The following is a 56,610-nucleotide window of genomic DNA, read 5'->3' on the forward strand; positions in this document are numbered from 1 at the left end:
AAACCCGTCTACGATGAGCCCACCGAATCTTCCCTAGGCCACTCCGTCAACCATCAGCTGGGACGAAAACGTCAAGCCTCAGGTGGGACTCGACAGCGAAGCCAGAGTTTGGGGTTGGTGGATCTGTCGCAGGCCGCATCTACTGTGAGCCCGTGAAGCGCCAGCAACGTACCGAAACCTCCGGCCCCCTTTCTGGCCACGTGCGAAAGGGACGCCGGTACCTCTCGCCCCTCGCCGCGACCGGCGTCCTGCACATCGGCGATTGGGTGCGAGACGACCTGCCGGATTTACTGTGGCCAGTCCTTGCACTAGCGGAACTTGGATCTACCGGCGCGATCAGGTTCGTTCGGTGGCAAGGGGCGGTCCAGCGTGACTTGGCAGGCCGGGCGGAGCCCAAGGTGCTGGCTGACGGACTCGACGGCAGGCTCACAAGCCTCGACAGGCTCATCGAGCAGGTTCCGGACGCCCGTAGCGTCGTCAGAGACCGCGCAGTAGAGCACGGCCTTCTGCCTCAGTCCGTCGCGGCGGCGCTCGCTTCTTACCCCGAGCGCCCAGCAGGCTGGCTGGTGGACCTCGACATTGCGCCACCCGGTCAGTCGGAAGTCGACTTGCTGACACGAGCAGTCCTGGAGGCGCTTCGCGATGGTCATCGAGAGGCAATCATCAAGTGTCTCTCGATATGGAGCGCCGTCCAGGCTGGGACCTTTCGGAGCGGCTCGGCCACGATCGAATTACTCAAGCCCTACCCCAACGATTCCGCCACTCGCTCACAGGCTGATTCTGCGATTCGAGCGATGTGGGGTGCGATGAAGGGCCTTTGTCTGACGGAGGATGCGACGCGATTTGATGCGACAACTCGATGGGCAAAGGTGTTTTGGGGGTTCAATTCAATGACGACACGCTGCATCCGAAGCCGAGACGAGAGTGACCAGTCCGGCACGCAAGAGGGTGGCCGTAATGCCGCCCCCGGAGCCACGCCGGAGGACGCGGCACATCTGCGGCAACTCGCGATGGACCTGCTTTCGAGCTACGTCGAGGCCCTTGAGACGTCCCCTGCCCGCCTCTACGACCAGGAGCGACAGGAGGTCCACTCCGGGTTGGTCTCCCGGGCAGGACGAGAGGTCATCACAGCGCTGGGCGTGCCCGACCTTTGGTGCATGGAACATGGGGCGCATGTGGGCCGGGTCCTTGTCGAGGTGCGGATCTACTTGCAGTGGATGGCGCTTCAAGATCCCTCAATCTACCGTGCATATCAGGAGTACGGCTCCGGCAAGGCGAAGTTGTACAGGCGTATCGCTGACGAGTTCCCCCAGTACTTGTTGCGCCGACCGGATGTCAAGGAGGCCATCGAAGAGTTCGACCGCCTAAGCCATAACGATGGCGTGCTTGATCATCGAATCGTAGACACCAGCGACTCGTTCGCGGGCGGAAAGTCATTACGAGCCATGGCTGAGGAAAGCGGCCTTCGTGACCTTTACCGCCATGCCTACTACATGTTTAGCGGCGTCCAGCATTCTGAGTGGTGGTCGGTAGAGACGCATTGCATGGAACGATGCCTGAACATTCTTCATCGAGGGCATCTTATTCCCAGCCTGTCCCTTTCGGCGGGAGGCAATGTAGACCTCGCCGGGTCGTGGGTCGATTCGCTTCACGCGCTGATCCGCGTAAGCCTGGACATACTCGGGACTGAGAAGGAGGCCGTGACGGCCGCCTTCTCGTGGCTTGCGTCGGAGGAAGGCTCGGATGACGCCTCGGCGCTCGCTGATGGTGTCGAATCGACGGAGCCGGCCTAAGCCGCCTAGACTCGCTGGCGTATGCATGACTGCATGGCCTGGAGGTGGGCATGGGCACCGCGGCCTATCGGGAGCGAGTGGCTGCCGAGCTGAAGCGCATCCGAGAGGGCCTGAGCATCTCCGGTGAAGAGGTGGCGGCGGCCCTCGGGTGGTCGCAGCCCAAGGTGTCTCGGATCGAGAACGCGCGGATCGCGGTAAGCACGCGAGACCTTGCGACGTTGCTTCACTACTACGGGGTGCCAGAGGAAGTCCGGGCCGAGCTGCTTGCGATGACCGCCGACGACGAGGGCGTTGGGGGTGCCTGGCTCGTGCGGGCCGGTGGCGTGACTCGCCGTCAAGGTGAGGTTGCGGCGATTGAGACGCGCGTGCGGTCCATTCAGCAGTACTACCCGTTGATGGTGCCCGGTCAGTTGCAGTCGCCGGAGTACGCGTTGGCCTACGTCCGCAGCGGTTGCTGGCCTAACCCGGAGGCGGTCGTTGCCCGCCGGATGAGTCGGCAGGCACTACTCCGTTCGGATGACGCCCCGGCCTACTCCGCACTTCTGGACGCTCGCGCCTTCTTCGCCTGGCCCGGAAGTCGTGACGTGATGCTGTCGCAGCTGGCGTACCTGCGTACGCGCGCCGAGCTGCCCAACGTGACAATGCGGATCATTCCGCTGGGGGTGGATCGGACGGCCTCGGCGGTGGTGCCGTTCACGCTGTACGACTTCCGCGCCGAGTCCAGTCCCCGGGTTGTCTTCGTGGAGTCACAGACGGCCGATCTCTACCTCTCGGCACCTGCCGACGTGGAGACGTACTCGGGCGTCTTCGATGCGCTCGCCGCCGATGCCCTCTCACCGGACGACTCAATAGAGCACCTTGCGTTACTGGCTCGTCACATTGAGGATCTAGAGGATCCTCGATCGACTGACGGGAGGCCGTGATGAGTGCTGACTTCAGCAAGGCCAAGTGGCGTAAGAGTTCCAGCAGCGACAGTGGCGGGTGCGTTGAGGTCGCGTACGCCGAGGGTGTGATCGGTGTCCGGGACACGAAGCAGGCGGGCACGGGTCCGATGCTGACCTTTACCGAGCGGGAGTGGTCGGCGTTCCTGGACGGTGCCGCCCTTGGTGAGTTCACGCTCGATGAACTGAAGCGCTGAGAGTTGATCGTATGTCTGCGGTGACCGAGCGCCCGGCCGAGGCGTCACCGAAGCGAGGCTTAGGCCTGCTGCTTGCCTCTACCGGCGTCTCGGTCACCGGGGACGGCATGCTCTTGGCCGCTGCTCCCCTGATGGCGGCGGCGTTGTCTCGTGATCCGCTGGCGGTCGCCTCGGTGTCGGCGGCCGGCTACGCCGCCTGGCTACTCGTCGGCCTGCCTGCCGGGGCGCTGGTCGATCGATGGAACAGGCGAACCGTCATGGTCGCCTCCGACATCGGCCGAGCGGCAGTGCTACTCGCCTTCGTCCTCCTGATCGTGAGCAACAACGCCACCATCGCCGGCCTCGCCGTGGCGGTCTTCCTCGTTGGAGTCGGCTCCTGCTTCTTCGATCCGGCGGCCCAAGCCGCAATTCCGATGATCGTCGGTCGCGACAAAGAACGACTCTCGCAGGCCAACGGCCGGCTATGGGCGATTGACACCTTCGGGCGTTCGCTCGCTGGCCCACCCGCCGGAGCAGCGGCGTTCGCAGCCGCCCGAGCTCTACCCTTCGGCCTCGACGCTGGCTCGTTCCTGCTGTCGGCGGCCCTCGTCAGCCGGCTACCCGCGCCCCCGGCGAAGCCTGCCATCCAGCACGCACCAATGCTTCGCTCCATCAAAGCGGGCATGGCTCACTTGATACGGCACCCTGAGCTGCGCACAGTGACGCTGGGGATGGCGTCCTACAACCTCGGCTACAACGTCGCCTTCGCGACGCTGGTCCTCTACGCCCAGGACGTGCTCAACCTCGGCACGCTCGGATTCGGCTTGCTGATCGCGACCGGCGCCCTCGGTGGCATCGCTGGCGGATGGCTCGCTCCTAGCATTTCCGCCGTTCTCTCGGCACGTTCCGCCTACGCGGTTACCCTCGGCGTGCAAGCCGCCGCTTGGCTCAGCGTAGTGCTGGCCGGCAACGCGTGGGTCGCTGGTGTCGCGCTGCTGTTTGTTGGCATCGCCTCAACCACAGGCAGCGTCGTCGGCGGCTCAACTCGCCAGCTGCACACCGCGGACGAGATGCTCGGCCGCGTCGTGTCCTCCACCCGCCTCTTCGGCATTGGCTCCGCGGCTCTCGGGTCCGTCCTCGGCGGCGTCGTTGCCGATGCCGGCGGCCTCGGCGCTCCCTTCATCGCCGCAGCAGGCTTGCTCGCTCTCGCCTGCGTGTCCTTCGCAGCGGTGCGCCCTACTTCCTGAGCACTCCCTGTCGCATCGACAGAAACGCTTGCACTCAGTTATGCATGCGTGCATACTGTCCTCAATGGTCTTATGCAGATGTGCATAAGACATGCAGGCGGCAGGTCGCCGCCGCGAGGCCAGAGGAGGCAGGGGCATGGCTGTCCCGAACTCGATCAAGGTTCCGGTTCCGTTCGATTACGTGTTTCCGCAGGGTGCGCTGTGTCTGGGTGTGGAGCCGGTGACGGACTTCGACAAGCGCGGTCAGGGTGATGACCAGGCGCGTGACAAGGACACGGGCGAGCGGCTGTGGGTGGTCAAGGTGCTGGACCTGGACCCGGAGGCCGGGAAGTTCGGCGGGTCGAAGGAGGTCAAGGTGAAGATCGCCGCGCCGGTGCAGCCGGTGCCGCCGGCGTCGAAGATCCCGGGCTATCCGCCGGCGGTGATGTTCACCGACGTGACCCTGACGCCGTACGTCGACAGCCAGCGGTGCAAGGGGTCGGGGAAGTGCCGGGCGCGTCAGGCGTGGTCGATCCGCGCCGGGGCCATGACCGAGCCCGCTGCCGTGAAGCAGGCGGCCTGACCAGATCAGGACGCGCGGGGCGGGCCTCTTCCGCCAAGACGATTCCCGCCCCGCGCTTCACCCGCAACCTCTTGGAAGGAGTTGGGCTGATGCCCACGCTAGCTGACGCTGCCCGCATCGCCGGGAACCCGCGCCCCGGCCCCCGTCGCACGACTCACCGGCGCACCGTGATGCGCCTCGCCGGTCCCGGTATCCGAGCCGCCCGCGAGGTCTACACCACCGTGCCCGCCGACGCCGTCCGGGTGGCCGTGCTGGTGGAGATCTCAGCCGCCGCTGCTGCGCTGGCGCGGACGGTGGTGAAGCTGCGCCACCTCGACCCGGACCTGATCGCCCCGCACGTCTCCGACCGGGTCGACCTGCGCGCGGTCCTCGGTCGTGGCCGCTGGCTGCCGACCATGACCCGGCACGTTCCCGCCCCGCTATCCGGCCCGGTGGACCTGGCGGCTCTTGCCCCGTCGCGGCCGGCGGTCCGCCGTCGCCTTGTGCGCCGGTCCACCTCGCCCGGTCAGGCGTCCCTGTTCGCCGCTGCTGCGACGGTCGGGGAGGGCTGAGCCGATGCCGCTGGTCAACGTGATCCGGGGTGACCGCATCGACTCCGCCCCGATCAACGTCCGCACCCCCTTCATCCGCATCCCGCTATGGCTCGCGCTGACCTGGTGGACCGTCAAGGCTCTCGCCCGCTTCACCGTCGTCCTGGTTCGCTTCTGGTACGTGACCGCCCCCGCCGTGTTCTTCGCCTGGCTCTACCTGCGCTGGGGCTGGGCCGGTCCGGTCGGTGTCGTGGTCCTGGTCGCCGCCGTCGCCGCCGGCTGGGCATTCGGTCACCGGCCGTCGTTCCTGCGGTTCGGGTGGTGGCCGGTGCTGTCCCGGTTCCGCAGGTGGTTGTACCGGCGCAAGTGGCACGCCGCGATGGTCACTGCGAAGCTGGCCGTCTCCTTCGACTCCCACACGGTCTTGCCCGTGCTGCGGCGGGTCCGCTGCACGTCGGGCGTGGACGTGGTGACGGTGCGGATGGTCACCGGTCAGATCCCCGACGACTTCGCCCGCGTCGCCGAACGCCTCGCCCACACCTTCGGCGTCCGCCAGGTCAAGGCCACCCCCGGCCCTCGGCCCGATGTGGTGCTGCTGCACCTGTTCCGCGGTGACCCCCTCGCCAAGACGGTCCGCCCCCTGCCGGTGCCGGCGGTGCCGGAGTTCGCCGCCTTGCCGGTCGGCCGGCGTGAGGACGGCGACGGCTACGACCTGCGCCTGTTCGGCACTCAGGTCCTCGTGGTGGGTGCCACGGGTTCGGGGAAGGGCTCCGTCATCTGGTCCGTGGTCCGCTCCCTCGCCAACGGCGTCACCTCCGGCCTCGTGCAGCTCTGGGGCCTCGACCCGAAGGGCGGCATGGAACTGGGGATGGGTGCGCCGATGTTCGCCCGCTTCGCCCGCAAGGACTACCCGGCGATGGTCGAGCTGATCGAGGAAGCCGCCACCGTCGCCAAGGACCGCGCCGGGAAGCTCTACGGCCGCACCCGCCAACACACGCCGACGCCGGATGAGCCGCTGATCGTCGTGGTGATTGATGAGCTGGCGAACCTGACCGCATATCTGACCGACCGGCAGTTGAAGGACCGCGTCAAGGCCGCCCTGTCCATCCTCCTGTCCCAGGGCCGCGCGGTCGGCGTGCACGTCCTGGCCGCGATCCAGGACCCCCGCAAGGAGGTGCTGCCGTTCCGGGACCTGTTCCCCACCCGCATCGGGCTCCGGCTGGCCGAGGCCGCGCAGGTCGATCTGGTGCTGGGTGAGGGGATGCGGGACCGGGGCGCACTGTGCGACCGCATCCCGCAGAGCCTGCCGGGGGTGGGGTTCGTGGTCATCGACGGTGATCCGACCCCGATGCGGGTCCGGTTCTCCTACCTGAGCGATGACGAGATCCGCGACATGGCCCACACCTACGGCCGGCTCCGGGTCATCGACGGCGAAGTCCTCGGAGGTGCCGCATGAAACCCCACCCCACCCACACCCGCACCGACCGCGCTGAGGGCCTGGTCCTCGTCGTCATCCTCCTGCTCGTCGCCGGCTTCGCCGGGGCCGCCTCCTTCACCCACGTCAAAGACTGGACCCTCGACAACAGCCCGCCCGGCACGGGCGAGTGGTTCGGCTGGGCCAACGCCGTCATCTCCGAACTCGTCCCCGTCGCCGCCCTCCTGACCATCCGCCGCCGACGCCGCACCGGTCAGCCGGTCGGCTACCCGATGTTCCTGCTCGTCGCCGCCGTCCTGCTCTCACTCGCCGCTCAGTTGGCGGTCGCCAAGCCCGGCCTGACTGGCTGGCTCCTGTCCGCCGTCCCCGCTTTGGCGTTCATGGGCCTGTCCAAGCTCGTCCTCACCACCGCCCCCACCCAGACCCCGGCCAACCCCGCGCCCGTCCGCTCGGCCCCGAAACCCACCGCCCAGGCACGCCCCGTCGAACCGCCCGCCCCGCCCGTCCAGCCGGCCCCCGCCCCCGTCGCCACACCGGCCATGCCTGAGCCCATCGCCCTGGTCCACGCCGAGCCGACCCGCCCGGCCCCCGCCGAGCCTGCCCGTCCGGGCCCTGTTGCCCCGGTGCCCCCGGCCGCCTTCACCCGCCGCAACGGCGTCCCACTGATTGGAGAGGTGACCCGATGAAAGAGCACTTCTTCTCGACCCTGTTCCTCGTCGCCGGCCTCACCGTCTTCTGCTGGGACCAGTACCGGCTCTCCGCCGCCCGCTACGAACTGGCCGCCCTGCAACGCTCCACCCTCCGGGACCCGCTCACCGGCCTCGCCAACCGCGCCGGGCTGGCCGACGCTTGGACCCAGCTCGCCGGGCTGTGGCCGTGGGTCGTGGTGGTCGACCTGGACGGCTTCAAGCCGGTCAACGACGCCCACGGCCACGCCGCTGGAGACCTCGTACTGACCGCCGTCGCGGAACGCCTGCGCCGCGTCCATGGTGTGGCCGCTCGGCTCGGCGGGGACGAGTTCGCCGCGCTCCTGCTCGATCCGAATCCGGCCGCGGCTTCCCGCCAGCTCGCCGCCGCTATCGCCGCCCCCGTCCGGCTGCCCTCCGGTGTGGTCGTGTCGGTGACCGCCAGCATCGGCCTCGCCCCCGCCAGCCCGGCCGGCCTCGCCGCCGCCCTGGCCGATGCCGACGCGGCCATGTACCGGGCCAAGACCACCCGCGCCGGAGTCGTCGCCTTCGACCCGCTCCGGGATGACCACGCCACCGTCGACCCCCGCCCCACCCTCCGGGTCCGCGACCTTACCGCGACTGCGGGGGTGAGTCGATGACGACTACCCCGATGCTGCCCGGCCTTGCCCCCTCCCCCGTGGTGGAGCCGAGGCCGGGCTCCCGGGCCGCCCGGATGCTCATGCCCCGCTCCGTCGACGTCGTCGCCGACCTCGCCGCCGACTACGGCGTCTGCACCCGCCCCGTCTCCCTACGCCGCACCGACCTCGACAGCGGCCAGACAGAAGTCATCGACATGCCCTGCGGGGCCACCCAAGAGGCGAAGTGCCCGGCCTGCGCCAAGCGGGCACGGAAGCTGCGGCAGCAGCAGATCCGCGAAGGATGGCACCGCGACGACGAACCCGACCCCGGCCCCCAACCCGCCACCGACGCCCAACGCGGCCTGATCGTCGCCCGGGCTCACCTAGAATTCGCTCGCGACGAAGCGGCCCGGGTGTCGCAGTGGGATCAGGTCGCGGACCTGGACGACGCCATCGCCGAGCTGGAAGGCCAGATCACCAGCGAAGGACTCCGAGGCCGACCCGCGCCCCCGCATGGCAGCGACGACCAGGAGGACGGCGACGGCAAGCGCCGGGTCCGCTCCACCAAGCGGCGGCAGGACGCTGCCGACCTGCCCCGGCTCCCCGTCGACAACCGCACCATCGGGCGGACCTTCGAGGGTCACGCCGGGATGGTGTTCCGGCCGTCGATGTTCCTCACCCTCACCCTCGGCTCCTACGGCCGCGTCCACTCCGACGGCACCCCGGTCGACCCGGACGCCTACGACTACCGGCGGGCCGCATGGGACGCCGTGCACTTCCCCCGCCTCCTCGACAGGTTCTGGCAGAACCTCCGCCGGGCGGTCGGCTGGAACGTCCAATACGCCGGGGCGGTCGAGCCGCAGCGCCGCCTTGCGCCGCACGCGCACTTCGCCATGCGCGGCACCATCCCCCGGGCACTGGTCCGCCAGGTGGCCGCCGGGACCTATCACCAGGTGTGGTGGCCACCCGCTACCGAGCTGGTCTACGAACCGGGAAGGGCGCCGCAATGGGACCCGGCCGCCGGCGGCTACACCGACCCGGACTCGGGTGAGCTGCTGCCGTCCTGGGATGACGCCCTGGACCTGCTCGAAGCCGATTCCGACGCCGAACCCGTGCACGTGGTCCGCTTCGGCGCACAGGTCGACGCCAAGGGCGTGCTCGCCGGCACCAAAGACGCTGACCGGTGCGTCGGCTACATCACCAAGTACCTGACCAAGCAGGCCGCCGACTGCCACGACGTCACCACCGGCCGGCAGCGGGCACACCTCGAACGGCTCTGGCAGGAACTGCGGCACACGCCGTGCTCCGAGCGGTGCGCCAACTGGCTGCTCTACGGCGTCCAACCCAAGAAGGCCCGGCCCGGGTTGAAGCCGGGCAACTGCAAGAACAAGGTCCACAAGCGGGAAACCCTCGGCATCGGCGGCCGCCGCGTGCTCATCTCCCGGCAGTGGTCCGGCAAAACCCTGGCCGACCACCGCGCTGACCGCCGGGAATGGGTGAAAGCGCTGCTCGGGGTCACCACCGACGCCGCCACCGCCCCCACCGGCTCCGACACCGTCCGACACGCCTGGGAACTCGCCCGGCCCACCGACCCCGACCTGCCACCCCTCGGCCACCGCGTCCTCCGCGCCATCTCCGAACGCATCCAATGGCGCGCCCAACTCGACGCCGCGAAACGGGCCGCCGCCGACCCGCCCAATGTTTCGGCAACCGCATCCACGAACCCGACCGGGAAGGAGGCCACCGAGTGGAGAAGCTGCTGACGGTCAAGGAAGCCGCGGCTCGCCTGGGCACCACCGAGCGATTCCCCCGCCGGCTGATCGCTGAGCGGCGCATCCGGTACGTCAAGCTCGGCGGCCACCACGTCCGCATCCCCGAAGTTGCCCTCACGGAGTTCATCGCTGCCGGCACGGTGGAGCCGGTCACGGTTGCCTGGTCGGACGGAAGGGCGGTGGCCTGATGGGCAAGCGTCGTCAGTTTGGGTACGTCCGCAAGCTCCCCTCGGGTCGCTTCCATGCCTCGTTCGTGCCGCCCAATGGTGGCGCTCGGCAGAACGCGCCGCAGACCTTCAAGACAAAGACTGACGCCAACCGCTGGTTGACGCTGGTAGAAGCAGACATCTCGCGCGGCACCTGGTTGGACGACCGGGCGGCTTCGGAAACGTTCGGCAACTACGCGCGGGCCATCCTGCGGGACAGCCCGAAGATCGGCATTCGGTGGCGGGAGACGTGCGAACGGAACCTACGGCTGCACTTGGTGCCGCTGGTCGACGTGCCGCTTCGTGACCTAACGGCGAGCCGGGTCCGGGAGTGGCACGCTGCTGCCCTACGCGGCAACGGTGGCCGCACCTCCATCTCCCAGTCGTACCGGTTCCTGCGCATGGTCATGAACACCGCCGTACGGGAGGGCATCATCGCCCGTAACCCGTGCCAAATCCCAGGTGCTGGCACGGTCCGTGTCGCTGAACGGCCAGTCGCCACGCCCGCTCAGGTCGTCGCCCTGGTCGACGCCATCAACCCCCGCTACCGCACCGCTGTTCTCATCGCTGCCTGGTGTGGCCTGCGCCGTGGGGAGATCGCGGGGTTGCGCGTCTCGGACGTCGACCTGTTCGAGCACACCATCACGGTTCGCAAGGCACGGGTCGAGCCGCTGCATGACCGGGGGAAGTCCTTCGACAAGGACCCCAAGTCTGAGGCGGGCAAACGGACCATCGCCATCCCGCCACACGTAGTGCCTGTGATCCGTCTGCACCTCGATGAGTACGCGGGCAAAGACCGGCTGTTCGTGAGCCGCGACGGCTCGCCCCTACGGGGGGACACCTTGTATCAGGCGTTCGTTCGGGCGCGGAAGCAAGTCGGCCTCGATGACCTGACCTTCCACGACCTGCGGCACACCGGGCAGACCCTCGCCGCGCAGACCGGCGCGACCCTGGCCGACCTGATGAAGCGGCTGGGTCACTCGTCCATGGCTGCCGCTCGCCGGTACCTGCACGCCGTCGACGGGCGTGACCGGGAGATCGCCAAGGCGCTGTCGGAACTGGCTGCGCACGGTGATGTCGCACGGCTGCCCCGGCACATCACGATGCGGAGCTAGTCGCATGACGATCGCACGGCGGCCCTCTGCGGCGCTCTGACCTGCGGAAATGTGCGTGCCTGAAAATCGGAAGGTCGGCGGTTCGACCCCGCCCCTGGCCACATAGCCTTTCGCCGGGCTACAAAGATCCCCACCAGCGGAAACGCGGGTGGGGATCTTGCTGTAATGCCCTCGGCTGCGCTCGTCCCCGTTGGCCCTGCTTGACCGCTCTTGGCCGGTGATCGCCGCCGCATGTTGCACGTTCGCTGCACGCCTTGATCTAGAGCAGAGCAGTCAGGTCAACCCTGACGAGTACCACCCACGAACGTTCACCAGATCGGTAGTGGCACCGGCACCTCACCTCACCCTGCAAGCGGCCGTTTCGCCAGAGGACCAGGTCGTGGATCTCACCCACTCTGAACGATCCGAGGTCGACCGACTGCCCGGACTTCGTCATCACCTGGGCGGAGCTAATGGCGGTGACGGGCGATGACTCTTGGAACATCCGGGGAGGGTCCAGCTCGACCGTCACATGGTCAAGATCGGTTGGGCCTTCGTTCAGGATGCGGAGGTGCTGGCTGCCACCCATCGCGTTGGCTCACCGCCGGGTTGATCAGGTGCGCCACCATGGCGTCATGACGCTCGGCAAATGGCTGTCGCTGATCGGCGGCATCCTCGAACTGGTCGCTATCGGCATCGCCACCGTTTCTGCCGTCGTCGCCTACCGGCAGGCGGCAGCACGCGTCGCCATCATCCGGGAGTCCAGCAACCTACACAGAGACGACCGAGAGGCTGCGGCCGAGTACCGCCGACAACGAGGCGTTGAACCGGACATGACTTGGGGTGATGTCATGTTTGTCCGGACGTTGATCACCTACGCCATCAGCCGCGAGTCGGCTCGGAGCGCTCTGGCTACTGTCGTCTTCTTGGGCCTGGGCGTCGTCTTGAGCACTGCCGGCAACCTGGTCGCGTAGCGCGCATGCCGGCCCGATAGCTCACTCGCTGGCGGCCATCTTTTCTGCCGCCGATCCACACTCTGGGGAGCGGGCCAGGGTCAGGGTGACAAGGTGCAATACGGATGAAGGTGACAGCGGCTTCAAAGCTAGCGTGGTATTCGCGTGGCCGAATGAGGCTTCGGTACGCGTCAGAAAGGACCCGAAGTCTGAGGCGGGTAAACGGACCATCGCCGTCCCACCACACGTCGTACTGGTGATCCGTCTACACCTGGATGAGTACGCGGGCAAAGACCGACTGTTCGTCAGCCGCGACGGATCGCCCCTGCGGGGGGCACCTTGTATCAGGCGTTTCCTCCGTGCACGGGCGGAAGGTGGGCCTGGATGACCTCAGCTTTCATGACTTGCGGCACACGGGGCAGACCCTCGCCGCGCGGCGCAGACCGGCGCCACACCGGCCGACTTAATGAAGCGGCTGGGACGGGTCTCTGTGCTTGCATGCTTGGCTTGGTTCGAGGACAGTGCTAGTCAGGGACGTGCTCGGGAACTGGCGCGCCCTACGACACCGGGGGCGTAGGCGGATGTGCGTGGTGGATGCTGCGGCCAAGGAGGCGGCTGTTGTCCGGTTCCTTGAAGAGAATGCGCACGTAGGTCGGCCCGACAACGAGCATCCCGCACTGCGGGGCTGCACCGAAATCGCGTGGTCTGAGATCCCTGGCTGTCCCGCCGATGTCCCGCTTCTGTTCAATGGACTGCTGGATGAGGTTGCCGCCCCCGAGGCGGCACGTGTGCTCACCAACGTCCTGATGGGCGGCATCTTCCACCTGAGCGCGGCAATGCCGGCGGCGTTGCCGTTCCTGCTTCGCCTGGCAGCCGACCCGGAAATCTCGGTGCGTTCCAGCCTGCTCGACCTCGTGGTCATCACCGCGGAGTTGTCGCAGCCGGTCGACGCGGAGAACGAACGCGCGGTGTTGCTGCTCGGCAACGACAGCGATCATCCGGAACGCGAGCTGTGCCGGGAAGTGTTCTCCGCACACGCGCCGCTGGTACGCACGCTGCTCCACGACGACACGGTGGATGCCGCCGACAAAGCATTGCTTGAGCAGGTTGTGGGACCGCGCTCGGAGGCGTAAGGCCGGGGGGAATCGCGGAATGCCGCTGCCCGATGCCCTGGCGACCCTCGCGGCCTACAACCTGGTCATGGTTGGCTGTCGCCTGCTTGGCGACCGGATGGCCGACCATATGGAGGGAGCTGGCTTGCCGCCCAGGCCGCCTCCCTCTGGCTCAACCTGCTGGCCGGTGCCGGCGCCCTGCTGCTGCTCAACTGCCTCGCCCATTTCGAGGTGTGGAAGCTGATCTGACTCGATCGGCAACGATGGGCGGCATGGCGCGTCCGAGGAAACTGAAGACGCGCAACGACCTACCCGAGGAGGCAAGGTGACTCAGCGCTCGCAGCACCAGCGGGGCCGGTGCCCCGTCTGTAAACGCCTCGTTGCCCTCACCGCTGACGGAAGGGCCGCGCGGCACAACGGCACCATTCGCGCGTACGCCCCGCCCGAGGAGTGCCCCGGAGGTGGACAGCGGGCGGAAGCCACGGTGTCCTGAGCGACAGCGACTTGTTGAGGGCTACTCGCGCGACACAACGAACCAACGCAGCGCGGCCAGAGCAACCAGCAGTACCGCGACCCCCAGCATGCCGGCGATCAGGTTGGGCATGGGGATGAGCGATGTGGCTGCCACGATCAGCCCACTCGCGGCGACCAGCAGGACGCCGACGCCACCCCGGACCCTCCGCGACAGCTCGCTCTCCGTCGGGTGTGCGGGCCGAGCCCAGGTGACGGGGAACCGTCGCGACACGGCGAGACGGACGCCGAATACGAACAGGAGGACGAAGAAGATCACGAGCCCCAGGCGGAAGGCGACCAGCAGCTCGTTCGCGTCACTCATGCGGCCATCATCTGCGGGGTGTCAAGGCCGCAGAGCCAGCGACAGACCTGTCAGGACGGCACCTGGGCAAGCCTGAGCACATGTTCGAGGCCGCGTTTCTGAGCGGGCGAGTCCACCATTGGCAGGATCAGCGCCGGTATGCCGGCGGAAACCGATCCGCCGTCGCCGGCGGGATGATCGCCGACCATCAGGGTCCGGCCCGGTACGGCCTGGAGGACTTCGAGGGCGGCGACCCAGATCCGAGGGTCCGGTTTGACGAAGCCGACCTCGTAGGACAGTACGAACGCATCGACGTAGCCGTCGAGTCCGTGCCGCGCAAAGCAGGTGCGGATGTCCCAGCCGACGTTGCTGACGACGCCGATGCGAACACCGCTGTCACGCAATGCGGACAGGGTGGCGACGGTGTCGGCGTACGGCACGATCGCTTCGGCGTGGGTTTCGTGCAGGACCGATGCCAGCGCCTGGTCCACCCCGGGAATCTGTTCCAGCACGGCGAGGATCGCCCGGTCCCAGGCTCGCGGATCCAGATCTCGGGCGAGGTGGGCCGGGTCCGTGGCCGTCTTCCGCAACAGTTCCGCGAAGTCGCCAGTAATACGGTGCGCCTCGCCGGCAGCCAATGCCCGGTCGATCGATGCCGCCGCGTTGCCCACCCAGCGTTCCGAGTCCCTGGCGAACAGGGTCCAGGCGAAGTCGAACAGCACTGTCGTCACGGGCTTTCCGGTCACCGCGTCACCCTAGATCAACACGACGAGTTCTGTGTTTGCGTCGAGCGGCTCAGGAAGGCGGACACCGCGGGCGGCTGGACAGCGGTCACGATCACGGGAACGGCGCTCTGCTGCTTCGCGCTCACCGTGTGGACGCTGGGACGTCGTGGTCCACTCGTGATCCGCTCCGCCGGCGGTGCCGTAACGGACCGCAGAGCAGAGGCAGCGCCGCGACGGCGCATCGGCCGATCGGTTGTCCGAAGGAGACGAACGGCTATTTCCATGTGCGATGAGCCCGCCCGGGCACCTAGGAAGGACGCATGGCCAACGAAGTGACCGTTCCCCTGCTGCCGTGCGCGTCCATCGACGACATCGCCGCCTTCTATGAGGTTCTCGGCTTCCGCGCGACCTACCAGCAGCGCAAGCCCAACCCGTACGTGGCGTTGCAGCGCGAGGACCTGCATCTGCACTTCTTCGAGATGCCCGGGTTCGACCCCAACCGGTCCTACGGCTCCTGCCTCGTGCTCACCGCCGACCTTGAGGGACTGCACCGGGCGTTCGCCGCCGGCATGCGCGCCGCGTACGGCAAGGTGCTCGTCACCGGAACTCCCCGAATGACCCGGCCCAGGGCACGGAAGAATCAGGACGGGCTGAGCGGGTTCAGCGTCATCGACCCGGGCGGCAACTGGATCCGCGTCGTCCGGAAGGCCACTACTGATCCGCTGCCCGCGACCACGCCGGCGGGGCGGCTGGCCAAGGCGCTGGCGAACGCTGTGGTGCAGGCCGACTCCCGGGGTGACGTCCGGCAGGCCGTCCGGATCCTCGACAGCGCACTGGCCCGCCCGCAACCCGACGACGACCCGGTCACGCAGGTGGAGGTCCTCGTCTACCGCGCGGAACTGGCCTTGGTGCTGGACGACCCGGAGACCGCCGCCGACCTGCTGGACCGCGTCAAGCGCGTCGTGCTGAGCGAGGAGGAAACCGAACGGGCGGCGCCCGCGTACGAGAACGCCGCCGACCTGGCGGCGGCACTACGCTGAGCCGGCGTACGGCCTTGGCCGACCGTGCAGGAACTCCTTGCCAGCGACCGCGTGCGGTAGCGGATCTAGTCGGTCTGGTCGCGGGGGATGGACACGAAGCCGTCGTTCCACTGGTCCTGGTCGACGGTGTGGCCGCTGACCAGGAAGCAGTCCGGCTCGTCGCGGAAGCCCGGCAGGTTCCTGGCGCGTTGGATCCGGTCCTCCGCCCGGGCCGCGGACGAGTAGACCCCGAGGAGCTTGAGGTCGTCACCGTCCTCCTCGTCCCAGACCAGCTCGCCGGCCTCGTCCCGGTGCGTTGTCGCCCGCCCGTCGAACCACCGGGCGTGACGGACATGCCAGAGCAGGAAGACCTCCATGCGGCCGGACGCTACCCGCCCGCCATCGACGGAGGTGACGGGCGATCGCCGACGAGCCGGCCGGGGCACCTAGGCGCCCCAGGCACCGACCCCACCTGCGCCGCTGCCCGCGCTGCCGTCGGTCGGGTTGCGGTGATCGTCCAGTCGCCGGCGCGCTTCGGTTGACGCCTGGAGGTCACGGACCCGGCCGTCGTCGAGTACCGCCCGCCGCCGGGAACGACGCCACAGCGCGACCGCCGCGACAACCGCCAACACGATGATCAGAACGATGAGCCAACGCATTGTCGACCTCCGTCTGTCGGGTGACCCCGGACCCCATTGACAAGCGGTGCGCGTGTCACTGCGTTCAGTATGCGCAGCCCTGGTCAAACCGTCAGCCCGGCGACCCGGCCGCCGGGCGACGACAGGCGGCGTACGGCACCGGAACAGGCCCGGTCAGTCCAGCACCTGCACGGCGTCGCCGACGCGGACCGTGCGACCGGCACCGGTCGGCTCGGCCAGGACCGTCAGCTGGAGACCGAAGAGCAGCTTCTGGCCGATGTTCCGCCGGGCGGCGAGCATCCGCAGCGGCTCCCGTCCGTGCTCCCCGGTCTCCTGGTCGATGGTGGCGACCAGGCAGCGACCGCACTCGCCGACACCGTGGAACACGGCGCCGCCGATCCTGATCCGCCGGTCGACCCACGTCGCCTCGGCCCACGGCGCGGCGCCGCTGACCACCAGGTTGGGGCGGAACCGGGCCATCGGCAGTGGCCCTTCGGGGCTGCCCGATTCCCGCAGCCAGCCGTTGAACACGTCCAGCGACGCGGCGTTGGCCAGCAGCAGCGGGGTGCCGTCGGCGAAGCTCACCTCGGCACCGGTGCCCGCCGGAACCGGCCACGGCACGCGGTTACGGCTGGGCTCACCGAGCCAGACCAGCCGGGCCGGGCGTCCCAGCAACCGGTGCAGCCAGCCGTCGGCTTCGGGGCCGGCGGCGCGTACCGGTGCGGGCGGCCGGCTCCGGAACACCCGGACCCGGACCTCGTCGCCGTTGACCGGTTCGGCCAGGTCGAGCGGGGTCATCCCGGGCGCGTCCAGGGTCAGCCCGCCCGGCCGGGGCACCGCCCGCAGCGTCACCAGCTCCCGGTGCTGGCGCTGGGTGAGGCCGATCCCGGTCTCGTCCACGATCAGCCACCGTCGGTCGCCGTCCAGGCCCCACGGCTCGACCCGCGCCGTGTCGCGGTCCGTCCGACGGCACCCCTTGACCGGGTACGTGTGAATCGAGGCGACTCGCATCCGGTCAGGATGGCACCGCTCGGGACGCCGGCACCACCGGCCGTTCGGCAGGCCCGGGTGACCGGCACGTCCGGCACCGCAATCCACCTGCAACAAGGCCCGGATAGCCTGCACGTCGTCGGCCGCGACCTGGCGGCCGGCACCGGCACCCGGGAGGCGGATCGGCGCTTGCGTCACCCCATCGCTGACCAGGCCGTCGCGGCCGGACGGCAGACCGTCGACGTGCGACAACTCGCCGCCCTGCTGCGCGAGCACCGGACGGCGGCGCGGCTCAGCCAGGAGACGCTCGCCGAAGCGGCCGGAGTCGCGGTGCGGACCGTACGCAATCTGGAGGGCGCGCGGATCGCCCGGCCGCGCCGCCGGACCGTGGAGGAACTGGCCAACGCCCTCGGCCTGACCGGTCAGCCGCGCGCCCGGCTGCTCCAGACGGTGCACGCGATCGGGCTGGCGCCGGCCTGGCAGCAGAGCAGCCTCCCGCCGGTGGTGCCCGACTTCGTGGGTCGGCAGGCCGAACTGGATCAACTGATCGCGCAGGCACGGCACCTCGCCGGCCAGCCGGGCAACGCCACCGTGGTGATCAGCGGCCCGCCGGGGGTCGGCAAGACCACGCTGGTGGTACGCGCGGCGCACCTCCTCGCGGCGGAGCTGCCGGGCGTCGCGTGCCACGTCGACCTGCACGGCCTGGACCTGACGCCGCTCTCCGCCGACCAGGCCATGGAACAGCTGCTCACCAGCCTCAGCGAGGGGCGCAGCGGTCCCTTGCCGACGAGCCCCGGCGAACGGATCGCCCGCTACCGGATGCTGACCGCCGCCCGGCGCGGGCTGCTGGTCCTCGACAACGCGGCCACCGAGGACCAGGTGCGGCCGTTGCTTCCGACCGGTCCCGGCTGGCTCACCCTGGTGTCCAGCCGGTTCGCCCTCGGCGGGCTGGACAGCACCTGCCGGCTGCGGCTGGCCGACCTCGACGAGGCGACCGCGAGGAGGCTGATCGAGGAGATCATCGGCGCCGATCGGGTGGCGGCCGAGCCGGAAGCCACCATCGAACTGGTTCGGCTCTGCGCCGGACTGCCCCTCGCCCTGCGGGTGGCCGGTAACCGGCTCGCCTCCCGACCGTCCTGGACCGTCGGTTGGCTGGCCGAACGGCTCCGCGACGAGACGCGCCGCCTCGACCAGCTGCATCCCGGCGAGACCCGGGTCCGGGCCGGGTTCAGCCTGTCGTACGACCAGCTGCCGGAGATTGCGCGACGGACGCTGCGCCGGCTCGCGCTGCTGCCCTGGCCGGACTACTCCGCCGCGGCGGTGGCCCGGTTGCTGGCGGTCGACGTCGGCGAGGCGGAGGCGGCGCTCGAGACGCTCGCGGACGCCAGTCTCCTGTCGCCGGCGGCGGCACCCGGCCGTTACCTGCTGCACGACCTGCTTCGCGTCTTCGCCGCCGAACGCCTCGCGGCCGAGGAGCCGCCGGTGGACCGCGACGAGGCCACCGCCCGGGTACGGGCCTGGCTGCTCGCGATGGTCGAGGGCGCCGGCCCGTGGCTTGACCCCGACCCGAGGCGGGAGCCGGCCGCCGGCGCCGGGTTCGGCAGCGGCCAGGCCGCCATGTCGTGGCTCACCGCGGAGCGGCACGGCTGGTGGTGGGCCGTTCGGCAGGCGGCGGCGGCCGGGCGGCACCGGGACGTGATCTCGGCCGCCGAGGCGCTCCACTGGTACTCGGACCGCTACCACCACGTCATCGACTGGTCGGCGTTGTTCGGCCTCGCCGTGTCGGCGGCGCAGGCCAGCGGTGACCCGGTCGCGGAGGCCGCGCAGCGCAACGCCCTCGGCTGGACCCAGGCGCTGGTGCTCGGCCGGCCGGCGGAGGCGGTCCGGCAGCACCGGGAGGCCTTCCGGCTGGCCACCGAGGCCGGCGACCGGCGCAACCTCGGTTGGGCGTGCTTCTATCTGACCGGCGAACGCCATCGGGACGGCGACCTGGCGGGCGCCGTCGAGACCTGCGCCCGGGCGCTGCGGGAGCTGACCGGGGCGGGGGACCTGACCGGGCGGGTCATCGCGTCGTACACGCTGGCCGACCTCCGGCGGCAGCGCGGTGAGGCGACCGCCGCGATCACCCACCTGCGGTACGCCCTGGACGACTGGCAGGCCGCCCTGGCGGATCAGCCGGCCGACCGTCAGCTCGCCAGTCGCCCCCTGCAGGGCTGGATCCACCATCGGCTCGGGCGGGCCCACGCCGACCTCGGGCAGTGGCCCGCGGCGATCGCCGCGATGGAGGCGGCCGTCGCCGACTTCGCGGCCGGCGGTGACCCGTTCGGTTCCGGTGAAGCCGCGCTCGGCCTCGGCGAGGTGCTGCTGCGGGCCGGCGACCCCCGGGGGAAGCGGGTCCTGCTGGACGCGGTACGGCGGTTCGAGGCCGACGGCGACCAGGGACGGGCGACCCGAGCCCGGCAGTTGCTCCACCTCGGCCCCGGCCCTGGCACTGGCCCTGGCTCCGGCCCCGGCCCCGGCCCCGGCCCTGGTACTGGCCCTGGCTCCGGCCCCGGTACGGCAAATTGCCGGTGATCTTGCCTGGTCGACCAGGGGGGCCGAACCTAGCGTTTCGGTGAACGTCATCCAGGTTGCCGACGACTGATCGCAGCCCGCCGATGGTGGACCGGACCGGTCGGGTGGCGTCGGCATCTCCTCCGGATCGAGGAGTGCCCCGTGGCCTGGGAGCGCTCCCGGGCAGGAGTGGAAGGAGTCTCGTGACTACGAGCACGAGGAGAACCCGGCGCCGGAGGAGACTGGCGATACCCCTGCTGGTACTCACCCTGGCCGGCGCCGGCACGGTCGCCACCGCGGGCACGGCGTCGGCGGCGTCGACGGGTGCGGGCCGGGTGGCGGACAGCGGTCTCGACTTCGGACCGGCCAGGAACCACGATCGGCGGGACCTGACCGGCGGCGGGGGCCGGACCGGGAAGTCCGACCCGCAGCGCAAGACACCCTCCGGTCCGGCCCGGTACGTCGTCGAACTGGCCGACGAGCCGGTCGCCACGTACACCGGTCAGATCCCGGGGCTGGCCCGGACCCGGCCGGCGGACGGCGGACGGCTGGCGCCGCACTCGGCGGCGGCGAAGGCGTACCGGCAGCACCTGGGGGCCCGGCGCAGCGCGGTGGCCGAGGCCGCCGACGTCAAGGTCGACCAGGTTTACACCACCGCCTTCGACGGGTTCTCGGCAACGCTGACGCCCGCTCAGGTCGACGCGTTGAAGCGGGACAAGCGGGTCCGTTCGGTCGTCGAGTCCCGGGCGTACAGCATCAACCAGGCCGCGCCGGGCACGGCCGACCCGACGCCCACCGCGCCGACCACCACCGCCCCGACCAGCGGCGCGCCGACCGCTGAGGGGGCCACCGGCGCGCCGGTGACCGGAGCGGCTGCCGGCGCCGGGACGGCCCCCACGCAGCAGCCGGCCGGGGCGAAGCCGGGCAAGGACACCGGCGCCGGGATCGTGATCGGCGTCCTGGACAGCGGCATCTGGCCGGACAGCCCGTCGTTCGCCAAGACCATGCCGGCCCCGCCGGGTTGGCACGGCACCTGCCAGACCGGCGTCATGTTCGTCGCCGAACACTGCAACGGCAAGATCGTCGGTGCCCGGTACTTCGCCGACACGTACCTCGCGGCCACCGGCGGACTGCCGGACGGCGAGGTGCTCTCCGCCCGCGACATGGTCGGGCACGGTACGCACACCGCGTCGACCGCAGCCGGACTGCCGGTCGAGCACGTCACCATCTCGGGTCGGGACTTCGGTTCGGTCACCGGCGTGGCGCCCGACGCGCAGATCGCCGTCTACAAGGTCCTCTGGGGTGGCGCGGGCTACGACGCCGACATCATCGCCGGCATCGACGCGGCGGTGGCCGACGGTGTGCAGGTGCTCAACTACTCGATCGGGAAGCAGTTGGGTGACTGGGAGCCCAACACCCCGATCGGTACCGCCTTCCTCAACGCCACGCTGGCCGGGGTCTTCGTCTCGGCGGCCGCCGGCAACGACGGCTTCAGCGGCGCGATCAGCAACGCCCAGCCGTGGGTGACCACGGTCGGCGCGGCGGTGACCAACGTGAACGAGGGAACCCTCCAGCTCGGCAACGGCACCAGGATCGTCGGTGCCTCGCTGGACGTCCTCCCCGGTGGCCGGCCCCGCCCGCTGGTCTTCGGCGAGCAGGCCGGCAACCCGGACGACGGCTCGGCGTACTGCTACGGCCTGGACCCGGCGAAGGTGAAGAACAAGGTCGTCGCCTGCGCCCTCGACGACCCGTACGCGGCGGTGGCGGAGGCCAGGGGCAAGGGCGCCACGGCGCTCGTCCTCTTCGACCCCGTGGGCAACTTCCGGGTCAACTCGATCTTCGACTTCCCGGTGCTCTACCTGAACAGCAAGGAACAGGCCGGCAAGATCTTCAACTACCTGATGCGCCACCCGACAGACGGCACCGCGGTGGTCACCTCCGGCGGTGACGGCTCCAGCGTCCCCGCGGGCGTGCCGAGCGTCGCCGACTACTCGTCCACCGGGCCGGACAAGACACACAACGGGCTCATGAAGCCCGACCTGGTCGCGCCCGGCAGCGACATCATCGCGGCCGTCTCCCCGCCCGGAAACTTCGGCCGGTACTACGACGCGTACTCGGGCACCTCGATGGCGACCCCGCACGTGGCCGGCGCGGCCGCGATCCTGCGGGCGAAGCACCCCGACTGGTCGCCCGGCGCGATCGCCTCGGCGCTGCGGACCACCGCCACCGACACCGTGGGCACCGACAACCCGCTGACCCAGGGCAGCGGCCTGCTGGCCCTGGACCGGGCCGACGACCCGGGGCTGGTCCTCGAACCGGCCGCCGCGGACCTGGTCGCGTTCGCCTCGACGGCGCAGCCGGACGGCCGGGAGCTGAACCTGCCGTCGATCTCGTTGCGCGAGTACGACGGCACCAGGTCGGTGACGCTGACCCGCAAGCTGACCAACGTCGGCGGCAAGAAGGAGACGTACCAGGCCTCGGTCACCGGGCTGCCGGGCATGGAGATCAACGTGACGCCGAAGGTGGTCACGGTGCCGCCGGGCCGGACCGCCACGGTCACCATCACGCTGCGCCGCGGCAGCGCGCCGTGGGACCGCTACGTCACCGGCGCGATCACCTGGCGCAGCGCCGCCCACCAGGTGAAGGTTCCGGTCGCCGCCCGCCCGTGGGGCATCTCCCCCCGGCTGTACGACGACAACCTGGAGGACTTCAACCGGCTCACCACCGGCGCCTTCGGGTCGATGCAGCCGGGCTTCACCGGCAAGGTCTCCGGGCGGTCGACCGGCTACGCCCCCATCCGCTGGGACTCGTACTCGATGCCGGCCGGGGTCAACGGCGGGGTCTTCGACCCGGAGGCGCTCGGGGTACGGGCGCACACCTTCACCGTGCCGGCGGGCAGCGCCGGGATCGTGGTGGAAACCGCCACCGACGACCCGAACACCAACCTGGACCTCTGGCTGTACAAGGGCGACAAGCTCGTGTACCGGAGCGCCGCCAGCTGGCACAGCAGTGAGCGGGCCTGGGCCTTCATGCCGGAAGCCGGCACCTACACGGCGTACGTCTTCGCGCAGGCCTCCGGCGGCCCGGTCGTCGACTACCGGCTCGGCCACGTGATCCTCGGCCGCGACGGCCGGTACGCCCCCGCCACGCTGGAGTTGCCGGCCCGGGTGGAGCGGGGCACGACCGCCTCGTACCAGCTCCGGCCGAACGCTCCGCTGGCGGAGAACCTGGAGTACTGGGCGTACACCGAGTTGTCCACCGACGGGCAGGTGATCCCCGGACAGTTGGTCTCCACCGAGCAGTTCTGGTGGGAGTGACCCGCTGATTCCCCGCTGACGGTGGGGCGGAGCCGTCGGCTCCGCCCCACCGTCACGAGCACATGGAGGCGGCTCGCCCCCGGCCGGAGGACACCGCCCCGGGCCTCCGCACTCTCGCCAAATCGGCACAGATCACGGGCGGCGGTCGCCGGCGGCGCTGTCTACGATGGCCGGATGACGGGGATGATCGACTACGCCACGGCGGGCCCACTGACGGCAATCGGCGCGGCCCACACGCCGGCGCTGCACGATCTCCCGGCCGAGCCCGTGGACATCTGCCGCGTTGTCCACGACCTCGTCATCCAGCCCGCGGACGCCCGCGCGCTCGGCATCCCCGAGCAGCGGTTCGCCGAGAACCAACTGCGGCCGGTCGACGGCATCATCGGCGCCCTGCTCGCCCTCGACCCCGCCCCGCTGACCACCGCACGCACCCCTGACCGGCGGGTGATCGGCACCTGCCGCCACTTCGCCGTGCTCAGTTGCGCCCTGTTGCGCTACCGCGGCATCGCCGCCCGCGCGCGCTGTGGCTTCGCCACCTACTTCCAACCCGGCCAGGGCGTGGACCACTGGATCACCGAGTACCGGCAGGACGGCCGCTGGGTACGGATCGATGCCGAGATCCTGGGCTACTCCCTCGTGACCAGGCCGGCGGACCTGGCCAGCGGCGAGTTCCTCACCGGTGGCGAGGCCTGGACCGCCTTCCGGGCCGGCCGTGTCGACGCCGCCCAGTTCGGCGTACAGGGCACCGAGAACTGGGGACCCGCGGAGATCCGCGGGAACGCCGTCAGGGACCTCGCCGCGCTGAACAAGGTGGAGCTGCTGCCCTGGGACGAGTGGGGGCGCATGGACGCCTCCTACCAGGGCAGGACCGGCCCGGATTACGACGCGCTGATCGACACGATCGCAGCCGTGTGCGCCGGCGACGATCAGGGCGCCATCGCCGGGCTCTACGACAGTGCGGACCTCGCGGCGCCGGCTGAACTCGTGGGCTGAACGCCCGCACGGACTACAGGACGTCGAACTCGTTGCCCTCCGGGTCGGCCATCGTCAGGTGGTCGGGCGTACCGTCCGGCTCGTCCACCCGGAGCACGGCCCCGCCCGCCGCCACCAGCCTGTCGACCACCGCCTGAATCCGCGGCCAGCGCACGTCGAACGGCTCCTGCCGGCCCCCGCCGACGTGGAGGTCGAAGTGCATCCGGTTCTTGACCACCTTCGGCTCCGGCACCTTCAGGAACGACACACCGGGCCGGACGCCGTCCGGGTCCTCGATGAAGGCGCCGTCGTCCCACTCGTCCTCGGGAACCTTGCAGTGGATCTGCCATTCCTCCCAGGTGGCGAACCCTGCCGGGGGAGCGGCCGGGACGTATCCCAACGCGAGGCACCAGAACTCGGCCAGTTCGCGCGGGCGCGCGCAGTCGACGGTCAATGACCACTGCTCGGACATCGGCCCACCATAGGCCGTGATGTGATCGCGGTCCGCCTCGCGCCCGCCGGCACAACCTGGCGAACCAGCGCCGGCCGGACGTTGCTCAGCGCTTGGGTCGCTGCTGGCGGTTCTGGCCCATGCCGCCCTGGATCGCCTCCCACACACTCCGGCCCGCCTGCCGCAGCGTCTCCCCGGCCTGCCCGGCGAGCTGGGCGGCGCTCGGGCCGCTGGGCCGCCCGCCCTCGGACGGCTGCTGCGCCCCCGGTGCCTGCCCCGCACCCGTCGGCGGCCGCCCCCCGCCGGCACCCTCCGATCCCGGCTTCGCGCCACCGGAACCAGCCTCCGGCCGGTCCTTCCCGCCGCCGGCACCACCCGCAGGGGGCTGTCCCGCGCCGCCACCGCCGGCTTCGGACTCCCCGCCGGCACCACCCGCCGCAGGCTTTCCCGCGCCCGCGCCCTCGCTGCCGGCACCATCCGCCGCAGGCTTCCCCGCGCCGCCGCCCGAAGGACCACCCGACGGGCCACCGCCGGACGGGCCACCGCCGGACGGACCACCGGGCGGGCCGCCGACCGACCCGCCGCTGCGAGGACCGGCCACGGCCGGGCCGCCCACGGCCGCGCCGCCCACCGTCTCACCGGCCGGCGTCGGCCCGCCGCCGGCACCCGGTGCTGTCCGCTCGGCGTTGCCCGTCGGCGGTTCGGGTGGCCGAGCCCCGGTCAACTGCGCCGACGCCGGTTCCGCGGTGTCGCCGCGGAGCGCCCGGTCGGCCACCGCGCCCACCGTGCCGACCTGCTCGCCGCGCTGGTCGACCACGGGTTCGCCCACGCCGGCGAGCTTGCGGGCCTCCCGGTTCACGTCGTCGAGCGAGACCCCCGCCGATCGCGCGAGTGCCTCGATGACCTGCGGGTTCCGGTCGATGGTGGTGAGCGCCCGGTCGAGGATCTGGACCAGTTTCTCCAGCCGTACCTTGAGCAGCGCCTCGGCGCTCACGCCGGTGACGTCCAGCTCCACGCCCTCCAGGTGCACCCGGACGCCCGCGTCGAGCTGCACCAGGTTGGCCAGCCGGGCGCGCAGCGACAGGTCGGCGTCGAGCCCGTCGACCGCGAGCCGGAGTTCGTCGACCGTCACCTCGGGGATGTCCAGCAGGACGTCCGGCTCCGGCGCGCCCTCGGGCCGGTGCCCCGGGCGCTCGCTCGTCGGGTCCGGTCCCCGCTCGCTGGCTGCGCTCTCGCTCATGCTCCCCGCTCCCCGCTGGCCCGTCCGTCCGGGCCGGATCAGCCGCGGGTACCCGGTTTCGGCCGGCGCATCCGTCCCCGCCCGAGGATCGTCCGTGGACCGGCCCACCGGAGCTGCGCCGACCCGGCGGCCCCGCCGAAAACCGGGCCCGCCGAAAACCGGGCCCACCGGAGACCGGGCCCACCGAAAATCGGGTCCACCGAAAACCGGGCCGCCGGAACCCACGCCGGTCAGGCACATCTCCCGACGGGCTGTCGGAAAAACAGGAGCCGGTTGTCCAAACCGGGCGCGCGCGAAGCTGCACACCGGGGCATCAGCCGGTATGGTCCGGGCCTATGGGACAGGAGATGGCCGACCCCAATGAGGTTCGTCAGGAATTCGAGCGGTTCACCCTGCGGAGCAGCCTCCTCGTCCCCGCCTCGGCCGAAACCGCGTTCGCCGTCTTCACCGGGTCGCTGACCGACTGGTGGGTGCCGGAATACACCTGGTCGGGACCGGACGCGCTGGCCGAACTCGGCGTCGAGCCGCGGGCCGGCGGCATGTTCTACGAGATCGGCCCGTACGGCTTCCGCAGCGACTGGGGCCGGGTGCTCACCTGGGATCCGCCCCGCCGGCTGGTCTTCACCTGGCAGATCGGGCCGGACCGGGTGCCGGTGCCGGACCCGGCGCGGGCCAGCGAGGTGGAGGTGCTCTTCCAGCCCGAGGCGCCGGAGCTGACCTGGGTCGAGGTCGAGCACCGCAACTTCGACCGGCACGGCGAGGCGGCCGAGGGCTACCGCGAGGCGCTCACCGCCGGCTGGCAGGAACTGCTCAGCCGCTACCTCGCCACGGTCACCCGCACCGCCGGCTGACGCCGCCCGGTCAGCGGCCGATGCCCGGCATGCCGGCCGCGCCGGTCACGCCCGTACCGCCCAGGTCGGCCCGGCGTCCGGCCGCCGCGCCGGGGGTGAAGCCGCTGCCCGCGAGCCGGCGGCGCGGCGCGGTCCGCAGTCGCGGGTAGACCTCGGCCAGCCGGCGCTGGACCCGGTCGGAGCGGTCGGCGAGCACCAGCGCCACCGAGGGCGCCCCCGAGTCGGCGACCGCACCGGCCTCGGCCGCCCGCAGCCGCTCGGCGACCACGTGCGCGAAGCCGGCCAGCCAGGTACGCCGGAAGGCGGCCGGGTGTTCGTCGGCCGGTACGGCCGCGCCGGCCAGCCCGTGCGCGGCCTGCACCAGCAGCGACGTGAAGAGCAGCTCGACCCGTTCCAGGTCACTGGCGAAGCCGAACAGGTGCAGGGCGAAGCCGGACCCCGCGCGGCGCCGCACGCAGCGGCAGCGCAGCGGTTCGGCGACGGCCGCGAGCAGGCCGGCCTTGTCCCGGGCGTACGGGGCGACCACCTCGACCACCCGGTCGCCGACCGGGTCGGTGGCGGGTGCCCGGGCGGCCAGCAGCGCCCGGTCGACGCCGTAGCGGGCGATCAGCTCGGTCGCCTTGGCCATGAACGCCGCCGCCTCGGCGGGCGTGCAGGCCGGGTCCTCGGCCTGGGCGAGCAGCTTGCGGACCTTGCTCAGCATCGCCTCGGACATGCACCAGAGCTATCACAGCCCCGCTGCGGCGCGCGGTCAGCCCGTCCGGCTGCGCAGCGTCGCGACCGTGGAACCGGCGAGGGTGAGCAGGCAGTCGGGGAGCTGGCCGTCGGCCACCGCGGCCCCGAACAGGGCTTCCCCGGTGTCGATGTCGTCGTTGGCGTACGCGCTGACGAAGCGGGCCACCCAGCGGGTGTCATAGTCAGCCTGATCGATCCCCGGGAAGTCGAGGGCGGCGCCGCCGGCCGGCGCGTCGTCGCCGACCATGGTGGCGGCCAGGCACCAGGCCACCCCGTACGCGCCGGCCAGACCGGAGCGGTCCACCACGGCGTCGAAGGTGCCCACCACCCCGTCGCCGTCACCGGCCAGTGCCCAGCGGAGCACGGCGGTCGCATCGTCCAGCGTCTGCTGTGCTTCGTCGGTCACCTGCCGAACTGTAGGACGAAGGGTCAAGCGGTGACCCCGAAACGGGCCGATCGTCACGCTGCGTAATAACGGGAGTCGGGGTGCCGACGGAGCGACCTCCACGGTCCCGTGTCCAGCGCTGGCACGCTATCGTGCCCAACGGACCTTCGCCGGAGGAAGGACGACCATGCCCGTATCACGCGCGTCGCGCGCGGCCTTGTCCACGGCTTGCGCGGCGCTCCTGCTCGCTACCAGCGCCTGCGGGAGCGACCAGCCCGAAGAGGCAGCCACCACCACCCAGGTGCGCCTCTACGGCACCGACGGCAACATGCAGAACTCGTATGCCGACGAGCTGAAGGACCGCGCGGACCTTCTGAATGGCATGAAGGGCACCACGCCCCTCACGCAGTTGCCGGAGAGCTTCAAGGAACGGCTACGCACGGTAGACCCGAAGCTGCGGGACTACCTCTACTCCGCCGAGTCGTACGACGCGGTGGTGATCAGTTCGCTCGCCGCTCAGCTCGCCGGCACCACCGAGCCGACCGAGATCGCCAAGCAGATCATCGGCGTGACGAACGGTGGCGAGCGCTGCGAGGAGCCGGCGGCCTGCCTCCAGCTGGCCCGGGAGGGGCGCGACATCGAGTACCGGGGGGTGTCGCTGGACCGGGCCGGGTTCACCGACGCCGGCGAGCCGGCCACCGCCAGCTACGCCACCCTGCACTTCGACGACCAGAAGCTCAACGACGGCAAGACCGAGTTCGTCGGCGCCGGCGACGAGTCGGGGGCGAGCACCAAGGCCCCGCCGCCGGCCAAGAAGCAGCGCGGCGGCAAGTCGTACAAGGGCGACGGGTCCCCGCTGGTGCTCGGCGGGCTGCTGCCGAAGACCGGTGACCTGGCGCTGGCGTACCCGCCGATGGCGGCCGGGGTGGGGCTCGCGGTGCGGGAGATCAACGCGGCCGGCGGCGTGCTCGGCGAGCCGGTCACCTGGATCGACGGCGACGACGGCACCGACCCGAAGGTGGCCAAGGCGACGGTGGCCTCGCACATCGCCAGCGGAGTGCACGTGATCATCGGCGCGGGCGCGTCCGGCATCTCGCGGGCCGTGCTGCCGGACGTGGTGGCGGCGAAGCGGATCCTCTTCTCGCCGTCGAACACCGACGCCGGGCTGACCACGGTGGACGACAAGGGGCTCTACTTCCGTACCGCGCCGCCGGACGGGCTCCAGGGCCGGGCCCTGGCCGACGTGATAATGCGCGACGGGCCGCACAAGATCGCCATCGTGGCGCGCAAGGACTCCTACGGCGAGGGCCTCCAGGAGAACGTCCGCGCCGAGCTGGAGCGGGCCGGCATGGGCGCGGACCGGGTCAAGCTGCTGTCGTACGTGCCGCCGGAGGGCGCCTCGGCACCGCCGGTGGACTTCTCCACCGGCGCCCGCGAGATCAAGGCGTACGGCGCGGACGCCGTGCTGGTCATCGGCTTCGGCGAGTCCGCGAAGGTGATCACCGCGCTGGCCGACGCCGGGGTGCAGCTCCGGCATTGAGCGACGACGAGGGCCGCACCGGTTCGCCGGTGCGGCCCTCGTGCTGTCCGGTGGCTCAGCGGCTGCGGCGCCGCTCCAGGAACTCGGTCATCCGCCGCTGCTTCTCCTCGTCCTCGAAGAGCACCGCCTGGCTGAGCAGGTCGAGCTGGGGGTGGGCGGCGGCCGGGGAGTCCACGGCCAGCTTGGTCAGCCGGACCGCCAGGGCGGAGCCCTTGGCGATCTCGTCGAGCAGGCCGTGCGCGCTGGGCAGCAGCTCCGCCGGTTCGGCCACCACCCGGTTGACCAGCCCGATCCGCAGCGCCTCGGCGGCGTCCACCCGCCGGCCGGTGAAGAGCAGCTCCTTGGCCCGGGCCTCGCCGATCAGCGCCGGGAGCCGGTAGGTCGCGCCAGCGCCGGCCAGGATGCCCAGCCGCACCTCGGGCTGGCCGAACACCGCACGGCCCGTGCACACCCGCAGGTCGCAGGCGTACGCCAGTTCGGCGCCGCCGCCCAGCGCCGGACCGTCCACGGCCGCCACGGTCGGCATCGGCAGCGCCCGGAGCCGGGCGAAGGCGGCCTGGTTGATGGCGGCCAACGCGTCCAGCCGGCCCCGCTCCCGGAGCTGGCCGATGTCCGCCCCGCCGGCGAAGATGCCGTCCGTGCCGCCGGTGAGCAGCAGCAGCCGCGGCCGCGCCTCCAGCTCGGCGCAGACCTCGTGCAGCTCGCCGATCAGGTCGGCGTCGATGGCGTTGCGCTTCTCCGGCCGGTCCAGGGTGACCACCAGCCGGTCCGGCAGCTCCTCGATGCGCAGCCCACTCAATGCTTGACCCCGCCTTCCCAGGTGTAGAAGCCCTGGCCGGACTTCTTGCCCAGCCGGCCGGCGGCCACCATCTCGACCAGCAGCGGCGGCGGCGCGAACCGGTCCCCGTACGCGGCCTGCAGGGTGCGGGCGATGTCGAGGCGGACGTCCAGCCCGACCAGGTCGGTCAGCTCCAACGGGCCGACCGGGTGCCGGTAGCCGAGCACCATCGCCTTGTCGATGTCGGCGGGGCTGGCCACCCCGTCGGCGACCATCCGGATCGCCTCCAGGCCGAGGGTGACCCCGAGCCGGGAGGTGGCGAAGCCGGGCAGGTCGCGTACCACGACGGGGTCCTTGCCCAGCCGGCCGGCGAGCGCGACGGCCGCCTCGGTGGTCCGCGGCGCGGTGGCCGGGCCGACCACGATCTCGAGCAGCGCCATCGCCCAGACCGGGTTGAAGAAGTGCAGGCCCAGGAAGTCGGCCGGCCGGTCCAGCCCCTCGGCCAGCGCGGCGATCGGGATGCTGGAGGTGTTGCTGCCGAGCAGGGCGGGCCGACGCGCCTCGGCCTCCCCGAGCACGGCACGCTTGAGGTCGAGCCGCTCGGGGACCGCCTCCACGATGACCTCGGGCCCGTCGGCGACCTCGGTGAGGCCGGCCCGCAGGGTGACCCGCTCCCGGTTCGCCGTCGCCGCCTCGGCGGTCAGCTTGCCGCGCTGGACGCCGCGGTCCCACAGCTCGCCGAGACGCCGTACGGCGGCCGCGCCGCGCTCCCGGTCCACCTCGACCAGCTCGACGGCGTACCCGGCGCCGGCGGCCACGTACGCGATGCCGAGGCCCATGGTGCCGGCCCCGACCACCACAAAACGACCACTCATGACGTCCCCTCGTCGCGGCGGCGGCGCGCGGGGTCTCCGCCGCACCGGGCCGGCCGCTTCCTCGTTCCTGGGTGCGACCCTATGCAGGGCCGGCCCGCGCGGCATGCGTGGGGGCGCGCCGGATCGGGTACGACGGCCTCCAACGTCGAAGGAAGGACCGAGATGAGCCAGGCACCGGAGAGCGCGGAGCGCACGGAGACCGTGGAGACCCGCGGCGACGAACGGGTGGACCTGCTGCGCGCGGACACCAACAACGACGGGCGGACCGACGTGTGGGTGGTGGACACCGACGGCGACGGCAAGGCCGACCTGTTCCAGTTCGACACCGACGGTGACGGCAAGGTGGACATCACCATGGTCGACATCGACGAGGACGGCACCCCGGACGAGGTGGTCGACGGCGACGGCGGCCTGCCGCCGGAGCAGACCACCCCCACCGTCCAGGTCTGAGTGCCCGGCGGGGCCCCGCTCGTCGGGTACGGCGAGCGGGGCCCCGCCGCCTAACGCCGCAGGGTGAGCGTGGCGAGGTAGTAGGGGCGGTCGTGCTCGTCCACGTCGGCCAGTCGCCACGGGGTGCCCTGGACCAGCTCGGCCAACTCGTCGACCGAGCAGACCAGGTAGTCGAACCACTCGGTGCCGAGCAGCCGGTAGCGCAGCCGCAGCCGCAGCTGACCGCCCAGCCGGCCCCGCCGCCGGTTACGCTCGTGGTAGCCGGTGTGCACCGGATCCGTGGTGCCGTACGGGTCGGTGCCGTGCGCGATCACCTGCGCGCCGGGGCGGGCCAGGGCGGCGAGCGCGGCCAGGAACGCCGGTGCCCGCTCCCGCCCCTCCAGCAGCCCGAGGTTGTTGCCGAGCAGCAGGAACGTGTCGTACCGGCGGTCGCCGGCGGCGTGTTCGTCGACCGTGCCGTACACCAGGTCGCGTACGCCCCGGTGCCGGCTGACCCGCAGCGCGCCGGCCGAGACGTCCAGCCCGGTGACCGGCACCCCCTGCTCCTGGAGGTGCAGCGCGATCCGGCCGGCGCCGACGCCGATGTCCAGCACCGCACCGTGGACCCGGGCGACGGCCCGGTGGTCGTGCGGTTGCCAGTGCTCGGGCGGATCCAGGTAGTGCCCGGCGGGGGCGCCGTTGACCAGGCCGTCGTCCCGCTCGATGATCTCGATGACCGGCCGGGGCAGCCGTCCGCCGGCCAGCGGCCGGGGCCCGATGCCGGTGGCGACGGCGTACGCGTCCCGGATCATCTCGCCGAACACGTCACCGATCGTGGGTTCCCCGGTCGCGCTCACGGCGCCATCTCAGCTCGCGACTGCGGGGCTCGCAGACCCGGCTCACTCCTCGCGCTCACGGCGATCACGCTATCCGTCCTCGTCCAGCGCGTCACGGTCGTATCCTGAGCGGCGTGACAGACCTGGACCGCCTGGCGGCGGAGAAGTACGTGCTGCTGACGACCTTCCGGAAGGACGGTCGGGCGGTGCCGACGCCGGTCTGGGCGGTGCGTGACGGCAACGCGTTGGCGGTGTGGACGGTGTCCGACTCGGGCAAGGTGAAACGGATCCGGCGGGACGGCCGGGTGACGGTGGCCCCGTGCGACGTGCGCGGGCGGCCGCACGGTGAGCCGGTGCCGGGGCACGCGGCGGTCTCCGACGTGGCGGGGACGCGCCGGATCCGCGGGCTGTTGAAGCAGAAGTACCGGATGATCGGCCGGTTGAGCCTGCTGGGCAGCCGGCTGCGCCGGGGCGAGAGCGGCACGGTGGGGCTGCGGATCGTGCTCGACGAGTGAGCGATCGCGCTGGACGGGTGCACCTGCCCCGGACACGACGAAGGGCGGCGGGATCGACGCTTGCGCGTACGTCCGGCCGCCCCTGATCGGAACGCCTGGGTCTCAGTCCCCCTGACGCTGCTGGGGAATCTGCCCCTGCAGCAGGGCCCGGACCTCCGACTCGCGGTAACGGCGGTGGCCGCCCAGGGTCCGGATGGCGCTGAGCTTGCCAGCCTTGGCCCACCGGGTCACCGTCTTCGGGTCGACACGGAACATCGACGCGACCTCGGCCGGTGTGAGTAGCGGCTCTGGTTCGTGCGTTCGCGATGCCATCGGGGTCACTCCTCCACAGTTATAGACATCGGCCGGGGTCCCGCCGGCCGACGCGTCTCCCATGGTCCGGCTAGTCCCCGATGTCCGACATGGGCCGAACGGCTGAAGGTCCCTAGACGGACGGATGAACCATGCCCGATTTTTACTACTTTTATGTCGCAGAAACTACCTTATTCGGACTCATGATCGCGCGTGGTGATGCGTCAACTACGAGACAGTCTCATACTCTGCGGGTGATCCGGGGGCAAAACGGGCTAGTTGCAGCGCTCCAGCAGCTGCACCGCGCGCCACCGGGCGACCAGCTTGTCGTACGCCGCGGAGGCCTCCTCCGCCTCGCCCCGGGAGAGCCCGGCCAGCCCGGTGGCGACCAGCTCGGTCGAGTCGTCGGCAGAGAGCGTCTCGTCCGGCAGTAGCTGCACCAGGCCGCCGTAGTCCAGCTCGACCACCGAGCGCGGGTGGAACTCCTCCAGCCAGCGGGCGGCCTCCTCGACCGCCTCCGTGATCGGCGCCTCGCCGACCGACTTGCGGAGCACCGACAGCGCCCGGGAGGACCGGCGGCGCGCCTTGGAGATCTCCGTGCGGTAGCGCAACGCGCGCCGGCCCGGCTCGGTCACCAGATGCCGTTCCTGCGCGTCGAAGAGCACGAACCAGCGCAGCGGCACCCCCCAGGTGGCGATCTGCTCGTGCACCCGGGGCACCCCGTGCTCCAGCACCCGGGCCCCGCTGCGCCAGTCCTCCACCACCGCCTTGGCCTGCCCGGCCAGGATCGGCGGGACGAACGCGTCAGCCAGCACCGAGGGCACCCCGTCCCGGGCGCTCAGCGCCGCCTCAGCCACCCGGACCCGCAGGTTCCACGGGCAGACCAGCAGCGTGTCGTCGGTCTCCAGCACGTACGCCTCGTCGGGCAGATCCGGCAACCGGGTCCAGCCCGCGCCGAGCGCCTCGATCACCGCGGTCCGCTGCCGGACCGGGCCCTCCAGCGGGGCGATCGCGCGTCCCTCGTTGACGTACCGGCGCCAGAACGACTGGCGTTCCCGATCGAAGGCGGTCAGCGGCTCGTAAACGCGCAGGTAACTAGCGAAGAGCGACGGCACGGCGCGATCCTCCCACGAGACGGGACCCGTACGCCGCCGCCGCGACGGGGCTGCGTGACGTGCGCGACAGTACGGCTGCGGCCGATATTAGGCTCAGCAGCACCGGCAGCATCCCGCCGGCGTCACAGGGCCGCGCCCCACAAGGGCGCACACCGACACAGGAGCAGTCATGGGCGTATTCGCGAGCACCGACGACCCGGGAGCCACGGGTCACGAACAGGTGGTCTTCTGCCAGGACAAGCAGTCCGGCCTGAAGGCGATCATCGGGATCTACTCGACCGCGCTGGGCCCCGCGCTCGGCGGCACCCGGTTCTACCCGTACGCCAGCGAGGCCGACGCCCTCGCCGACGTGCTCGACCTCTCCCGGGGCATGGCCTACAAGAACGCCCTGGCCGGCCTCGACCTGGGTGGCGGCAAGGCGGTCATCTGGGGTGACCCGGAGCAGATCAAGAGCGAGCCGCTGCTGCGCGCGTACGGCCGCTTCGTGCAGTCCCTGGGCGGGCGCTACTACACCGCCTGCGACGTCGGCACCTACGTCGCCGACATGGACGTGATCGCCCGGGAGACCCGCTACGTCACCGGCCGCAGCGTGGAGCACGGCGGCGCCGGTGACTCCTCGATCCTGACCGCCTGGGGCGTCTTCCAGGGCATGCGGGCCGCCGCCGAGCACGTCTGGGGCGACCCGACGCTGGCCGGCCGCCGGGTCGGCGTGGCCGGCCTGGGCAAGGTCGGCAAGTACCTCACCGGTCACCTGGTCTCCGACGGCGCCGAGGTGGTGGCGACCGACGTCAACCCGAAGGCGCTCGAGTGGGTGCGCGCCACCCACCCGCAGGTCGAGCTGGTCGACGACGTCGCGGCCCTGGTCGCGGCCGACATCGACGTGTACGCCCCGTGCGCGCTGGGCGGCGCCCTCAACGACGACACGGTGCCGGTGCTGCGGGCCAAGGTGGTCGCCGGCGCGGCGAACAACCAGCTCGCCCACCCGGGCATCGAGAAGGTCCTCGCCGACCGGGGCATCCTCTACGCCCCGGACTACGTGGTGAACGCCGGTGGCGTGATCCAGGTCGCCGACGAGATCGAGGGCTTCAACTTCGAGCGCGCCAAGCTGCGGGCCACCCGGATCTACGACACCACCCGGGAGATCCTGCGGCTCGCCGACGACGAGGGCGTCCCGCCGGCGGTGGCCGCCGACCGGCTCGCCGAGCGCCGGATGGCCGATGTCGGCCGGCTCCGCACCATCCGCCTGAGCTGAACGTCACCTCCGGGGGCGGAGCCTGGCTCCGCCCCCGGGGCGTGCCGGCCGGAGCGCCGGGTTAAGCTGGCAAATGGGACTTTTCGTACCGGCTTGTCCGCTGTCACGCCCGGTCCCAGCGTCACCCCTTACCAGGTACAATTTGTGACGGCCGGGCAACTGCGACGCGCAGGGCCGGCCGGCGGTAACCCGAGGTGCCGAACGGTGGCATCCCCATGTACCGTAAGAGCCACGAGAGATGCCTGACGTCATCGGGGCCCGCCTTCGGGCTGCCCCGCATTCTGTGCGAGGGGGTCGAGCCATGGGGCGCGGCCGTGCTAAGGCCAAGCAGACGAAGGTGGCCCGGGAGTTGAAGTACCACTCCCCGAACACCGACCTCACCGCCTTGCAGCGCGAGTTGGCGGGTGCTGGTAAGTCTGAGCACAACTTCGACGACGACTACAAAGAGTATGTCGACGACGATGATGAGGATCACGCGGACGACGACCCGGACACCTGGGCGCGCCCGGCCCGCTGACACCTCCGGTCGCATCTTGAGCACGCGGTGACTCCCCGCGTGCTCACGCATGTGCCGTCAGAAGCAGCGCAGTGCCGACGATCAGGGACCTGCCACCCCGGAGCACTCCGGACGAGCGGCAGGTCCCTGATCGCGGGCACCGACCGTCAGCGCGGCCGGTTGTTCCAGTTGTAGAACGTCGGGATGTTCTCGAAGTGGTTCCATGCGCACACCGCGCTGGCCCCGTCGCCGCCCGACACCTCCGCCCGTAGCAGCCGCGCGGCCTCGGCCTCGTGGAGCAGTGCGGTCAACCCCACCGCGGCGTCCCGCACCCGGTCGGCGACCGGATCCGGGCCGGCTTCCCCGGCGCGCTCAGGCTGCCGGTGACCCATGGTCTCGGGCATGCTCCAACACTCCCTCCAATAGGCGGATCTTGCTGTTGCGGCAGTGCTCGGTCTCCGTACCGTCAAAACGCCCCAGCTCGAAGAAGCGGTTGGCCGCGTGGCCCCCGCCGCAGAAGCCGAAGTAGGGGCAGGACGACCGGCACGCCTCCACACCGGTGAGGAACTCGCCCACCCAGGGCGTGCCGCCGGCGCCGGCCAGGATCTCCGCCAGCGGGGCGGTCAGCACGTTGCCACTGCTGAAGTCGCCGTACCGGGGGTCGGAGAAGCCGGCCAGCTCCGGGGAGAGCACCACCACCGAGCCGTCCTGGGCGACGGTCGGGATCGGGTCCAGCTGGCGGGGCAGCAACCCGTCCGCGGTGCCGGCCAGCACGGCCCCCGCGTACCGCAACGACCACTCGACCTCGCGCAGGTGGATCCGGGGATCCCGTCGCCAGGCGGCGACCAGCTCCGCCCAGAACCCGGTCACCGCCGCCGCGTCCCGGGCGTTGGTCCGGGTGTTGACTCCCTCGGTCTCCTCGATGTTGACCCCCAGCACGTCGCAGCCGAGGTCGAGGAAGTAGTCGTACAACTCGGCGGCCAGGCCCGGCTCCGGGCGGGAGACCACCGCCAGGGCCGAGAAGGGCAACCCGTGCCGGCGCAGCGCCGCCACGCCGGCCACGATCCGGTCGTACGCCGGCCGGCCGCCCCGGGTCACCCGCTCGGCGTTGCGCTCCCGGGGCCCGTCCACGCTCACGCTGACCCGCACCCCGTGCTCGGCGAAGAACGCGCACCAGGCGTCGTCGACCAGGGTGGCGTTGGTCTGGACGTGGTGCTCCACCTCGGGCGCGAACGGGGCGAGCAGGGCGGCCAGGTGCTCCCGCCCGGCCGCGAGCGGCTCGCCACCGTGCCAGACCACCGAGAACCGGCCCGCGGCCGCCCACGGGTTCACCGACGCCGCCACCGCCTCGGCGACCGCCACCGGCATCCGCCGGTCCACGGCCCGCATCGGCAGGTAGCAGTAGGCGCAGTCGAGGTTGCACAGCGTCGTGGGCTGCATCACCACGTACGAGGGGACGGCGGCGATGCCCCGCATCCCGGGATGCGTTCCACGAGCAGCCATCAACCCTCCCCCGCCTAGCCTCAGACCCTTCAGGCTAGGCGGCACTGGCCACTCGGGTGAACCCCCGATCAGGTGCCTGGCCGATCACCGGAGCGTGATCATCCGCGGGTGTGCTGCCCGATCATCTGCACGTTGCCGGACCCTTCGATGATCTCGCCGGCCTGCCAGGCGTCCACGCCACGCCCGGTCAGGGTGGCCAGCGCCCGGTCGGCGTCCTCGGCGGAGACGATCGCGAACATGCCGACGCCCATGTTGAACGTCGCCTCCATCTCCGGGTCCTCGATCCGCCCCTTGGACTGGATCAGGTCGAAGACCGGCTGCGGCTTCCAGGTGGAACGGTTGACCACCGCGTCGACGTGCTCCGGCAGGACCCGGACCAGGTTGCCGGGAATGCCGCCGCCGGTGACGTGGGCCAGCGCCCGCACCTCGGCCTCGGCGATCAGCTTGAGGCAGTCCTGCGCGTAGATCTTGGTCGGGGTGAGCAGCTCCTCGCCGAGGGTGCGCTGCCGGCCGAAGTCGTCGATCACCACGTCCAGCCGCATCCGGCCCGCGCCCAGCAGCACGTGCCGGACCAGCGAGTAGCCGTTGGAGTGCAGCCCGGACGAGCGCATCGCGATGACGACGTCGCCCACCTCCACCCGCTCCGAGCTGAGGATCTCGCTCTCCTCCACCACGCCGACGCCGGTGGCGGAGATGTCGTACTCGTCGGGGCGCAGCACGCCCGGGTGCTCGGCGGTCTCGCCGCCGAGCAGCGCGCAGCCGGCGTACCGGCAACCGTCGGCGATGCCGGCGCCGATCTCGGCGACCTTGTCCGGCACGACCTCGCCGGTGGCGATGTAGTCGAGCAGGAAGAGCGGCTCGGCGCCGCAGGCGACCAGGTCGTCCACCACCATCGCGACCAGGTCGATGCCGACCGTGTCGTGGATGTCGAGCTGCTGGGCGATCACCAGCTTGGTGCCCACCCCGTCGGTGGAGGAGGCCAGGATCGGGTTCTGATATTTCGTGGTGTCCAGCCGGAACAGGCCGGCGAAGCCGCCCAGGTCACCCATCACCTCGGGGCGCCGGGTCTGCTTGACCTTGGACTTGAGCAGCTCGACCGCGCGGTCGCCCGCCTCGATCGACACCCCGGCGTCGGCGTACGAGACCGAGCGTTTGCGCGTCGTACGGCTGGTGCCGGCCGTCCAGGGCTGGCGGTCGCCGCCGGCGCCCGTCGGGCTGGTTCCTGCGCCGCTGCGCTCGGACACGTGCGTCACGGTTCTCCCCTTTGTGGTTCTCGCGGGCCCGCTGTTGTGCCGGACCCGCGTCGGGTGGTGCTACGGGCGGTGGGTCGCGCCGCCCGGAGCGGCTACCGACGGGTTCAGGTCGGGTAGGGCGTTGGTGCCGGTGCGCTGGGCCGCCTCGGCGGTGACCCGGCGACCCACAGCTTCGAGGATGTGCTTGCCGATCAGGTTCCCGGCCGGCAGCTCGATCGGGTACTCCCCATCGAAACACGCCCGGCAGAGCCGGGTCTTCGGCTGCTCGGTCGCGGCGATCAGCCCGGCCAGCGAGACGTAGCCCAGCGTGTCGGCACCGATCGACCGCCGGATGCCGTCGTTGTCCAGCCCATTGGCGAGCAGCTCCGCCCGGGTGGCGAAGTCGATGCCGTAGAAGCAGGGCCAGTTGACCGGCGGCGAGGAGATCCGGACGTGCACCTCCAGCGCCCCGGCCTCGCGCAGCATCCGCACGATGGCCCGCTGGGTGTTGCCGCGCACGATCGAGTCGTCCACCACCACGACCCGCTTGCCGCGGATGTTCTCCCGCAGCGGGTTGAGCTTGAGCCGGACGCCGAGCTGGCGCAGCGTCTGGGACGGCTGGATGAAGGTCCGCCCGACGTACGGGTTCTTCATCAGGCCCTGGCCGTAGGTGATGCCGGACTCCTCGGCGTAGCCGATGGCGGCCGGCGTGCCGGATTCCGGCACCGGGATCACCAGGTCGGCGTCGACCGGGTGCTCCTTGGCGAGCTGGCGGCCGATCTGCACCCGGGCCGCGTGCACGTTGCGGCCGGCGATGGTGGCGTCCGGCCGGGCGATGTAGACGTACTCGAAGAGGCAGCCCTTCGGCTCCGGCGCGGCGAACCGGCTGGACCGCAGCCCGTCCTCGTCGATGGCGATCAGCTCGCCCGGCTCCACCTCGCGGACCACGCTCGCGCCGACGATGTCCAGCGCGGGGGTCTCGCTGGCGACCACCCAGCCGCGCTCCAGCCGGCCGAGCACCAGCGGCCGCACGCCGTGCGGGTCGCGGGCGGCGTAGAGGGTCGACTCGTCCATGAAGACGAAGCTGAACGCGCCGCGCAGCTGGGGCAGGACCTCCAGCGCGGCCGCCTCGACGGAGAGATCCGGCCGGCTGGCCAGCAGCATGGTCACCAGCGAGGTGTCGTTGCTCGACCCGTCCGGGTCGATCCCCCGCTCGGCCACCTCCCGCTGCAGCTCGGCGGTGTTGACCAGGTTGCCGTTGTGGGCCAGCGCGATGGTCGTGCCGGCACTGGTCGCGCGGATCGTCGGCTGCGCGTTCTCCCAGGTCGAACCGCCGGTCGTCGAGTAGCGGGCGTGGCCGATCGCGAGGTGCCCGCGCAGACTCGCCAGGGTCGGCTCGTCGAAGACCTGGGCGACCAGCCCGAGGTCCTTGTAGACCACCACGCCCGAACCGTCGCTCACCGCGATGCCGGCGGCCTCCTGGCCGCGGTGCTGGAGGGCGTACAGCCCGAAGTAGGTGAGGTTCGCGACCTCCTCGCCCGGCGCCCAGACGCCGAAGACGCCGCAGGCGTCCTGTGGGCCGGGTCGCTGGGGGTCAAGGTCGTGGCTCAGCCGGCCATCGCCTCGGGGCACGTGCCGCTCCCTCATGCTGATTGGGACTGGCCTGGCGGAGGTCGGGGGTCAAGCTCCGCGTGGTCGGCCGGGACCGTCGTCGCCTGACAGTGTACGCGAATCAGCGTCGACACCGACAGTCACGATTCGCCTGCGCTGGGTGATCCCTTGTGATCAGGGTTGTGGCTGCTGGAGCGGAAGGTGCGCGGAGAGGTCGGCCCGGACCCCGCTGACCCGTACGCGACCCTCGGTGACCGCCGCCGCCCAGCCGAGCCGGCCGGTGGCCAGCTCCAGCCAGGTCATCGGGTCCGTTTCCACCACGTTCGGTGGCGTTCCCCGGGTGTGTCGCGGCCCCGCCACGCACTGCACCGCACCGTAGGGTGGAACCCGCACCTCCACCGATCGGCCGGGGGCGCGCTCCGCGAGGACGGCCAAGAGGGTACGGACCGCCTCCCGGAACACCGGCCGTTCGGGCGTACGCCCCTCATCCAGCGCCGACAACGCTGCCGCGACCGCGGCGGAATTAGTGTGCGGAGAGGACACGACGGGACGATACGACCCCACGGCGGCCCGTTCGACGCCGGCCCTGGGTAGAGATGATCCGGTCAGACAAGGCATAGTTGCCGACGGCGTATTCGTACCGTGAGTGATCGACCCGGCCCGGCCGACCGGCCAGCGGGACGATCAGACCCGGAAGGCGGTGGACGTGTCAACACACCGACGTGCCTGGCAGCAGCGGGCCGGTGTGATCGTGGCGCTGGTGTTCGGCGCGCTGCTCACCGTCCCCGCCACACCCGCATCGGCCGCCAAGATCACATCCTCGGACGGTTCAGTCACCATCGACGCCGGCCGTCAGGGCGGCGAGGTGAAGGTGGAGATCGCTCCAGACCTGGGCGAGGACTCCGCCAATGTCAGCGTTACCGGCCTCCCGGACGGCGTGTCCTGTGCCGGCTGCGGCAAGGTCAACTTCGATAACCAACCGCCCGGGGTGCCGAAGCCAGAGTCCGTAACGTTGACCTTGACTGCGGCCGGCAACGCCCCGGCGGCCAACGGGGTGCGGGCGACGATCCGGGTCGAGGGCAGCAACGGCTCGGATTCCAAGCCGCTCAGCGTGACGGTCAGGGCGACGGCCCCGCCGCAGCCGCAGACCGTCAAGTCCGTCTCCGGGAAGGTCGTGGCCTCGGCGAACAGCGAGCCGGTCTCCGGCGCGCTCGTGATGCTCCGGGACAGCCAGAACAGGCAGTACCGGACCACCTCCGACGGTAGCGGGAACTTCCGCTTCTCCGGCTCGACCTCGAACCCGATCGCCCCCGGCCGGCTCGACCTGGGGGCCAGCAAGGACAACAAGAACGAGGTCAAGTCGATCGACGCCGCCGCCGGCCAGTCGGTGACCGGCGTACGGATCGGACTGGCGATCGAGGTCAAGACCACCCCGAGCCCCACCCCGTCGGCGAGCGAGGAGGCCCTGCCGAGCGAGGAGGCGACCGAGGAGGCGTCCGAGGCGCCGGCCAGCGAGGCTCCCGCCGCCCAGCAGCCCACCGCCAGCGAGGACTCCGGTGGCATGAGCTCCTGGCTGCTGATCCTGCTCGGTGGCCTGTTCGTCGCGGTGGGCGTCGGCACCATCGTGCTGCTCTACGTGCGACGCAAGAACGACGACGCCGACGGGGACGACCCAGCCGGTGTCGGCGCGGCGGCCGGTGGCGTGCCCCCCGCGCGGGGCGGTTACCGGGGTGCCGACGACCAGACCCGGGTGGTCAACGGGATGGGCGCCGGGGCGGCCCCCACCATGATCGGCAGCAGCTCGCTCAGCGACGCGCCGACGATGATGCACCGCCCGGTCGTGGACGACGTCCCGCCGGACCCGTACGGCGCCCCGCCCGCCCCCGCCTACGGCGGCGGCCAGGGCGCCGGCTGGGCCGGCGGCGGCTACGGCGACGAGGGGCCCGGCCAGGGCTACGGCAACAACGGCTACGGCAACGCGCCCTCCTCGGGCAGCGGTTACGGCAACGCGCCCTCCTCCGGCAGCGGCTACGGCAGCGGCCCGCAGGGTGCCGGCTACGGCAACGCCCCCTCCTCCGGCGGCGGCTACGGCAACGCGCCGTCCTCCGGTGGCGGCTACGGCAGCCGGGACTACGGCGCCGGGGCCGGCGGCTACCCGCCCGCGCAGGGCGGCGGCTACGGCGGCGAGCGGTACGACGAGCCGACCGGCCGCTACACCGGCGACGGCACCCAGTACACCCCGCCGGCCGACCCGTACCCGACCAGCACCTACCAGCCGGACCCGGCGCCCGGCTACGGCCAGCCCGACCCGGCGCCCGGCTACGGCCAGCCCGACCCGGCGCCCGGCTACGGCCAGCCGGACCAGGGCCGCCACGGCCGCGGCGGGGAGCAGGGCGGCTACGGCACGGGTGGCGGCTACGGCGCTCCGGGCGGCTACGACGCCGGCGCGCCCTACGACAGCGGTTCCCCGGGTGGCTACGGCAACGGGCCGCAGGGCGGTTACGACAACCGGCCCGCCGGCGGCTACGACAGCGCACCCCAGGGCGGCTACGACGGCGGCCAGCCCGGCTACGACGGCTACGACCAGCGGGCCGGCTACGGCGGCGACGCCTACGGCCAGCAGGGCGGGTACGGCCAGGAGCCGCCGCCGCAGCAGCGCACCGGCGGCTACGACGACCCCGGCTACGACCAGGCCGGCTACTACGGCGACCAGGCCCAGGCCGGACGCACCCGGCCGGACGCCCCGCAGGACCGGAGCGGCCGCCGCCTGGACTGGCTGGACGACTGACCGCCGGGGCCGAGTCCCCGACCGACCGACAGTGGCCGCCCGGATCGCTCCGGGCGGCCACTGCGCATCCCGGGCGGCCACTGCGCATCCCCGGTGGCCACGGCCCATCCCGGGTGGCCGCTGCGCATCCCCGGCGGCGACTGCGCATCCCGGCCACGGCACGCCGACCAGGCCGGTCGACGGAGCGCCGACCGGCGCGGTGATCGGGTGGACCCGGGGTCAGCCGGCGGCGAAGTAGCCGTGCCGCAGCACCGGCACCACGTTCGAGACGCCGACCTGCGCGGCGATCTCCACGTCGGCGGCGAAGCCGCTCTCGACCAGTTCCCGGCCGGACACGCAGCCACGGACCGCCGCCGGCACGTCGGGGGTGCTGGCCAGGGCGGCCAGCGCCATCGCCGCCTCCACCGACAGCCCACCCGGTACGTCGGCGAGGGCGTCCAGCACGCTGGCCGCCCCCAACTGGTCCTCCACGCTGGGCCGCAACGAGCCGTCCGGCCAACGCTCCCCGGCGGCCACCACGCCCACCGGGGCGTCGACCGAGCCGTACCCCTGGGCCCGGAGCCAGCGCCCGACGGCGGGCGCGTTGCGCAGGCAGGCCGCGACCACCGGCATCCCGGCGGCACTGGCGGCGGCGCTGATCGCCGAGCCGTTCGGCGAGGGCAGCACCAGGTCGGCCACCACCGGCGCGGCCCGCAACGCCGCGGGCGAGAGCGACCACGGATGGTCCGGGGTCACCTGCCGGCGGCCGACCGCCGCGACCGCGCCGACCCGGCGGGCGTACTCGGCGGCCTGCTCGCCCCACGGGAACGGGTGCACCCGCATGCCGCGCCCGACCGCCACGTCCACGGCGGTGGTGAACGAGAGCACGTCCACCACCACCAGGGCCGCGCAGACCCGGCCGAGTTCCGCCGCCCCGGTCAGCCCCCAGTCGAACCGGGCGCCGGAGCCGGGTTGGGTGAAGACCGCCAAGGCCGGGGTCTCAGTGCTGATCCGGCTCACCGGTAGGCGTCGCGGCATCTCCCGGTGCCGCCGCGGCGCGACCGGACGACCCGTCGGCGCCGGTCGGAGCCTCGGCGTCCGCCTCCGCCGCGCCGCCGGCCGCCGCATTCCCGCCCGCCCGCGTCTCGGCGTCCGCCGCCGCGTCGACCCCCGCCGGAGCCTCGACGTCCGCCACAGCGTCGGCGTCCGCCGGGTCCGACGCGGTCGACCCGGCCGGCGCGGGAGCGCCCTCGGCCGGCGCGACCGGCTCGTCGGCGGCCGGCGCCGGGGCACCGTCGGCCCGGGCGATCGGCTCGGCGTCGATGGCGTCGGTGTCGACCTCCACCGGCTGCTCGGCGGTGGCCGGCAGGACGGTGGTGGTCCCGGTACGGGCGGCCTCCACCGTGACCTGGGCGGTCTCCGCCCCACCGAAGAGGCGCGGCAGGGTCGCGGTGTGCGCGGCGCTCAGCTCGTCCAGGCCGATCCGGAACTGGCCGTGCACCTCGAGCGCGCCGCCGGCCGGATCGGTGACGCCGATGAACTCCCACGGCACGCCGTGCTCGGCGCAGAGCGCGGTGAACGCCTTCTCGTGCCCGCGCGGCACCGACACCAGCACCCGGCCGGCCGACTCGCTGAACAGGAAGACGAACGGCATCGAACCGTCGGCGAACTGCTCGGGCAGCGCGACCCGGGCGCCGACCCCGCGCCGCAGGCAGGACTCGACCAGGCTCTGGGCGAGGCCGCCGTCGGACAGGTCGTGCGCGGAGCTGAGGTGCCCGACCCGCGCCGCGTCGGCGAGCAGGTCGGCGAGCTGCCGCTCGCGGGCCAGGTCGACCTGCGGCGGGATGCCGCCGAGGTGCTCGTGCGTCACCCAGGCCCACTCGGACCCGGAGAGCTCGACGTGCGTCTCGCCGAGCAGGAAGAGCTGGTCGTGGTCGCCGCCGGCCCGGGGCACGAAGCCCATCGGCACCCGGTCGGCGACGTTGTCCAGCACGCCCAGCACGCCGACAACCGGGGTCGGGTGGATCGCGGCCGCGCCGGTCTGGTTGTAGAAGCTGACGTTGCCGCCGGTCACCGGGATGCCCAGCTCCAGGCAGCCGTCGGCGAGGCCGCGCACGGCCTCGGCGAACTGCCACATCACGCCCGGGTCCTCCGGCGAGCCGAAGTTCAGGCAGTTGGTCACCGCGATCGGCTTCGCGCCGGTCACCGCCACGTTCCGGTACGCCTCGGCCAGCGCGAGCTTCGTGCCGTGGTACGGGTCGAGCCGGGCGTACCGGCCGTTGCCGTCGACGGAGAGGGCGACACCGAGGCCGGTCCGCTCGTCGATCCGGATCACGCCGGAGTCCTCCGGCTGGGCGAGCACGGTGTTGCCCAGCACGTACCGGTCGTACTGCTCGGTGACCCAGGTCTTGTCGGCCAGGTTCGGCGACGCGATCATCCGCAGCACGGTCTCGCGCAGCGCCTCCGGGTTGGTCGGCCGGGGCAGCGTCTCCGCCCGGTCGGCCTGGAGCAGGATCAGGTCGGCCGGCTCGCGCATCGGGCGGGCGTAGACCGGGCCGTCGTCGACCAGCGAGCCGGGCGGCACGTCCACCACGAGCTGGTCCCGCCAGGTGATGACCAGCCGGCCCGGCTGGCCGTCCGGCGACGGCGCGGTGACCTCGCCGATGGCGGTGGCCCAGACGCCCCACTTCTCGGCGGTCTTGAGCACCGCCTCCAGCTTGTCCGGGGCGACGACCAGCAGCATCCGCTCCTGGGACTCGCTGGCCAGGATCTCGTGCGGCTCCATCGAGGGCTCGCGCAGCGGCACCCGCTCCAGCCACACCCGCATGCCGGTGCCGGCGGAGGCGGCGGTCTCGGTGAGCGCGCAGGTCAGCCCCGCGCCGCCGAGGTCCTGGATGCCGACGACCAGCTCGGCGTCGTACAGCTCGAGGCACGCCTCGATCAGCAGCTTCTCCATGAACGGGTCGCCCACCTGGACGGACGGGCGGCGCTGCTCGCTGCCCTCGTCGAAGGTGGCGCTGGCCAGCACCGACACGCCGCCGATGCCGTCGCGGCCGGTCCTGGCGCCCATCAGCACCACGACGTTGCCCGGGCCGGTGGCGTCCTTCTTCTGCAGCCGGTCGACCGGCAGCACCCCGAGGCAGAGCGCGTTGACCAGCGGGTTGCCCTGGTAGCAGGGGTCGAAGACCACCTCGCCGCCGATGTTGGGCAGGCCCAGGCAGTTGCCGTACCCGCCGACGCCGGCCACCACGCCGGGCAGCACCCGGGCGGTGTCCGGGTGGTCGGCGGCGCCGAAGCGCAGCGGGTCCATCACCGCGACCGGGCGGGCGCCCATGGCGAGGATGTCCCGGACGATGCCGCCGACGCCGGTCGCCGCGCCCTGGTACGGCTCGACGAAGCTCGGGTGGTTGTGCGACTCGACCTTGAAGGTCACCGCCAGCTCGTCGGAGACCCGGACCACGCCGGCGTTCTCCCCGATGCCGGCGAGCAGCCGGTCGCTCGGCGGGGCCTTCTCGCCGAACTGGCGCAGGTGCACCTTGCTCGACTTGTAGGAGCAGTGCTCGCTCCACATGATCGAGTACATGCCCAGCTCGGCCTGGGTGGGCCGGCGGCCGAGGATGTGCCGGATCCGGTCGTACTCGTCATCGCGGAGACCGAGCTCCGCGTACGGCTGGAGCTCGTCCGGGGTGTCTGCGGCCCGGGGCACGGTGTCCACGCCGACGGCCCAGTCGGCCGGGCCGGCCTGCGGCACCACGCCCGGGGTTTCCCGCAGGGCCGGGTCCGGATGGGTGGTCATGACCTCTCCTCGCTGCGCTCGCCGCCGTACGGGCGGGTGAGCCGACCGATGATCCCGCCGCGCGCGGTCGTCGAGCCGATCGTCGTTCGCGACCGTTGGGCCCGCAGACCCGGCTCGCTCCGCACGCTCACGCCGGCGCCCCCACCAGGTGCTTGAGCACCGAGGTGAAGAAGCCGAGACCGTCCAGGGAGGGGCCGGTGAGCGCCTCCACGGCGTGCTCGGGATGGGGCATGATGCCGACCACGTTGCCGGCCTCGTTGGTGATCGCGGCGATGTCCCGCTGCGACCCGTTGGGGTTGCCGCCGAGGTAGCGGGCGACGACCCGGCCCTCGGCCTCGAGCCGGTCCAGGGTCGCCGGGTCGGCGACGTAGCAGCCCTCGCCGTTCTTGACCGGGATCAGCACCTCCTGGCCCGCCTGGAAGGCGTTGGTCCACGCGGTGCCGACCGCCTCGATCCGGAGGATCTGGTCGCGGTTGCGGAAGTGCAGGTGCTGGTTGCGGGTGAGCGCGCCGGGCAGCAGGTGGGCCTCGCAGAGGATCTGGAAGCCGTTGCAGACGCCGAGCACCGGGAGGCCACCGCGGGCGGCGTCCACGATCGTCCCCATCACCGGGGCGAACCGGGCGATGGCGCCGCAGCGCAGGTAGTCGCCGTAGGAGAAGCCACCGGGCAGGACGACGGCGTCCACCCCGTGCAGGTTCGGGTCACCGTGCCAGAGCCGGACCGGCTCGGCGCCGGCGATCCGGACGGCCCGGGCCGCGTCCCCGTCGTCGAGCGACCCGGGGAAGGTCACCACACCGACGCGGGCGGTCACGGTCGCGCGTCCACGGTCTCGTCGGCCTCGACCAGGCGGACGGTGAAGTCCTCGATGACCGGGTTGGCGAGCAGCTTGTCGGCGATCTCCCGGGCCCGGTCCAGGTCCGCTTCACCGGTGAATTCGATCTCGATCCGCCTGCCGATCCGAACCGAGGCGACGTCGTTGACGCCGAGCCGGGGCAGCGCGTTAGCGACGGCCTGGCCCTGAGGATCGAGGATCTCGGGCTTGAGCATGACGTCGACGACGACGCGAGGCACGGGGCACTCCTGACTGTGTACGCAGTTGGGTGCCGGCCCACAACGGGGCGAGCGCAGCCAGCCTACCTGGCAGATACCGTCCTCCCGGCACCGGCCGGGGGCAGTTCAGGCAGTGATGGGCGTGACCGGCCGCCGGGGCGGAGGGCCGTTGCGGAGTCGTTGTGACCTCGATACGGATTCGTTGCCGGAGACCCGGGCCGGGCGGCGGCACTGGCGGCTCTCACCAGGCATTTTCCCGCGTCGCCCGGGCGGCCGGACCGGTTTCCGACAATCGGCCGGCCGGGGTGCGGTGGGCCCCGGAAATCACCCCGGCCCTTGTGAGTGACGCCGGTCACCACCTAGCATTCATCGGCGTACGTCGATGTATTGCATCGACGTCCGTCGCCGGACCGCACCGGGCCCGGCGCCACCACCCCTGGCCCACACCCCCGGGCCACCGCGCGGAAGGAATCCCCGCATGCGCCTCCGACCCCTGCTCACCGTCCTGACCACCGCCCTGGCCGGCGTCCTCGCCAGCACCACGGGCGCCGTCGCCGCCCCGGCCGGTCCGCAGCCGATCATCGGTGGCAGCACCGTCTCGTCCGCCCCCTGGGCCGCCGCGGTCTTCAGCAACGGATCGTTCACCTGCTCGGGCAGCGTCATCGCCGCGCAGTGGGTGCTCACCGCCCGGCACTGCGTCAGCGGCACCATGTCCGTCCGGGTCGGCAGCGTCTACCGCGCCTCCGGCGGGGTCACCCGCACGGTGAGCGCCTCGTACACCCGCAACGACCTGGCCCTGCTGCGGCTCTCCAGCACGGTCAGCACCAGCGCCGTCACGCTGGCCACCAGCAACCCGCCGGTCGGGTCGACCAACTCGATCTACGGGTGGGGCATGACCTGCTACAGCGGGTGCAGCGCGGCCAGCCAGCTCAAGACCGCCACCGTCCAGGTCACCAGCACCAGCGCCACCGACGCGTACGGCGGCCAGGCGATCCGGAGCACGAAGATCAGCGGCAACGCCTGGCGGGGCGACTCCGGCGGGCCGCAGTTCTACAACGGCCGGCAGGTCGGCGTGGCCTCCACGGCCGACGGCGTGAGCATCCAGAACTACGGCAGTGTGGCGTACAACCGGTCCTGGATCACCTCGGTGGCCGGTGTCTGACGGTTAACGCCCGGGGCGGCGCGGATGGGTCGGTGGCACCCCGACCGTCCGCGCCGCGCCGTTTTGCAGCATCCGGTCAGCTGAACACGGCTCGCGAACCGGCCGCCGGGCGGCTGACAGCATCGGAAACGTGCTGGTCGTGACGACGGATCAACTGCCCGGCTATGAGATCCGCCAGATCCTCGGCGAAGTGGTCTCCTCGATGGCAAGGACCCGGAACCCGTACCGCGAGGGCGTCAAGAACCTGCGCGGTGGCGCGTACGACCCGATGGCGCCCGACAACCTGACCCGCTGGCGTACCGACTCGGTGGCCCGGCTCGGCGAGGAGGCCCGCCGGCTCGGCGCGAACGCGGTGATCGGCATGCGGTTCGACAGCCGGGACTGCGGCGAGATGTGGATGGAGATCTGCGCGTACGGCACCGCCGTGATCGTGGTGCCCAAGACGCCGGACGTCATGCCGCCCGACCAGCCCATGGTGGCCGCCGAGACGGCGCACGACCCGGAGATCACCAGCGCGCCCGGCGGCATCGCCGAACCGGCCAGCGCCCCCAACCTCGCCAGCGCCGCCGAAACCCCCACCCCTGGCACCTGACCGCCCCACCTTGTTGATCAAGGAGTCTTCGTCGCAAACCTCTTGATCAACAAGGGCGGCAGGGTCAGAGGATGGGGGGTGGGGAGTAGGCGGCGGCCTCGGGATGGCGCTCGACGATCCTCGTGATGCGGGCGGTCACCCGGTCGACCTGGGTGGCGGCCGCGCCGACGAAGGCGTTGCGGTCGGCGACCAGGGAGTCGATCTCGGCGCGGGTCAGGCCGAGGCGGCCGTCCGCGGCGAGCCGGTCGAAGAGGTCGTTCTCGGGAGCGCCCTTCTCCCGCATGGCCAGCGCCACGGCCACCGCGTGCTCCTTGATCACCTCGTGGGCGACCTCCCGGCCGACGCCCCGGCGCACGGCGGCGACCAGGATCTTCGTGGTGGCCAGGAAGGGCAGGAAGCGCTCCAGCTCCCGGTTGATCACCGCCGGGTACGGCCCGAACTCGTCGAGCACGGTGAGGAAGGTCTGGAACAACCCGTCGGCGGCGAAGAAGGCGTCCGGCAGCGCGACCCGGCGGACCACCGAGCAGGAGACGTCCCCCTCGTTCCACTGGTCGCCGGCCAACTCGCCGACCATCGACAGGTAACCGCGGATGATCACCGCGAAGCCGTTCATCCGCTCCGAGGAGCGGGTGTTCATCTTGTGCGGCATGGCGCTGGACCCCACCTGGCCCGGCTTGAAGCCCTCGGTGACCAGCTCCTGGCCGACCATCAGCCGGATCGTGGTGGCCAGCGACGACGGCGCGGCGGCCACCTGGGCCAGCGCCGAGAGCACGTCGAAGTCCAGCGAACGCGGGTAGACCTGGCCGACGCTGTCCAGCACCCGGGCGAAGCCCAGGTGCCCGGCGACCCGGCGCTCCAGCTCGGCCACCTTGTCGGCGTCGCCGTCGAACAGGTCGAGCTGGTCGGCGGCGGTGCCCACCGGCCCCTTGATCCCGCGCAGCGGGTACCGGCCGATCAGGTCCTCCAGCCGCTCGTACGCGATCAACAGCTCCTCGGCCGCGGAGGCGAACCGCTTGCCCAGCGTGGTGGCCTGCGCGGCGACGTTGTGCGACCGGCCGGTCATCACCAGCGCGGAGTATTCGCCCGCGTGCCAGCCCAGCCGGGTCAGGGTGGCGACCACCCGGTCCCGGATCAGCTCCAGCGAGGCGCGGATCTGCAGCTGCTCGACGTTCTCGGTGAGGTCCCGGGAGGTCATCCCCTTGTGCACGTGCTCGTGCCCGGCGAGCGCGCTGAACTCCTCGATCCGGGCCTTCACGTCGTGCCGGGTGACCCGCTCGCGCGCCGCGATGGAGGCCAGGTCGACGTCGTCGACCACCCGCTCGTACGCCTCGACCACGCCGTCCGGCACCGGCACGCCGAGGTCCCGCTGGGCCTTGAGTACGGCGAGCCAGAGCCGCCGCTCCATGCGGACCTTCTCCTCCGGCGACCAGAGGGCGACCAGTTCGGGTGAGGCGTACCGGTTGGCGAGCACGTTCGGGATCGTCGTCACGGCCCTCATTCTCCCGTACGCCCCGGCCGCCGCCGGGCGGGGTCACCACCCCGGCGCGGGGCTGAGCGGCGGATTCCCGCGCCGGCGGGGCAGCGGAAAACCCGGACGATGCGAGATGATCTAGCCCACCTGTCGGCTCGGTCCGACTCCTCATCCTCTCCACCCGAGGACCAGGCATGCGCAGAACATCCCTCGCCGCGCTCACCGCCGCCGCGGTGACTGGTGGCCTACTCCTTCCCACCACCGCCGCCCGGGCCGACGAGCCGACGGTCCGCTACGTCCGGCAGTTCTCCACCGCCTGCTCGGACACCGGTCCCGGCACCCTGGCGCAGCCGTTCTGCTCCATCGCGCCCGCCGCCGCGATCGTCGGCCCCGGCCAGACGGTCGAGGTCGGCCCGGGCACCTACCGGGAGCGCGTCGCCGTCACCCGGTCCGGCACGCCGGACCAGCCGATCGTGTTCCGTAGCGACTCGACGAACTCCAACGCGCTGCTGACCGGCCCGGCGGCTGGCATCACCATCGACGGCCAGCACGACATCATGATCCAGAGATTCCATACCGTCGACGTGAGCGAAGCTCCTGCGGTCGACTTGCGCAACTCCGCCGGTATCACCATCGAGGGTGGGAACTTCGACATGGCCGACGGCTTCGCCGCACCCGCCATCCGCCTCGCCGGGGTTACCCACTCCACCATCGCACGCACTCGTGTCAATGGGCAGAAGCTGGCCACGGGCGTAGCGATGGACGCCGCGACAAACGGGGTCAGCCTCACCGACATGGCGATCGGTAGCGACACTTTGTATTCGAGCGTCGACCACAGTGTGGGTATCCGGGTCGCCGGCGCCGGCAACATGATCCGGAACAGCTTCCTTTACGGCTTCACCGGCTCGGCCATCGCCGTCGAGGCCGGCGCGAGCGACACGCTGGTGGTCAACAACCACATTCGCAGCGGTGCCGGCCATGGGATCCACAACCACAGCGCCACCGGCACTGCGATCACCAACAATACCGTCCTCGACCGGTGTCTCGACGGCATCCGGGTCGACGGAACGTCCGCCGACGTGTCGGTACAGAACAATCAGCTCTTCACAAACGGCCCTTTCGGGCAGCCCGGCTGTGAACCGGGGGTGGCGTCCGGCGTGGAAATCGGGGTTCACGGTGACGCCGTCAGTGACACGGTGATCGACTACAACTACGCCGACCACTCCTCCTCAGGATCCCAGACGATCTACGCCTGGAACGGCGTCCAGATGAGCCTGCCCGCATTCCGCGCCGCGTCCGGTCAGGCCGCCCACGACCTTGAGAGCCAGGACCCGAAAGCTGCCACTGACTCGGCGAACTCGGCAGCCCCTGGCTTCCCGAGCACGGACCTGTACGGCACCGCACGAGCCGACGATCCGGCCGTACCGAATACCGGTGCGGGTCCGATCACGTACGCCGACCGCGGGGCGACCGAAACCATCCGCAGCCCCGTCGTCCGCTTCGAGACCGCCCTGGACCTCGGCGACTCCTCGATTACCGTTGACGCGTCCGCCTCGGAGCCGGGCATGAGCCCCATCGCCTCCTATCGATTCAATTTCGGTGATGGTGTGTACTGGATCACCCAGGACAGCCCGGTTGCGACGCATCGGTACGCCGCGCCGGGTCTCTACATCGTCGCCGTCCAAGTGATCGGCACCGACGGCGGCAAGGGCGCGGGCGAACGGCAGGTGACCATGCTGCATCGAATCGGCACGGTGGGACTGCTCGCGCTCAGCAATCGCCGCTACGTCGCTCCGCTGCTTCCCTCGACAGCGCTTCGGGCGGACCACGCCGCGCTGCAGACGTCGGATCGACTCGACCTGGCCGACGCCGGGAACGGCCAGATTGCCCTGTACTCCCCGGCGGCCAAACGCTACATCGCCAGGGACATCACGGGTCTGCTCGGCACCACCAGCACCGACGTCAGCGTCTTCGAGAGTTTCACCCTGGTCAGAAACACCGACGGTACGGTCAGCCTCAGGACCGTCAACGGCTATGTCAGCACCGGCAGCCAGGGTGCCGCGTTCCTGAGCGTCGCCGCGACAGCCATCGGCACGACGGAGAAGTTCTACCGGGTCAACGTCGCCGACGCGAACCGGTCGCTCCGGGCGCTGTCGAACAAGCTCTACGTCACCGCCGACAGCGCCGGCAGCAAGCCGTTGACCGCCAGCCGTACCAGCGCCGGACTCACCGAACGGTTCGACCTGGTCGATCTCGGCAACGGGCAGGTCGCCCTCTTCGCCGGGTCGAACAACCGCTTCGTCAGCGCGGACGGCGCCGGGGCCAAGCCGCTGATCGCGATCCGCGCCACCGTCGGCTCCTGGGAACGGTTCACCATCGTCCGCAACACCGACGGCACGGTGAGCATCAAGGCCGGGGCGAACAACCGGTACGTCACGGCACTGCGGACCAACCCGCTCATCGCGAGCGGCAGCACGACGGGCACCCAGCAGCGGTTCCAGCTGCGCTGACCGGCGCGCCGCACGACCGACGCCCGTCCGGGATCCGGGCGGGCGTCGGCGCGTCAGTCGGCCGGGTCGGTGGTCCTGGCCGCCCACCCTCGACGGCGGCTACTTCCGGACCGGGCCGCGTCGGTTGCCCGGTCCACCTGGTCGCGCCGCCGGGCAGCGCGTTCCCCTGCCCGGGTCAGCGCTCCAGGATCGCGGTCACGCCCTGCCCACCGGCGGCGCAGATGGAGATCAAACCCCGCCCGCTGCCCTTCTGCTCCAGGAGCTTGGCCAGGGTGGCCACGATCCGCCCGCCGGTGGCCGCGAACGGGTGCCCGGCGGCCAGCGAGGAGCCGTTGACGTTGAGCCTGTCCCGGTCGATCGAGCCGAGCGGCGCGTCCAGGCCGAGCCGCTCCTTGCAGAACTCGGGCGACTCCCAGGCGGCCAGGGTGGCCAGCACCTGCGAGGCGAACGCCTCGTGGATCTCGTAGTAGTCGAAGTCCTGCAACGTCAGCCCGGCCCGGGCCAGCATCCGGGGCACCGCGTACGCGGGGGCCATCAGCAGCCCCTCGTCGCCGTGCACGAAGTCGACGGCGGCGGTCTCGGACCAGGAGAACCAGGCCAGCACGGGCAGGTGGTGCTCCCGCGCCCACTCCTCGGAGGCGAGCAGCACGGTGGACGCGCCGTCGGTGAGCGGGGAGGAGTTGCCGGCGGTCATGGTGGCCCGCTCGGCGTCCGCGCCGCTGGTGCCGAAGACCGGCTTGAGCGAGCCGAGCTTCTCCAGGGTGGTGTCCGGGCGGAGGTTCTGGTCGCGGGTGAGCCCCAGGTAGGGGGTCATCAGGTCGTCGAAGAACCCCTTGTCGTACGCGGCGGCGAGCCGCTGGTGCGAGCGGAGCGCCAGCTCGTCCTGGGCCTGCCGGTCGATGTTCCAGCGCAGCGCCGTCCGCGCGGCGTGCTCGCCCATGGACAGCCCGGTACGCGGCTCGGCGTTGCGCGGGATCTCCGGCTTGAACGGCTGCAGCGGGCGGAGCTTCGCGGCGAGCTTCAGCCGCGCGCCGAGGGTGCGGGCGGAGTTGAGCTGGATGAGCGTCCGCCGCAGGTCCTCGTTGATCGCCAGCGGCGCGTCGGAGGTGGTGTCGACGCCACCGGCGATGCCGACCTCGAGCTGCCCGAGGGCGATCTTGTTGGCGACCAGGATGGCCGCCTCCAGCCCGGTGCCGCAGGCCTGCTGGATGTCGTACGCGGGGGTGTGCGGGTCGAGCCGGGAGCCGAGCACCACCTCGCGGGTGAGGTTGAAGTCCCGGGAATGCTTGAGCACCGCGCCGGCGACCACCTCGCCGACCCGCTGGCCGGCCAGGCCGAACCGGGCGACGAGGCCGTCCAGCGCCGCGCCGAGCATGTCGGCGTTGGACGCCTGCGCGTAGCGCGAGTTGGACCGGGCGAAGGGGATGCGGTTGCCGCCGATGACCGCGACCCGCCGGACACTCTGCACGATCAGCCTCCTGGTAGCTGTTGCCCGAACCCTACTCGCCAGTAGGCTACGCCTATGACCGACAGGTACGCGAGCTTCGTCCAGACGGGGGCCGGTCGCGCGCTGGTCAAGCGCCTCGGGCTGCCCGACCCGCCCCGACTGCGCCGACACACGCCCGGCGACCCACTCGTTCCCGGGCCGGTCCTGCTCGGCTCCGCCACCGGCGGCCGGCTCGCCGACCCGGTGGGCAAGGTGCTGACCGCCGCCGGGGTCGAGCTGGTCGACCCGGCCGCCGACTCCGACGCCGCCGCCCGCTTCGCCGCCCTGGTGTACGACGCCAGCGGCATCACCGATTCCACCGGGCTCCGCCAGCTCTACGACTTCTTCCACCCGCACGCCCGGGCGCTGGCGCCCAGCGGCCGGGTGATCGTGCTGGGCACCCCGCCGGCCGAGTGCGGCTCCCCCCGCGAGGCCACCGCCCAGCGGGCCTTGGAAGGGCTGACCCGCAGCATCGGCAAGGAGTTCGGCCGGGGCGTCACGGCGCAACTGGTGTACGTGACGAAGGACGCCGACGCCGGCACCCCGGTCAGTCTGGAGTCGACGCTGCGCTTCCTGCTCTCCGGCCGGTCCGCGTACGTCTCGGGTCAGGTGATCCGGGTCGGCGCCGGCACCGCCGTCGCGCCGGCCGACTGGGACCGGCCGCTGGACGGGCAGGTCGTACTGGTCACCGGCGCGGCCCGCGGCATCGGCGCGGCGCTGGCCACGGTGCTCGCCCGGGACGGCGCCCAGGTGGTGGTGCTGGACATCCCGGCGGCCGGGGACGAACTGGCCGCGGTCGCCAACGAGATCGGCGGCAGCGCGCTGCAACTCGACCTGACCGCGCCGGACGCGCCGAGCCGGCTGGCCGAGCACCTGGCGTCCCGGCACGGCCGGGTCGACGTGGTGGTGCACAACGCGGGCATCACCCGGGACAAGACACTGGGCCGGATGGACGCCGACCGGTGGGATTCGGTGATCGACGTGAACCTGTCCAGCCAGGAGCGGATCAACGACGTGCTGCTGGAACGCGGCCTGATCCCGGCCGGGGGCCGGATCGTCTCGGTCTCCTCGATCGCCGGCATCGCCGGCAACCGGGGCCAGACCAACTACGCGACCAGCAAGGCCGGCGTGATCGGGCTGGTCGACTCGCTCTCCCCGGTGCTGCGGGAGCGGGGCATCAGCCTCAACGCGGTGGCGCCCGGTTTCATCGAGACCCGGCTGACCGCGCGGATCCCGCTGATGATCCGGGAGGCGGGCCGGCGGATGAACAGCATGGCCCAGGGCGGCCTGCCAGTGGACGTGGCCGAGACGATCGGCTGGCTCTCCTGGCCGGCCACCGGCGCGGTCAGCGGCAACATCGTCCGGGTCTGCGGCCAGAGCCTGCTGGGGGCGTGATGGCGTGGCGTAAGCAGCGACCGTCGGAGGAGCCGGCCGCGGAGCTGTCGGTGCACGAGCTGATCGAGGGCCCCACCCAGGACCTCACCTC

At 71.7% G+C, this 56,610-nt stretch carries 53 protein-coding genes; 29 read left to right on the plus strand and 24 right to left on the minus strand.

The genetic code is table 11. The features are described 5' to 3' along the window. The first annotated feature begins 152 nt into the window (after window positions 1-152). From ACIBPB_RS24460 to ACIBPB_RS24525, 14 genes are all read left to right on the plus strand, one after another. Window positions 153-1,793, plus strand: a complete 1,641-nt coding sequence (locus ACIBPB_RS24460) for a DUF5677 domain-containing protein (protein ID WP_396841817.1) — start codon at window positions 153-155, stop codon at window positions 1,791-1,793. A 50-nt stretch (window positions 1,794-1,843) separates the two neighbouring features. Next, window positions 1,844-2,716, plus strand: coding sequence for a helix-turn-helix domain-containing protein (locus ACIBPB_RS24465; RefSeq protein WP_396841818.1), 873 nt, complete (start codon window positions 1,844-1,846; stop codon window positions 2,714-2,716). Further along, window positions 2,716-2,931, plus strand: coding sequence for a DUF397 domain-containing protein (locus tag ACIBPB_RS24470; RefSeq protein WP_396841819.1), 216 nt, complete (start codon window positions 2,716-2,718; stop codon window positions 2,929-2,931). Before ACIBPB_RS24465 ends, ACIBPB_RS24470 begins: the two co-directional genes overlap by 1 nt. Window positions 2,932-2,942: 11 nt before the next feature. Then, window positions 2,943-4,157, plus strand: coding sequence for an MFS transporter (locus tag ACIBPB_RS24475; RefSeq protein ID WP_396841820.1), 1,215 nt, complete (start codon window positions 2,943-2,945; stop codon window positions 4,155-4,157). 136 nt (window positions 4,158-4,293) lie between these two features. Further along, entirely contained in the window at window positions 4,294-4,719 is a 426-nt protein-coding gene (locus tag ACIBPB_RS24480; protein ID WP_396841821.1) for a hypothetical protein, read from the plus strand. A gap of 89 nt (window positions 4,720-4,808) precedes the next feature. Then, entirely contained in the window at window positions 4,809-5,270 is a 462-nt protein-coding gene (locus ACIBPB_RS24485) for a hypothetical protein (protein ID WP_396841822.1), read from the plus strand. A gap of 4 nt (window positions 5,271-5,274) precedes the next feature. Then, window positions 5,275-6,705, plus strand: a complete 1,431-nt coding sequence (locus ACIBPB_RS24490) for an FtsK/SpoIIIE domain-containing protein (RefSeq protein ID WP_396841823.1) — start codon at window positions 5,275-5,277, stop codon at window positions 6,703-6,705. After that, entirely contained in the window at window positions 6,702-7,370 is a 669-nt protein-coding gene (locus ACIBPB_RS24495; RefSeq protein WP_396841824.1) for a DUF2637 domain-containing protein, read from the plus strand. Before ACIBPB_RS24490 ends, ACIBPB_RS24495 begins: the two co-directional genes overlap by 4 nt. After that, window positions 7,367-8,011, plus strand: coding sequence for a GGDEF domain-containing protein (locus tag ACIBPB_RS24500; RefSeq protein ID WP_396841825.1), 645 nt, complete (start codon window positions 7,367-7,369; stop codon window positions 8,009-8,011). The genes ACIBPB_RS24495 and ACIBPB_RS24500 overlap by 4 nt, the downstream gene beginning before the upstream one ends. After that, on the plus strand, window positions 8,008-9,753 hold the full coding sequence (locus ACIBPB_RS24505) for a replication initiator (RefSeq protein ID WP_396841826.1): 1,746 nt from the start codon (window positions 8,008-8,010) through the stop codon (window positions 9,751-9,753). The genes ACIBPB_RS24500 and ACIBPB_RS24505 overlap by 4 nt, the downstream gene beginning before the upstream one ends. Next, window positions 9,738-9,950 (plus strand): excisionase family DNA-binding protein, encoded by a 213-nt coding sequence (locus tag ACIBPB_RS24510; protein WP_396841827.1) that lies wholly within the window; start codon window positions 9,738-9,740, stop codon window positions 9,948-9,950. Before ACIBPB_RS24505 ends, ACIBPB_RS24510 begins: the two co-directional genes overlap by 16 nt. After that, window positions 9,950-11,083: a tyrosine-type recombinase/integrase gene (locus ACIBPB_RS24515; protein WP_396841828.1), complete on the plus strand. Its 1,134-nt coding sequence runs from the start codon at window positions 9,950-9,952 to the stop codon at window positions 11,081-11,083. The genes ACIBPB_RS24510 and ACIBPB_RS24515 overlap by 1 nt, the downstream gene beginning before the upstream one ends. A gap of 614 nt (window positions 11,084-11,697) precedes the next feature. Further along, window positions 11,698-12,036 (plus strand): hypothetical protein, encoded by a 339-nt coding sequence (locus ACIBPB_RS24520; RefSeq protein ID WP_396841829.1) that lies wholly within the window; start codon window positions 11,698-11,700, stop codon window positions 12,034-12,036. Window positions 12,037-12,602: 566 nt separating this feature from the next. After that, a complete protein-coding gene (locus ACIBPB_RS24525) occupies window positions 12,603-13,148 on the plus strand; it encodes a hypothetical protein (protein ID WP_396841830.1) in 546 nt (181 codons plus the stop codon). Window positions 13,149-13,641: 493 nt separating this feature from the next. On the opposite strand, the gene ACIBPB_RS24530 is transcribed toward ACIBPB_RS24525, so the two are convergent. Continuing rightward, window positions 13,642-13,962, minus strand: coding sequence for a hypothetical protein (locus ACIBPB_RS24530; protein WP_396841831.1), 321 nt, complete (start codon window positions 13,960-13,962; stop codon window positions 13,642-13,644). 50 nt (window positions 13,963-14,012) lie between these two features. Next, window positions 14,013-14,687 carry an HAD family hydrolase gene (locus tag ACIBPB_RS24535; RefSeq protein ID WP_396841832.1) on the minus strand — a complete coding sequence of 225 codons (675 nt, stop codon included), beginning with the start codon at window positions 14,685-14,687 and terminating at the stop codon, window positions 14,013-14,015. Window positions 14,688-14,986: 299 nt separating this feature from the next. On the opposite strand from ACIBPB_RS24535, the gene ACIBPB_RS24540 reads away from it, so the two are divergent. Next, window positions 14,987-15,706 carry a VOC family protein gene (locus ACIBPB_RS24540; RefSeq protein ID WP_396841833.1) on the plus strand — a complete coding sequence of 240 codons (720 nt, stop codon included), beginning with the start codon at window positions 14,987-14,989 and terminating at the stop codon, window positions 15,704-15,706. A gap of 65 nt (window positions 15,707-15,771) precedes the next feature. Here the strand turns inward: ACIBPB_RS24540 and ACIBPB_RS24545 are convergent, their stop codons facing one another. Further along, entirely contained in the window at window positions 15,772-16,062 is a 291-nt protein-coding gene (locus ACIBPB_RS24545) for a hypothetical protein (RefSeq protein WP_396841834.1), read from the minus strand. A gap of 435 nt (window positions 16,063-16,497) precedes the next feature. Beyond that, the gene (locus ACIBPB_RS24550; protein ID WP_396841835.1) at window positions 16,498-17,334 is read right to left on the minus strand and encodes an MOSC domain-containing protein; all 837 of its coding nucleotides are present in this window, start codon (window positions 17,332-17,334) and stop codon (window positions 16,498-16,500) included. A gap of 57 nt (window positions 17,335-17,391) precedes the next feature. On the opposite strand from ACIBPB_RS24550, the gene ACIBPB_RS24555 reads away from it, so the two are divergent. The 3 genes from ACIBPB_RS24555 to ACIBPB_RS24565 all read left to right on the plus strand — a co-directional run bounded on the left by ACIBPB_RS24555 (window position 17,392) and on the right by ACIBPB_RS24565 (window position 24,176). After that, a complete protein-coding gene (locus tag ACIBPB_RS24555; protein WP_396841836.1) occupies window positions 17,392-19,887 on the plus strand; it encodes an ATP-binding protein in 2,496 nt (831 codons plus the stop codon). Window positions 19,888-20,069: 182 nt separating this feature from the next. Further along, window positions 20,070-23,183: a S8 family serine peptidase gene (locus ACIBPB_RS24560; RefSeq protein WP_396841837.1), complete on the plus strand. Its 3,114-nt coding sequence runs from the start codon at window positions 20,070-20,072 to the stop codon at window positions 23,181-23,183. A gap of 174 nt (window positions 23,184-23,357) precedes the next feature. Further along, window positions 23,358-24,176: a transglutaminase domain-containing protein gene (locus ACIBPB_RS24565; protein WP_396841838.1), complete on the plus strand. Its 819-nt coding sequence runs from the start codon at window positions 23,358-23,360 to the stop codon at window positions 24,174-24,176. A gap of 13 nt (window positions 24,177-24,189) precedes the next feature. On the opposite strand, the gene ACIBPB_RS24570 is transcribed toward ACIBPB_RS24565, so the two are convergent. Together ACIBPB_RS24570 and ACIBPB_RS24575 are read right to left on the minus strand one after the other, a co-directional pair. Beyond that, window positions 24,190-24,627 carry a VOC family protein gene (locus ACIBPB_RS24570; RefSeq protein ID WP_396841839.1) on the minus strand — a complete coding sequence of 146 codons (438 nt, stop codon included), beginning with the start codon at window positions 24,625-24,627 and terminating at the stop codon, window positions 24,190-24,192. A gap of 85 nt (window positions 24,628-24,712) precedes the next feature. Beyond that, complete coding sequence (locus tag ACIBPB_RS24575; RefSeq protein ID WP_396841840.1) at window positions 24,713-25,846, minus strand: hypothetical protein; 1,134 nt, start codon at window positions 25,844-25,846, stop codon at window positions 24,713-24,715. 335 nt (window positions 25,847-26,181) lie between these two features. Here ACIBPB_RS24575 and ACIBPB_RS24580 point away from each other — a divergent pair, with 335 nt between their 5' ends. Then, complete coding sequence (locus ACIBPB_RS24580; protein ID WP_396841841.1) at window positions 26,182-26,697, plus strand: SRPBCC family protein; 516 nt, start codon at window positions 26,182-26,184, stop codon at window positions 26,695-26,697. A 10-nt stretch (window positions 26,698-26,707) separates the two neighbouring features. Here ACIBPB_RS24580 and ACIBPB_RS24585 read toward each other — a convergent pair whose 3' ends face one another. After that, window positions 26,708-27,412: a DUF2786 domain-containing protein gene (locus ACIBPB_RS24585; protein WP_396841842.1), complete on the minus strand. Its 705-nt coding sequence runs from the start codon at window positions 27,410-27,412 to the stop codon at window positions 26,708-26,710. Window positions 27,413-27,448: 36 nt separating this feature from the next. After that, window positions 27,449-27,838, minus strand: coding sequence for a hypothetical protein (locus ACIBPB_RS24590; protein WP_046567346.1), 390 nt, complete (start codon window positions 27,836-27,838; stop codon window positions 27,449-27,451). Between the two features lie 166 nt (window positions 27,839-28,004). On the opposite strand from ACIBPB_RS24590, the gene ACIBPB_RS24595 reads away from it, so the two are divergent. Further along, window positions 28,005-29,357, plus strand: a complete 1,353-nt coding sequence (locus ACIBPB_RS24595; protein ID WP_396841843.1) for an ABC transporter substrate-binding protein — start codon at window positions 28,005-28,007, stop codon at window positions 29,355-29,357. A gap of 55 nt (window positions 29,358-29,412) precedes the next feature. On the opposite strand, the gene ACIBPB_RS24600 is transcribed toward ACIBPB_RS24595, so the two are convergent. Both ACIBPB_RS24600 and ACIBPB_RS24605 read right to left on the minus strand, forming a co-directional pair. Beyond that, complete coding sequence (locus ACIBPB_RS24600) at window positions 29,413-30,156, minus strand: enoyl-CoA hydratase/isomerase family protein (protein WP_396841844.1); 744 nt, start codon at window positions 30,154-30,156, stop codon at window positions 29,413-29,415. Then, on the minus strand, window positions 30,153-31,010 hold the full coding sequence (locus ACIBPB_RS24605) for a 3-hydroxyacyl-CoA dehydrogenase family protein (protein ID WP_396841845.1): 858 nt from the start codon (window positions 31,008-31,010) through the stop codon (window positions 30,153-30,155). The genes ACIBPB_RS24600 and ACIBPB_RS24605 overlap by 4 nt, the downstream gene beginning before the upstream one ends. Window positions 31,011-31,172: 162 nt before the next feature. Between ACIBPB_RS24605 and ACIBPB_RS24610 the strand changes: the two genes are divergently transcribed. Further along, window positions 31,173-31,460: a hypothetical protein gene (locus ACIBPB_RS24610; protein ID WP_357308620.1), complete on the plus strand. Its 288-nt coding sequence runs from the start codon at window positions 31,173-31,175 to the stop codon at window positions 31,458-31,460. Window positions 31,461-31,510: 50 nt separating this feature from the next. Here ACIBPB_RS24610 and ACIBPB_RS24615 read toward each other — a convergent pair whose 3' ends face one another. After that, window positions 31,511-32,251: a class I SAM-dependent methyltransferase gene (locus tag ACIBPB_RS24615; RefSeq protein WP_396842002.1), complete on the minus strand. Its 741-nt coding sequence runs from the start codon at window positions 32,249-32,251 to the stop codon at window positions 31,511-31,513. A 158-nt stretch (window positions 32,252-32,409) separates the two neighbouring features. Between ACIBPB_RS24615 and ACIBPB_RS24620 the strand changes: the two genes are divergently transcribed. Next, entirely contained in the window at window positions 32,410-32,790 is a 381-nt protein-coding gene (locus ACIBPB_RS24620; RefSeq protein WP_357308617.1) for a PPOX class F420-dependent oxidoreductase, read from the plus strand. Window positions 32,791-32,892: 102 nt separating this feature from the next. On the opposite strand, the gene ACIBPB_RS24625 is transcribed toward ACIBPB_RS24620, so the two are convergent. Both ACIBPB_RS24625 and ACIBPB_RS24630 read right to left on the minus strand, forming a co-directional pair. After that, a complete protein-coding gene (locus ACIBPB_RS24625; RefSeq protein WP_007073996.1) occupies window positions 32,893-33,102 on the minus strand; it encodes a BldC family transcriptional regulator in 210 nt (69 codons plus the stop codon). Window positions 33,103-33,356: 254 nt separating this feature from the next. Beyond that, on the minus strand, window positions 33,357-34,196 hold the full coding sequence (locus ACIBPB_RS24630) for a hypothetical protein (protein ID WP_357308614.1): 840 nt from the start codon (window positions 34,194-34,196) through the stop codon (window positions 33,357-33,359). Window positions 34,197-34,365: 169 nt separating this feature from the next. Here ACIBPB_RS24630 and ACIBPB_RS24635 point away from each other — a divergent pair, with 169 nt between their 5' ends. Both ACIBPB_RS24635 and ACIBPB_RS24640 read left to right on the plus strand, forming a co-directional pair. After that, the gene (locus ACIBPB_RS24635; protein WP_396841846.1) at window positions 34,366-35,448 is read left to right on the plus strand and encodes a Glu/Leu/Phe/Val dehydrogenase; all 1,083 of its coding nucleotides are present in this window, start codon (window positions 34,366-34,368) and stop codon (window positions 35,446-35,448) included. 301 nt (window positions 35,449-35,749) lie between these two features. Further along, window positions 35,750-35,965, plus strand: a complete 216-nt coding sequence (locus ACIBPB_RS24640) for a DUF3073 domain-containing protein (protein ID WP_046567332.1) — start codon at window positions 35,750-35,752, stop codon at window positions 35,963-35,965. A 146-nt stretch (window positions 35,966-36,111) separates the two neighbouring features. On the opposite strand, the gene amcA is transcribed toward ACIBPB_RS24640, so the two are convergent. The 5 genes from amcA to ACIBPB_RS24665 all read right to left on the minus strand — a co-directional run bounded on the left by amcA (window position 36,112) and on the right by ACIBPB_RS24665 (window position 40,833). Beyond that, window positions 36,112-36,348: a multiple cyclophane-containing RiPP AmcA gene (gene amcA / locus ACIBPB_RS24645; protein ID WP_357308607.1), complete on the minus strand. Its 237-nt coding sequence runs from the start codon at window positions 36,346-36,348 to the stop codon at window positions 36,112-36,114. Continuing rightward, entirely contained in the window at window positions 36,317-37,420 is a 1,104-nt protein-coding gene (gene amcB / locus ACIBPB_RS24650) for a cyclophane-forming radical SAM peptide maturase AmcB (RefSeq protein ID WP_396842003.1), read from the minus strand. The genes amcA and amcB overlap by 32 nt, the downstream gene beginning before the upstream one ends. 125 nt (window positions 37,421-37,545) lie before the next feature. Further along, a complete protein-coding gene (gene purM, locus ACIBPB_RS24655; protein WP_396841847.1) occupies window positions 37,546-38,700 on the minus strand; it encodes a phosphoribosylformylglycinamidine cyclo-ligase in 1,155 nt (384 codons plus the stop codon). Between the two features lie 60 nt (window positions 38,701-38,760). Further along, window positions 38,761-40,311: an amidophosphoribosyltransferase gene (purF, locus tag ACIBPB_RS24660; RefSeq protein ID WP_396841848.1), complete on the minus strand. Its 1,551-nt coding sequence runs from the start codon at window positions 40,309-40,311 to the stop codon at window positions 38,761-38,763. 153 nt (window positions 40,312-40,464) lie between these two features. Then, the gene (locus ACIBPB_RS24665; protein WP_396841849.1) at window positions 40,465-40,833 is read right to left on the minus strand and encodes a sterol carrier family protein; all 369 of its coding nucleotides are present in this window, start codon (window positions 40,831-40,833) and stop codon (window positions 40,465-40,467) included. Between the two features lie 163 nt (window positions 40,834-40,996). Between ACIBPB_RS24665 and ACIBPB_RS24670 the strand changes: the two genes are divergently transcribed. Then, the gene (locus ACIBPB_RS24670) at window positions 40,997-43,078 is read left to right on the plus strand and encodes a carboxypeptidase-like regulatory domain-containing protein (RefSeq protein WP_396841850.1); all 2,082 of its coding nucleotides are present in this window, start codon (window positions 40,997-40,999) and stop codon (window positions 43,076-43,078) included. Between the two features lie 219 nt (window positions 43,079-43,297). Here ACIBPB_RS24670 and ACIBPB_RS24675 read toward each other — a convergent pair whose 3' ends face one another. The 4 genes from ACIBPB_RS24675 to purS all read right to left on the minus strand — a co-directional run bounded on the left by ACIBPB_RS24675 (window position 43,298) and on the right by purS (window position 47,924). After that, on the minus strand, window positions 43,298-44,095 hold the full coding sequence (locus ACIBPB_RS24675; protein ID WP_396841851.1) for a 2-phosphosulfolactate phosphatase: 798 nt from the start codon (window positions 44,093-44,095) through the stop codon (window positions 43,298-43,300). Beyond that, window positions 44,058-46,853, minus strand: a complete 2,796-nt coding sequence (gene purL, locus ACIBPB_RS24680) for a phosphoribosylformylglycinamidine synthase subunit PurL (RefSeq protein ID WP_396841852.1) — start codon at window positions 46,851-46,853, stop codon at window positions 44,058-44,060. Before purL ends, ACIBPB_RS24675 begins: the two co-directional genes overlap by 38 nt. 127 nt (window positions 46,854-46,980) lie before the next feature. Further along, window positions 46,981-47,664, minus strand: coding sequence for a phosphoribosylformylglycinamidine synthase subunit PurQ (gene purQ, locus ACIBPB_RS24685; protein WP_396841853.1), 684 nt, complete (start codon window positions 47,662-47,664; stop codon window positions 46,981-46,983). Beyond that, on the minus strand, window positions 47,661-47,924 hold the full coding sequence (gene purS, locus ACIBPB_RS24690; RefSeq protein WP_357308586.1) for a phosphoribosylformylglycinamidine synthase subunit PurS: 264 nt from the start codon (window positions 47,922-47,924) through the stop codon (window positions 47,661-47,663). Before purS ends, purQ begins: the two co-directional genes overlap by 4 nt. Window positions 47,925-48,381: 457 nt before the next feature. Here purS and ACIBPB_RS24695 point away from each other — a divergent pair, with 457 nt between their 5' ends. Beyond that, complete coding sequence (locus ACIBPB_RS24695) at window positions 48,382-49,065, plus strand: DUF1986 domain-containing protein (protein ID WP_357308583.1); 684 nt, start codon at window positions 48,382-48,384, stop codon at window positions 49,063-49,065. 130 nt (window positions 49,066-49,195) lie between these two features. Then, the gene (locus tag ACIBPB_RS24700; RefSeq protein WP_396841854.1) at window positions 49,196-49,657 is read left to right on the plus strand and encodes a YbjQ family protein; all 462 of its coding nucleotides are present in this window, start codon (window positions 49,196-49,198) and stop codon (window positions 49,655-49,657) included. Window positions 49,658-49,721: 64 nt separating this feature from the next. Here ACIBPB_RS24700 and purB read toward each other — a convergent pair whose 3' ends face one another. Continuing rightward, window positions 49,722-51,155, minus strand: coding sequence for an adenylosuccinate lyase (gene purB, locus ACIBPB_RS24705; RefSeq protein WP_396841855.1), 1,434 nt, complete (start codon window positions 51,153-51,155; stop codon window positions 49,722-49,724). Window positions 51,156-51,322: 167 nt separating this feature from the next. Here purB and ACIBPB_RS24710 point away from each other — a divergent pair, with 167 nt between their 5' ends. Beyond that, window positions 51,323-53,638 carry a PKD domain-containing protein gene (locus ACIBPB_RS24710; RefSeq protein ID WP_396841856.1) on the plus strand — a complete coding sequence of 772 codons (2,316 nt, stop codon included), beginning with the start codon at window positions 51,323-51,325 and terminating at the stop codon, window positions 53,636-53,638. Between the two features lie 175 nt (window positions 53,639-53,813). Here ACIBPB_RS24710 and ACIBPB_RS24715 read toward each other — a convergent pair whose 3' ends face one another. Continuing rightward, the gene (locus tag ACIBPB_RS24715) at window positions 53,814-55,106 is read right to left on the minus strand and encodes an acetyl-CoA C-acetyltransferase (protein ID WP_396841857.1); all 1,293 of its coding nucleotides are present in this window, start codon (window positions 55,104-55,106) and stop codon (window positions 53,814-53,816) included. A 54-nt stretch (window positions 55,107-55,160) separates the two neighbouring features. Between ACIBPB_RS24715 and ACIBPB_RS24720 the strand changes: the two genes are divergently transcribed. Further along, on the plus strand, window positions 55,161-56,519 hold the full coding sequence (locus ACIBPB_RS24720; RefSeq protein ID WP_396841858.1) for a 3-oxoacyl-ACP reductase: 1,359 nt from the start codon (window positions 55,161-55,163) through the stop codon (window positions 56,517-56,519). The last annotated feature ends 91 nt before the right edge of the window (window positions 56,520-56,610 follow it).

This window comes from Micromonospora sp. NPDC049836, assembly GCF_044465125.1.
Taxonomy (GTDB): domain Bacteria; phylum Actinomycetota; class Actinomycetes; order Mycobacteriales; family Micromonosporaceae; genus Micromonospora.

Coding starts and splice junctions, on each gene's coding strand:
- ACIBPB_RS24465 (WP_396841818.1), top strand. CDS start 1,844: ATGGGCACCGCGGCCTATCGGGAGCGAGTGGCTGCCGAGCTGAAGCGC.
- ACIBPB_RS24470 (WP_396841819.1), top strand. CDS start 2,716: ATGAGTGCTGACTTCAGCAAGGCCAAGTGGCGTAAGAGTTCCAGCAGC.
- ACIBPB_RS24475 (WP_396841820.1), top strand. CDS start 2,943: ATGTCTGCGGTGACCGAGCGCCCGGCCGAGGCGTCACCGAAGCGAGGC.
- ACIBPB_RS24480 (WP_396841821.1), top strand. CDS start 4,294: ATGGCTGTCCCGAACTCGATCAAGGTTCCGGTTCCGTTCGATTACGTG.
- ACIBPB_RS24485 (WP_396841822.1), top strand. CDS start 4,809: ATGCCCACGCTAGCTGACGCTGCCCGCATCGCCGGGAACCCGCGCCCC.
- ACIBPB_RS24490 (WP_396841823.1), top strand. CDS start 5,275: ATGCCGCTGGTCAACGTGATCCGGGGTGACCGCATCGACTCCGCCCCG.
- ACIBPB_RS24495 (WP_396841824.1), top strand. CDS start 6,702: ATGAAACCCCACCCCACCCACACCCGCACCGACCGCGCTGAGGGCCTG.
- ACIBPB_RS24500 (WP_396841825.1), top strand. CDS start 7,367: ATGAAAGAGCACTTCTTCTCGACCCTGTTCCTCGTCGCCGGCCTCACC.
- ACIBPB_RS24505 (WP_396841826.1), top strand. CDS start 8,008: ATGACGACTACCCCGATGCTGCCCGGCCTTGCCCCCTCCCCCGTGGTG.
- ACIBPB_RS24515 (WP_396841828.1), top strand. CDS start 9,950: ATGGGCAAGCGTCGTCAGTTTGGGTACGTCCGCAAGCTCCCCTCGGGT.
- ACIBPB_RS24520 (WP_396841829.1), top strand. CDS start 11,698: ATGACGCTCGGCAAATGGCTGTCGCTGATCGGCGGCATCCTCGAACTG.
- ACIBPB_RS24530 (WP_396841831.1), bottom strand. CDS start 13,962: ATGAGTGACGCGAACGAGCTGCTGGTCGCCTTCCGCCTGGGGCTCGTG.
- ACIBPB_RS24540 (WP_396841833.1), top strand. CDS start 14,987: ATGGCCAACGAAGTGACCGTTCCCCTGCTGCCGTGCGCGTCCATCGAC.
- ACIBPB_RS24545 (WP_396841834.1), bottom strand. CDS start 16,062: ATGGAGGTCTTCCTGCTCTGGCATGTCCGTCACGCCCGGTGGTTCGAC.
- ACIBPB_RS24550 (WP_396841835.1), bottom strand. CDS start 17,334: ATGCGAGTCGCCTCGATTCACACGTACCCGGTCAAGGGGTGCCGTCGG.
- ACIBPB_RS24565 (WP_396841838.1), top strand. CDS start 23,358: ATGACGGGGATGATCGACTACGCCACGGCGGGCCCACTGACGGCAATC.
- ACIBPB_RS24570 (WP_396841839.1), bottom strand. CDS start 24,627: ATGTCCGAGCAGTGGTCATTGACCGTCGACTGCGCGCGCCCGCGCGAA.
- ACIBPB_RS24575 (WP_396841840.1), bottom strand. CDS start 25,846: ATGAGCGAGAGCGCAGCCAGCGAGCGGGGACCGGACCCGACGAGCGAG.
- ACIBPB_RS24580 (WP_396841841.1), top strand. CDS start 26,182: ATGGGACAGGAGATGGCCGACCCCAATGAGGTTCGTCAGGAATTCGAG.
- ACIBPB_RS24585 (WP_396841842.1), bottom strand. CDS start 27,412: ATGTCCGAGGCGATGCTGAGCAAGGTCCGCAAGCTGCTCGCCCAGGCC.
- ACIBPB_RS24595 (WP_396841843.1), top strand. CDS start 28,005: ATGCCCGTATCACGCGCGTCGCGCGCGGCCTTGTCCACGGCTTGCGCG.
- ACIBPB_RS24605 (WP_396841845.1), bottom strand. CDS start 31,010: ATGAGTGGTCGTTTTGTGGTGGTCGGGGCCGGCACCATGGGCCTCGGC.
- ACIBPB_RS24610 (WP_357308620.1), top strand. CDS start 31,173: ATGAGCCAGGCACCGGAGAGCGCGGAGCGCACGGAGACCGTGGAGACC.
- ACIBPB_RS24615 (WP_396842002.1), bottom strand. CDS start 32,251: ATGATCCGGGACGCGTACGCCGTCGCCACCGGCATCGGGCCCCGGCCG.
- ACIBPB_RS24625 (WP_007073996.1), bottom strand. CDS start 33,102: ATGGCATCGCGAACGCACGAACCAGAGCCGCTACTCACACCGGCCGAG.
- ACIBPB_RS24635 (WP_396841846.1), top strand. CDS start 34,366: ATGGGCGTATTCGCGAGCACCGACGACCCGGGAGCCACGGGTCACGAA.
- ACIBPB_RS24640 (WP_046567332.1), top strand. CDS start 35,750: ATGGGGCGCGGCCGTGCTAAGGCCAAGCAGACGAAGGTGGCCCGGGAG.
- amcA (WP_357308607.1), bottom strand. CDS start 36,348: ATGCCCGAGACCATGGGTCACCGGCAGCCTGAGCGCGCCGGGGAAGCC.
- amcB (WP_396842003.1), bottom strand. CDS start 37,420: ATGCGGGGCATCGCCGCCGTCCCCTCGTACGTGGTGATGCAGCCCACG.
- ACIBPB_RS24675 (WP_396841851.1), bottom strand. CDS start 44,095: ATGCCGCGACGCCTACCGGTGAGCCGGATCAGCACTGAGACCCCGGCC.
- purL (WP_396841852.1), bottom strand. CDS start 46,853: ATGACCACCCATCCGGACCCGGCCCTGCGGGAAACCCCGGGCGTGGTG.
- ACIBPB_RS24695 (WP_357308583.1), top strand. CDS start 48,382: ATGCGCCTCCGACCCCTGCTCACCGTCCTGACCACCGCCCTGGCCGGC.
- purB (WP_396841855.1), bottom strand. CDS start 51,155: ATGAGGGCCGTGACGACGATCCCGAACGTGCTCGCCAACCGGTACGCC.
- ACIBPB_RS24710 (WP_396841856.1), top strand. CDS start 51,323: ATGCGCAGAACATCCCTCGCCGCGCTCACCGCCGCCGCGGTGACTGGT.
- ACIBPB_RS24720 (WP_396841858.1), top strand. CDS start 55,161: ATGACCGACAGGTACGCGAGCTTCGTCCAGACGGGGGCCGGTCGCGCG.